Source organism: Roseinatronobacter bogoriensis DSM 18756, assembly GCF_004366635.1.
Classification (GTDB): domain Bacteria; phylum Pseudomonadota; class Alphaproteobacteria; order Rhodobacterales; family Rhodobacteraceae; genus Roseinatronobacter; species Roseinatronobacter bogoriensis.
Map to the genome: position 1 here is coordinate 399,061 of NZ_SORN01000002.1, position 56,783 is coordinate 455,843.

58 protein-coding genes (2 of these 58 only partly in view) are annotated in these 56,783 nt (G+C 58.2%); 34 read left to right on the plus strand and 24 right to left on the minus strand.

Annotated elements, in window-relative coordinates:
• The 4 genes from ccrA to EV660_RS06680 form a co-directional block, all read left to right on the plus strand.
• Positions 1 to 160, plus strand: partial view of a crotonyl-CoA carboxylase/reductase gene (ccrA, locus tag EV660_RS06665; protein WP_071482153.1) — the final stretch only. The gene continues 1,133 nt to the left of window position 1, outside the view; the window shows 160 of its 1,293 coding nt (coding positions 1,134-1,293); its start codon lies off the left edge, out of view; the stop codon is at positions 158 to 160.
• Positions 161 to 288: 128 nt separating this feature from the next.
• Positions 289 to 501 (plus strand): hypothetical protein, encoded by a 213-nt coding sequence (locus tag EV660_RS06670; RefSeq protein WP_071480931.1) that lies wholly within the window; start codon positions 289 to 291, stop codon positions 499 to 501.
• Between the two features lie 62 nt (positions 502 to 563).
• Positions 564 to 2,087, plus strand: coding sequence for an ATP-dependent DNA helicase (locus tag EV660_RS06675; RefSeq protein ID WP_071480932.1), 1,524 nt, complete (start codon positions 564 to 566; stop codon positions 2,085 to 2,087).
• Positions 2,088 to 2,200: 113 nt separating this feature from the next.
• Positions 2,201 to 2,437 carry an Lrp/AsnC ligand binding domain-containing protein gene (locus EV660_RS06680; protein ID WP_071480933.1) on the plus strand — a complete coding sequence of 79 codons (237 nt, stop codon included), beginning with the start codon at positions 2,201 to 2,203 and terminating at the stop codon, positions 2,435 to 2,437.
• Positions 2,438 to 2,477: 40 nt separating this feature from the next.
• Here EV660_RS06680 and EV660_RS06685 read toward each other — a convergent pair whose 3' ends face one another.
• The 9 genes from EV660_RS06685 to EV660_RS06725 form a co-directional block, all read right to left on the minus strand.
• Entirely contained in the window at positions 2,478 to 3,236 is a 759-nt protein-coding gene (locus EV660_RS06685) for a TIGR02186 family protein (protein ID WP_071480934.1), read from the minus strand.
• A complete protein-coding gene (locus EV660_RS06690) occupies positions 3,236 to 4,156 on the minus strand; it encodes a sulfite exporter TauE/SafE family protein (RefSeq protein ID WP_071480935.1) in 921 nt (306 codons plus the stop codon). Before EV660_RS06690 ends, EV660_RS06685 begins: the two co-directional genes overlap by 1 nt.
• Before the next feature lie 27 nt (positions 4,157 to 4,183).
• Positions 4,184 to 5,149, minus strand: a complete 966-nt coding sequence (locus EV660_RS06695; RefSeq protein ID WP_071480936.1) for an ABC transporter permease — start codon at positions 5,147 to 5,149, stop codon at positions 4,184 to 4,186.
• On the minus strand, positions 5,149 to 6,243 hold the full coding sequence (locus EV660_RS06700) for an ABC transporter permease (RefSeq protein ID WP_071480937.1): 1,095 nt from the start codon (positions 6,241 to 6,243) through the stop codon (positions 5,149 to 5,151). The genes EV660_RS06695 and EV660_RS06700 overlap by 1 nt, the downstream gene beginning before the upstream one ends.
• On the minus strand, positions 6,240 to 7,805 hold the full coding sequence (locus tag EV660_RS06705) for an ABC transporter ATP-binding protein (protein ID WP_244927315.1): 1,566 nt from the start codon (positions 7,803 to 7,805) through the stop codon (positions 6,240 to 6,242). Before EV660_RS06705 ends, EV660_RS06700 begins: the two co-directional genes overlap by 4 nt.
• A gap of 7 nt (positions 7,806 to 7,812) precedes the next feature.
• Positions 7,813 to 8,802 (minus strand): BMP family lipoprotein, encoded by a 990-nt coding sequence (locus tag EV660_RS06710; RefSeq protein ID WP_071480938.1) that lies wholly within the window; start codon positions 8,800 to 8,802, stop codon positions 7,813 to 7,815.
• Positions 8,803 to 8,964: 162 nt separating this feature from the next.
• Positions 8,965 to 9,393, minus strand: a complete 429-nt coding sequence (locus tag EV660_RS06715; RefSeq protein ID WP_071480939.1) for a GNAT family N-acetyltransferase — start codon at positions 9,391 to 9,393, stop codon at positions 8,965 to 8,967.
• Positions 9,390 to 10,028 carry a tRNA (adenosine(37)-N6)-threonylcarbamoyltransferase complex dimerization subunit type 1 TsaB gene (gene tsaB, locus EV660_RS06720; protein ID WP_071480940.1) on the minus strand — a complete coding sequence of 213 codons (639 nt, stop codon included), beginning with the start codon at positions 10,026 to 10,028 and terminating at the stop codon, positions 9,390 to 9,392. The genes EV660_RS06715 and tsaB overlap by 4 nt, the downstream gene beginning before the upstream one ends.
• The gene (locus tag EV660_RS06725) at positions 10,018 to 10,575 is read right to left on the minus strand and encodes a NifU family protein (protein ID WP_071480941.1); all 558 of its coding nucleotides are present in this window, start codon (positions 10,573 to 10,575) and stop codon (positions 10,018 to 10,020) included. The genes tsaB and EV660_RS06725 overlap by 11 nt, the downstream gene beginning before the upstream one ends.
• Positions 10,576 to 10,692: 117 nt before the next feature.
• Here EV660_RS06725 and EV660_RS06730 point away from each other — a divergent pair, with 117 nt between their 5' ends.
• On the plus strand, positions 10,693 to 11,745 hold the full coding sequence (locus tag EV660_RS06730; RefSeq protein ID WP_071480942.1) for a threonine aldolase family protein: 1,053 nt from the start codon (positions 10,693 to 10,695) through the stop codon (positions 11,743 to 11,745).
• A gap of 265 nt (positions 11,746 to 12,010) precedes the next feature.
• Entirely contained in the window at positions 12,011 to 12,235 is a 225-nt protein-coding gene (locus EV660_RS06735) for a glycine zipper 2TM domain-containing protein (protein WP_071480943.1), read from the plus strand.
• Between the two features lie 170 nt (positions 12,236 to 12,405).
• Here the strand turns inward: EV660_RS06735 and EV660_RS06740 are convergent, their stop codons facing one another.
• From EV660_RS06740 to lepB, 4 genes are read right to left on the minus strand one after another with little or no spacing between them, the layout of a single operon-like run.
• Complete coding sequence (locus EV660_RS06740) at positions 12,406 to 12,732, minus strand: DUF1491 family protein (protein ID WP_071480944.1); 327 nt, start codon at positions 12,730 to 12,732, stop codon at positions 12,406 to 12,408.
• Positions 12,729 to 13,649, minus strand: coding sequence for a GTPase Era (gene era, locus EV660_RS06745; protein ID WP_071480945.1), 921 nt, complete (start codon positions 13,647 to 13,649; stop codon positions 12,729 to 12,731). Before era ends, EV660_RS06740 begins: the two co-directional genes overlap by 4 nt.
• Positions 13,646 to 14,332 (minus strand): ribonuclease III, encoded by a 687-nt coding sequence (gene rnc, locus EV660_RS06750; RefSeq protein WP_071480946.1) that lies wholly within the window; start codon positions 14,330 to 14,332, stop codon positions 13,646 to 13,648. Before rnc ends, era begins: the two co-directional genes overlap by 4 nt.
• Positions 14,329 to 15,117: a signal peptidase I gene (gene lepB, locus EV660_RS06755; protein WP_071480947.1), complete on the minus strand. Its 789-nt coding sequence runs from the start codon at positions 15,115 to 15,117 to the stop codon at positions 14,329 to 14,331. Before lepB ends, rnc begins: the two co-directional genes overlap by 4 nt.
• Positions 15,118 to 15,427: 310 nt before the next feature.
• Here lepB and EV660_RS06760 point away from each other — a divergent pair, with 310 nt between their 5' ends.
• From EV660_RS06760 to EV660_RS06795, 8 genes are all read left to right on the plus strand, one after another.
• On the plus strand, positions 15,428 to 16,993 hold the full coding sequence (locus tag EV660_RS06760) for a 2-isopropylmalate synthase (protein ID WP_071480948.1): 1,566 nt from the start codon (positions 15,428 to 15,430) through the stop codon (positions 16,991 to 16,993).
• A gap of 313 nt (positions 16,994 to 17,306) precedes the next feature.
• Positions 17,307 to 18,344, plus strand: a complete 1,038-nt coding sequence (locus EV660_RS06765) for a rod shape-determining protein (protein ID WP_071480949.1) — start codon at positions 17,307 to 17,309, stop codon at positions 18,342 to 18,344.
• A 25-nt stretch (positions 18,345 to 18,369) separates the two neighbouring features.
• Entirely contained in the window at positions 18,370 to 19,293 is a 924-nt protein-coding gene (mreC, locus tag EV660_RS06770; RefSeq protein ID WP_071480950.1) for a rod shape-determining protein MreC, read from the plus strand.
• Entirely contained in the window at positions 19,250 to 19,885 is a 636-nt protein-coding gene (locus EV660_RS06775; protein ID WP_134013895.1) for a rod shape-determining protein MreD, read from the plus strand. Before mreC ends, EV660_RS06775 begins: the two co-directional genes overlap by 44 nt.
• Positions 19,882 to 21,819 carry a penicillin-binding protein 2 gene (gene mrdA, locus EV660_RS06780; protein ID WP_071480952.1) on the plus strand — a complete coding sequence of 646 codons (1,938 nt, stop codon included), beginning with the start codon at positions 19,882 to 19,884 and terminating at the stop codon, positions 21,817 to 21,819. The genes EV660_RS06775 and mrdA overlap by 4 nt, the downstream gene beginning before the upstream one ends.
• Positions 21,816 to 22,964 (plus strand): rod shape-determining protein RodA, encoded by a 1,149-nt coding sequence (gene rodA / locus EV660_RS06785; protein WP_071480953.1) that lies wholly within the window; start codon positions 21,816 to 21,818, stop codon positions 22,962 to 22,964. The genes mrdA and rodA overlap by 4 nt, the downstream gene beginning before the upstream one ends.
• Positions 22,961 to 23,893: a 2-hydroxyacid dehydrogenase gene (locus EV660_RS06790; protein ID WP_071480954.1), complete on the plus strand. Its 933-nt coding sequence runs from the start codon at positions 22,961 to 22,963 to the stop codon at positions 23,891 to 23,893. The genes rodA and EV660_RS06790 overlap by 4 nt, the downstream gene beginning before the upstream one ends.
• 83 nt (positions 23,894 to 23,976) lie before the next feature.
• Positions 23,977 to 24,336, plus strand: a complete 360-nt coding sequence (locus EV660_RS06795; protein WP_134013893.1) for a hypothetical protein — start codon at positions 23,977 to 23,979, stop codon at positions 24,334 to 24,336.
• Between the two features lie 246 nt (positions 24,337 to 24,582).
• Here the strand turns inward: EV660_RS06795 and EV660_RS06800 are convergent, their stop codons facing one another.
• Together EV660_RS06800 and EV660_RS06805 are read right to left on the minus strand one after the other, a co-directional pair.
• Positions 24,583 to 25,410 (minus strand): acyl-homoserine-lactone synthase, encoded by an 828-nt coding sequence (locus EV660_RS06800; RefSeq protein ID WP_311638438.1) that lies wholly within the window; start codon positions 25,408 to 25,410, stop codon positions 24,583 to 24,585.
• Between the two features lie 170 nt (positions 25,411 to 25,580).
• Positions 25,581 to 26,285, minus strand: a complete 705-nt coding sequence (locus tag EV660_RS06805; RefSeq protein WP_071480956.1) for an autoinducer binding domain-containing protein — start codon at positions 26,283 to 26,285, stop codon at positions 25,581 to 25,583.
• A 336-nt stretch (positions 26,286 to 26,621) separates the two neighbouring features.
• Between EV660_RS06805 and EV660_RS06810 the strand changes: the two genes are divergently transcribed.
• A complete protein-coding gene (locus EV660_RS06810; protein WP_071480957.1) occupies positions 26,622 to 28,769 on the plus strand; it encodes a malate synthase G in 2,148 nt (715 codons plus the stop codon).
• 25 nt (positions 28,770 to 28,794) lie between these two features.
• Here the strand turns inward: EV660_RS06810 and EV660_RS06815 are convergent, their stop codons facing one another.
• Entirely contained in the window at positions 28,795 to 29,646 is an 852-nt protein-coding gene (locus tag EV660_RS06815) for a tetratricopeptide repeat protein (RefSeq protein WP_168800292.1), read from the minus strand.
• A 173-nt stretch (positions 29,647 to 29,819) separates the two neighbouring features.
• Between EV660_RS06815 and EV660_RS06820 the strand changes: the two genes are divergently transcribed.
• Positions 29,820 to 30,443, plus strand: a complete 624-nt coding sequence (locus tag EV660_RS06820) for a hypothetical protein (protein WP_071480959.1) — start codon at positions 29,820 to 29,822, stop codon at positions 30,441 to 30,443.
• A 6-nt stretch (positions 30,444 to 30,449) separates the two neighbouring features.
• Here EV660_RS06820 and EV660_RS06825 read toward each other — a convergent pair whose 3' ends face one another.
• Positions 30,450 to 31,127, minus strand: coding sequence for an SDR family oxidoreductase (locus EV660_RS06825; protein ID WP_071480960.1), 678 nt, complete (start codon positions 31,125 to 31,127; stop codon positions 30,450 to 30,452).
• A 133-nt stretch (positions 31,128 to 31,260) separates the two neighbouring features.
• Between EV660_RS06825 and ybgC the strand changes: the two genes are divergently transcribed.
• The 10 genes from ybgC (at position 31,261) to EV660_RS06875 (ending at position 41,261) form a co-directional block, all read left to right on the plus strand.
• Positions 31,261 to 31,677, plus strand: coding sequence for a tol-pal system-associated acyl-CoA thioesterase (gene ybgC, locus EV660_RS06830; protein WP_071480961.1), 417 nt, complete (start codon positions 31,261 to 31,263; stop codon positions 31,675 to 31,677).
• Positions 31,678 to 31,764: 87 nt separating this feature from the next.
• The gene (tolQ, locus tag EV660_RS06835; RefSeq protein ID WP_071480962.1) at positions 31,765 to 32,463 is read left to right on the plus strand and encodes a protein TolQ; all 699 of its coding nucleotides are present in this window, start codon (positions 31,765 to 31,767) and stop codon (positions 32,461 to 32,463) included.
• A 2-nt stretch (positions 32,464 to 32,465) separates the two neighbouring features.
• Positions 32,466 to 32,936, plus strand: coding sequence for a protein TolR (gene tolR / locus EV660_RS06840; RefSeq protein WP_071480963.1), 471 nt, complete (start codon positions 32,466 to 32,468; stop codon positions 32,934 to 32,936).
• Positions 32,937 to 32,997: 61 nt separating this feature from the next.
• Complete coding sequence (locus tag EV660_RS06845) at positions 32,998 to 34,176, plus strand: hypothetical protein (RefSeq protein WP_071480964.1); 1,179 nt, start codon at positions 32,998 to 33,000, stop codon at positions 34,174 to 34,176.
• Positions 34,173 to 35,498, plus strand: a complete 1,326-nt coding sequence (tolB, locus tag EV660_RS06850; RefSeq protein ID WP_071480965.1) for a Tol-Pal system beta propeller repeat protein TolB — start codon at positions 34,173 to 34,175, stop codon at positions 35,496 to 35,498. Before EV660_RS06845 ends, tolB begins: the two co-directional genes overlap by 4 nt.
• A 40-nt stretch (positions 35,499 to 35,538) precedes the next feature.
• Positions 35,539 to 36,078 (plus strand): peptidoglycan-associated lipoprotein Pal, encoded by a 540-nt coding sequence (gene pal, locus EV660_RS06855; protein ID WP_071480966.1) that lies wholly within the window; start codon positions 35,539 to 35,541, stop codon positions 36,076 to 36,078.
• Positions 36,079 to 36,082: 4 nt separating this feature from the next.
• Positions 36,083 to 36,877, plus strand: coding sequence for a tetratricopeptide repeat protein (locus EV660_RS06860; protein WP_071480967.1), 795 nt, complete (start codon positions 36,083 to 36,085; stop codon positions 36,875 to 36,877).
• Positions 36,874 to 38,127, plus strand: coding sequence for a tRNA lysidine(34) synthetase TilS (gene tilS, locus EV660_RS06865; protein ID WP_100319164.1), 1,254 nt, complete (start codon positions 36,874 to 36,876; stop codon positions 38,125 to 38,127). Before EV660_RS06860 ends, tilS begins: the two co-directional genes overlap by 4 nt.
• Positions 38,128 to 38,207: 80 nt before the next feature.
• Positions 38,208 to 40,127 carry an ATP-dependent zinc metalloprotease FtsH gene (gene ftsH, locus EV660_RS06870; RefSeq protein ID WP_071480968.1) on the plus strand — a complete coding sequence of 640 codons (1,920 nt, stop codon included), beginning with the start codon at positions 38,208 to 38,210 and terminating at the stop codon, positions 40,125 to 40,127.
• Between the two features lie 300 nt (positions 40,128 to 40,427).
• Positions 40,428 to 41,261 (plus strand): hypothetical protein, encoded by an 834-nt coding sequence (locus EV660_RS06875; RefSeq protein WP_071480969.1) that lies wholly within the window; start codon positions 40,428 to 40,430, stop codon positions 41,259 to 41,261.
• Between the two features lie 72 nt (positions 41,262 to 41,333).
• Here EV660_RS06875 and mfd read toward each other — a convergent pair whose 3' ends face one another.
• Positions 41,334 to 44,774, minus strand: a complete 3,441-nt coding sequence (mfd, locus tag EV660_RS06880; protein WP_071480970.1) for a transcription-repair coupling factor — start codon at positions 44,772 to 44,774, stop codon at positions 41,334 to 41,336.
• A gap of 54 nt (positions 44,775 to 44,828) precedes the next feature.
• Entirely contained in the window at positions 44,829 to 45,320 is a 492-nt protein-coding gene (locus EV660_RS06885) for a hypothetical protein (RefSeq protein WP_071482157.1), read from the minus strand.
• A gap of 256 nt (positions 45,321 to 45,576) precedes the next feature.
• On the opposite strand from EV660_RS06885, the gene gap (EV660_RS06890) reads away from it, so the two are divergent.
• The 4 genes from gap (EV660_RS06890) to EV660_RS18585 all read left to right on the plus strand — a co-directional run bounded on the left by gap (EV660_RS06890) (position 45,577) and on the right by EV660_RS18585 (position 48,594).
• Positions 45,577 to 46,581, plus strand: a complete 1,005-nt coding sequence (gene gap, locus EV660_RS06890) for a type I glyceraldehyde-3-phosphate dehydrogenase (RefSeq protein WP_071480971.1) — start codon at positions 45,577 to 45,579, stop codon at positions 46,579 to 46,581.
• A 130-nt stretch (positions 46,582 to 46,711) separates the two neighbouring features.
• Positions 46,712 to 47,125, plus strand: coding sequence for a rhodanese-like domain-containing protein (locus EV660_RS06895; RefSeq protein ID WP_071480972.1), 414 nt, complete (start codon positions 46,712 to 46,714; stop codon positions 47,123 to 47,125).
• 87 nt (positions 47,126 to 47,212) lie between these two features.
• A complete protein-coding gene (gene gap / locus EV660_RS06900) occupies positions 47,213 to 48,214 on the plus strand; it encodes a type I glyceraldehyde-3-phosphate dehydrogenase (protein ID WP_071480973.1) in 1,002 nt (333 codons plus the stop codon).
• A gap of 218 nt (positions 48,215 to 48,432) precedes the next feature.
• Positions 48,433 to 48,594, plus strand: a complete 162-nt coding sequence (locus EV660_RS18585) for a hypothetical protein (RefSeq protein ID WP_168800291.1) — start codon at positions 48,433 to 48,435, stop codon at positions 48,592 to 48,594.
• 24 nt (positions 48,595 to 48,618) lie between these two features.
• Here the strand turns inward: EV660_RS18585 and coaD are convergent, their stop codons facing one another.
• The 3 genes from coaD to EV660_RS06915 all read right to left on the minus strand — a co-directional run bounded on the left by coaD (position 48,619) and on the right by EV660_RS06915 (position 51,066).
• Positions 48,619 to 49,116 carry a pantetheine-phosphate adenylyltransferase gene (coaD, locus tag EV660_RS06905; RefSeq protein ID WP_071482158.1) on the minus strand — a complete coding sequence of 166 codons (498 nt, stop codon included), beginning with the start codon at positions 49,114 to 49,116 and terminating at the stop codon, positions 48,619 to 48,621.
• 87 nt (positions 49,117 to 49,203) lie between these two features.
• Positions 49,204 to 49,638: a CBS domain-containing protein gene (locus tag EV660_RS06910; protein WP_071480975.1), complete on the minus strand. Its 435-nt coding sequence runs from the start codon at positions 49,636 to 49,638 to the stop codon at positions 49,204 to 49,206.
• A gap of 234 nt (positions 49,639 to 49,872) precedes the next feature.
• Complete coding sequence (locus EV660_RS06915) at positions 49,873 to 51,066, minus strand: deoxyguanosinetriphosphate triphosphohydrolase (RefSeq protein ID WP_071482159.1); 1,194 nt, start codon at positions 51,064 to 51,066, stop codon at positions 49,873 to 49,875.
• Positions 51,067 to 51,152: 86 nt separating this feature from the next.
• Between EV660_RS06915 and EV660_RS06920 the strand changes: the two genes are divergently transcribed.
• The 4 genes from EV660_RS06920 (at position 51,153) to EV660_RS06935 (ending at position 55,440) form a co-directional block, all read left to right on the plus strand.
• Complete coding sequence (locus EV660_RS06920) at positions 51,153 to 51,479, plus strand: HesB/IscA family protein (protein WP_071482160.1); 327 nt, start codon at positions 51,153 to 51,155, stop codon at positions 51,477 to 51,479.
• Between the two features lie 113 nt (positions 51,480 to 51,592).
• Positions 51,593 to 52,210: a class I SAM-dependent methyltransferase gene (locus EV660_RS06925; RefSeq protein ID WP_071480976.1), complete on the plus strand. Its 618-nt coding sequence runs from the start codon at positions 51,593 to 51,595 to the stop codon at positions 52,208 to 52,210.
• Between the two features lie 199 nt (positions 52,211 to 52,409).
• Positions 52,410 to 54,197: an ABC transporter transmembrane domain-containing protein gene (locus EV660_RS06930; RefSeq protein ID WP_071480977.1), complete on the plus strand. Its 1,788-nt coding sequence runs from the start codon at positions 52,410 to 52,412 to the stop codon at positions 54,195 to 54,197.
• A gap of 7 nt (positions 54,198 to 54,204) precedes the next feature.
• A complete protein-coding gene (locus EV660_RS06935; protein WP_071482161.1) occupies positions 54,205 to 55,440 on the plus strand; it encodes an NAD(P)/FAD-dependent oxidoreductase in 1,236 nt (411 codons plus the stop codon).
• Here EV660_RS06935 and EV660_RS06940 read toward each other — a convergent pair.
• Positions 55,419 to 56,222, minus strand: coding sequence for a metal ABC transporter permease (locus EV660_RS06940; protein WP_071480978.1), 804 nt, complete (start codon positions 56,220 to 56,222; stop codon positions 55,419 to 55,421). The genes EV660_RS06935 and EV660_RS06940 overlap by 22 nt on opposite strands.
• Positions 56,212 to 56,783, minus strand: partial view of a metal ABC transporter ATP-binding protein gene (locus EV660_RS06945; RefSeq protein WP_071482162.1) — the 3' portion only. 187 nt of this gene lie beyond the right edge of the window; only the last 572 of its 759 coding nucleotides appear in the window; its start codon lies off the right edge, out of view; its stop codon occupies positions 56,212 to 56,214. Before EV660_RS06945 ends, EV660_RS06940 begins: the two co-directional genes overlap by 11 nt.

Sequence of the window (56,783 nt, forward strand, 5' to 3'; positions counted from 1 at the left end):
CTGCATGTCCGAAGTGTTTCCTTGGGCCGAAATTCCACAGGCGCATGTGAAAATGTACCGAAACGAGCACAAGCCCGGGAACATGGCTGTGCTGGTTCAGGCCCCACGTACTGGGCTGCGCACATTCGAAGATGCGCTTGAAGCAGGGCCAAAGCGCTAAACAGCAGTTGAATTCATGTCAGACCGCCGTGCAGCCCCGGCTGCACGGCGTTTTTTTATGGCGGCCGTAAGCACACATTAACTGCCACGATCTAGCGTGTAGCTGGCAGACATGATGAGTCTGCGTTGATGGAGCACACCGTTGTGTCGCATAGCTGGCTGATCGAAACCCTGGGCGAAGTTCGCAAATATGCGGCGCGAAACGGCTTGCCCGCTTTGGCTGAACATCTGGAACAGGCCATTCATCTGGCGCATATCGAGCAGGCCACGCTGGAGGGACAGGACAGCGAAGGCAAGAAGCGCAGCAACGGCGAGAACGGGCCGGACGACCAAAGCCGCTGATTTCTTCGATCTGGTGTTGAAATGCGCTGCACTTCTCTGATGTCATACGCTAGGTTGACGCCATGTCAGACGCTATCGTTGAATTTTCCCCAGATCAGGCCGAAGCTTGGGATCGTATCGCTGAAGTGCTTGCATCGGCGGGTGTTCATCTGGCCGAAGGGCAGTGCGTTGTCCAACCGCAAGACACGCGCGCGACCCTTGCCGTCATGGGCAAGGCCGGATCTGGCAAGACCATGCTTCTGGCGGATCTGACCCGCACCCTGCTGGAAATGGGGGTAGAGCTGATCTCCGGCGATTATGAGGGGCGGCGCAAACGTGAACGACGCAGCCTTGCAGTGCTGGCCCCGACCAACAAGGCAGCTTCGGTGCTGCGCGGGCGCGGCGTTGCAGCCACCACGATCCACCGAATTCTCTACACGCCCGTCTACGACCCCGAATATGAACGCATTGCCGAATGGCTGACAGGCGCCCTGCCCCGCCCCACTGTCGAAGGGTTAAGCGATACCGCGCTGGACCGCGCACATGCATTCTATGCGCAGGTCAAATCCATTCCCGGCGCGCTTGCCGCTGCCGGTTTACGCGGGTCAGATTTCATCACCGGCTGGAAACGGCGCGAAGACCCGCTTGATATTGGCTTCGTTGATGAAAGCTCGATGCTCGACGCCCGCCAGTTGGAGGATTTGCAGGAACTTTTCTCGACGCTCATTCTGTTCGGCGACCCTGCGCAGCTTGCCCCTGTCGGCCAATCCGGGGAAATGGTGTTCGACAAGCTGCCTGCGCCTGCGCAATTGCGCCTGTCGCGCATACACCGTCAGGCGCAGGATAATCCGATTCTGGACCTCGCCCATTCTCTCGCTGATCCAGAGCTTGGGTTCGAGGACTTCGAGTCCCGCTTGCAAGACGCCGCAAACCGCGACGACCGCGTGCATCTGGCAGAGCGCGTGGACAGCGATCTTATGGCGCGCTCTCCTGTGCTGGTCTGGCGCAATGCCACGCGGCTGCGCCTGATCAACGCGTTCCGCGCTGCACATGGCGCCCCCGAGACCGAGTTGATGGCCGGCGAACCCCTTATCTGCGACGGGCTGGAACTGCCGCTGAAACACCGCAAGAAACGCATAGATCTGGAAGCACGCGGCCTGATCAAGGGCGCACAGGTGGTCTATCTTGGCCCCGGTCGCAAACCTGGTTTCTCTCGTCTTCATATCTTCGGTGCCGAAGATCCGCAGATTTCGGTTGCCTCGATCATCAAGATCGAAACCGACCCTGAAGAAGAGCCCTTCATTCCTTATGCCGCCACAATGGGCGCAGCCTTTGTTCATGGGGCCGCGGTCACGATTCACAAGGCGCAAGGCTCTCAATGGCCCGATGTTCAGGTTTTCGCCCCCGACCTGTTCGCGGCTGCACGCGCGGGCCGGTCAGAGGCCGGTATACCCCTATGGAAACGGCTGGCCTATGTCGCGATCACGCGCGCAGAACACCGTTTGCATTGGGTCATTCGCAACCGGCTTGCCCGCCCGAAGACCACCCTCTCAACTGCTGATCTGGGCGCGGCCCCCGCCCCGCTGGCCCTCGCGGCCGAGAGTTGAGGCTTGCGCACACAGAACCATCCGCGAAGGCTTGCCATAAGCGCCGCATTGCTGCAACACAGGTGGCATGGCCTTTGAGGCCCCGAATAGACACACCCTGACAGGAGGTTTCGATGCGCTGCGTATTCGTCCAGTTCCGCTGCCAGCCCGGCAAGACCTATGAGGTTGCAGATGCCATCTATGACCGTGAAGTGGTGTCAGAACTTTATTCCACCTCGGGGGATTTCGACCTGATCGCAAAGGTTTACATCCCAGAGGGTGAAGATGTGGGTCATTTCCTGACCAAACGCCTGTTCGACATACCGGGCATCAGCCGCACAGTCACGACCATGACATTTCGCGCATTCTGAGGGCTGTCGCGATCAACGACCATAACGCGGTACGGTGTCATCAATTGCGAAGCAAGCGGAACAGGGCTGACGCCCCCCAGCCGAAGAAAACCGCTAGAAACAGTGCCAGCAGGCCGTAGAGAAACGGTTGATCATAGGCCAGATTGGTCAGCCAGCGTTCCAGAACGGCCTTGCGCACATCAATAAAAGTCTCGATTTCATCAATCACCTCGCCATCGCGGACCAGAAATATCCGCGCGGCATAAGATCCTTCGACAATGGTTTTGGGCAGGGTCAGGCGTGTGCTGAACAATGTATCACGTTGCAGGTCAACTGTTCCTTCACGCTGCTGATACAGTCCTTCCGCCTCTCGAATGCGGATCAGCGCTTCGGTAAATGCGGCAGGGTCGGTTCTGTCGGCGGTGCCGCGCGCTTCAAAGATGGCAAGGCGCGTTGAAATACGGTGCGTCAGGTCCGCTTCTGCGGACAGGATTTCACTTAGCGGCCCGGTGCTTGCAACAGCATAGAAGCTGGGCGCGGCGCGCACTTCCTGCCCTTCGGTATTGACCCAGATTCCTGCGCGGCGTGCCTTGCGCCAGATCGTTGCCTGCTGTGGGGGGCCTTCGATCGCTACGATCACATCAAGCGTGGAATCATCAGGCAGTGCCAATTCACGGCGCACGGCCCCAAAAATCAGGATTTCAGAACCCTCGAAATTCACCGTCAGCGACACCCGGTTCTGGCTAAGCCCCACGATCACCTCTTCTGCGCGAAGGGGCAATGCCGCGACGAGAAAGGCCAGAACCAGCAAAAGGCGCATCAGAACCGCCCCTCTACCGTGATCGAATACAGTTCAGACGGGGTCCAGAGCAGGTCAAACGCGATTTTGCCGCACACAGCCAGCACCAGCAGCGCCAGCAAAATGCGCAACTGTTCCGCCCTTAATTTGACACCAAGGCGCGTGCCCACTTGCGCGCCAATCACACCACCAAGGATCAGAAAGATCGCCAGCATCACATCGACGCTCTGGTTTGTGACGGCATGCATCATGGTGGTAAAGGCCGCAACAAAGGTCACCTGAAACAATGACGTGCCGATCACGACCTTGGTGGGCATTCCCAGCAGGTAAATCATTGCAGGCACAAGCACGAAGCCCCCGCCAACACCCATGATTGCAGCCAAAATCCCGACACCTACCCCCACCAGCAACGGCGGAAAGACGGAAATATACAGCCCCGATGTGCGGAATTTCATCTTCAGGGGCAGGTTATGGACCCATGTATGCGTATGCAGCTTTCGCCGCACTGCATTCGGGTTCTTGGCGCGCATCAGCGCGCGCAGGCTTTCTTGCAGCATCAGCCCGCCGATGATGCCCAGAAAAATGACATAGGACAGCTGCACAATCAGGTCGATCTGGCCAAGGCGGCTCATCAGATTGAAGAACCATATCCCCAGAAGCGAACCAAACAGACCACCAATCAGCAGCACGGTTCCCATGCGCAGATCGACAGTCTTGCGCTTGAGATGGGCCAGCACGCCCGAAATGGATGACGCGACAACCTGATTGACACCAGTCGCCACCGCAACCGCAGGGGGCACACCGATGAAAAACAGCAGCGGGGTGATCAGGAACCCCCCACCAACGCCGAACATGCCCGACAGCACACCGACCCCGCCGCCCACCCCCAGCAGGGTAAAGGCGTTCACAGAAGTCTCGGCGATGGGCAGATAGATCTGCATGCCTGTCTCAGGGCCGCTTGGGGCCGGTTAGTGTTCCTTGACGTATGCAGCGCCACCGGCGCGCGGCGGTATCGCCTTGCCCACGAACCCTGCCAGAATGACAACCGTCAGGATATAGGGCAAGGCCTGCATCGCCTGAACCGGCAAATTGACCCCCAGAATGTCGATATTCTGAAACCGATTGGCCACAGCTTCCAGCAAACCAAACAGGAATACCGCCCCCAAAGCGTGCCACGGTCGCCATTTGGCAAAGATCATCGCCGCCAACGCAATAAAGCCCCGGCCCGCAGTCATGTCCTTGACGAAGCCCGCCGACAAGCCCGTTGACAGATATGCCCCCGCAAGGCCGCAAAGCACACCGCAGATTGCGACCGCAGCATAGCGCAGGCCAACGACCGACACGCCCGCCGTATCGACCGCCGCCGGGTTTTCACCGACCGCGCGCAGGCGTAGACCGAAGCGGGTCCGAAACAGCATGAACCAGGTCAGCGGCACGCAGAGCAAGGCGACATAGACCAAAAGCGCATGGCCCGACAGAATACCGTGATAGATTGGCCCGATGACAGGCACATCACGCAGCGCCTCGGCAAACGGCAGATCGATACGCGCCATACGCGCATTGCCCGACAGGGATGGTGTGCGCCCGCCCTGCCGAAACCAGTTCTGCGCAATCACAACGGTTATCCCCGCAGCCAGAAAATTGATCGCCACGCCAGAGATCAGTTGATTGCCCCGGAATGTGATCGAGGCCAGACCATGCATCAGCGACATGAGCACCGACACACCGACGGCCGCCACAACGCCGATCCAGACATTACCGGAAACAAAGGCAATCGACGCCGCCATGAAGGCCGCCACCAGCATCTTACCCTCCAGCCCGATATCGAACACGCCCGCGCGTTCGGATATCAGGCCCGCAAGGCAGGCAAACAGCAAGGGCGTTGCCAGCCGCATGGTCGATTCCAGCACCTGCACCAGCACCATCATATCCATCAGCGCGCCCCCCGCATTGCGAACAGGCGCGCAATCGGGATGCGCACCATATTGTCCAGCGCCCCTGTAAACAGGATGACCAGCGCCTGAATGACCACGATCAATTCACGCGGTATCCCCGTCCAAAGTGCAAGCTCTGCCCCGCCCTGATACAAGAACCCGAACAGCATCGCGGCCAAGAACACGCCAAACGGGTGATTGCGCCCCATAAGTGCCACAGCGATCCCGATAAACCCTGCCCCTTCAACAGCATTCAACACAAGGCGCTGCTGCTCGCCCATGACAGAGTTCACCGCCATCAGCCCGGCCAGCGCACCAGAGATCAGCATCACATAGATCGTGATCCGCGCGGGGCTGATACCTGCATATTCCGCCGCAGGTTCCGACTCGCCGAAGGCGCGGATCTGATAACCAAGCCGCGTGCGCCACAACATGAACCACACTGCAAAACACATGCCAACCGCCACCAGAAGCGAAATATTCACAGGCGGCACAGTCGAGAATGGAATGCCAAAAACCCCAAGGATTTCATGAAGTTTCGGCAAGGCGGTTTCCGCAGGAAAGCGCGGAGATGACGGGTCCTGGGCTCCTTGCGGCCGCAACACATTAACCAGGAAATAACCCAGCAAGGATGCCGCAATGAAATTGAACATGATCGTCGTGATGACGATGTGACTGCCGCGCCGCGCTTGCAGATAGCCCGGAATAAAGGCCCAGGCCGCACCAAAGACCGCCGCGCCAAGGCTGGCAGCAATCAGCGCCAGTGACCAATGTGGCCAGGGAATATACAGACAGACCAGCGCAACCCCAAGGCCGCCCAGAAGCGCCTGCCCTTCGCCGCCGATATTGAACAACCGCGCCTGAAACGCGACCGCAACAGCCAGCCCGGTGAAGATGAAATTCGTCGCATAGAAAAGTGTGTAGCCCCAGCCATAGCTGGACCCGAACGCCCCCTCGACCATCAGCTTCACCGCGGCCCAAGGGCTTTCGCCAATTGCCCAGATCAGGATTGCGGAAATCACGAATGCCAGCAAAACAGATGTCAACGGCACCAGCGTCACATCTGCCCAATGCGGAATGCGCCCCTTGCTCATGCCATACCCGCCATCATCAGCCCGAGTTCCTGTGCATTTGTCTGGTCTGGCAGTCGTTCACCCATGATTTTCCCGTCAAACATCACGATGATCCTGTCAGACAGGGACAGGATCTCGTCCAACTCTACCGAGACAAGCAAGATCGCCGATCCGGAATCGCGCAGCTTGATCAGTCGCTGATGGATGAATTCAATCGCGCCAATATCAACGCCGCGCGTCGGTTGCCCCACAAGCAGCACATCGGGTGCATGTTCAATCTCGCGCGCCAGAACGAGCTTTTGCTGGTTGCCGCCGGAAAACCCGCTGGCCTTCAGATGCGGGTCGGGCGGGCGCACATCGAATGCGTCCATCTTGGCCTGTGTGTCGCGGATGATGGCGGCGTTATCCATTTTCCAAGAATGCGGATTATAGAGCGGATCATGGTGGTATCCGAGCGCGGTATTTTCCCAGGCGTGAAAATTCAGCACCAAGCCACGCCGATGCCTGTCTTCGGGCACATGTGCAATGCGCCGTGCGCGCCGTGCCTGTGCGTCACAATCACGCCCCGACAAGGGCAGCGGTTGCCCGTTCATCCATGCTTGTCCTTCGGCAGGGCGCAAACCGGCAAGCACCTCCAGCAACTCTGACTGCCCGTTCCCGGCAACGCCGGCGATGCCCACAATCTCGCCCGCGCGAAGCTCGAATCCGATGCTGCGCAACCGCTCGACACCCTGAGCATCGACCAGACGCAGCCCATCGACACGCAGCACCTCTTCCCCCGGACGAGCTGGCGTTTTCTCTACCCGTAACAAAACCTTACGGCCCACCATTAATTCTGCAAGCTCGGTCGGGCTGGTTTCTGATGTGGTGCGAGTGGCGACCATCTCGCCGCGTCGCATTACGCTAACTTCATCCGTTACATCCATGATTTCACGCAATTTATGCGTAATAAGAATGATCGTTTTTCCCTGCTCTTTTAGCCCGCGCAAGATGCGGAAAAGGTGGTCTGCCTCGGATGGCGTCAGCACGCCCGTCGGCTCATCCAGAATCAGAATATCTGCCTCTCGATACAGTGCCTTGAGGATTTCGACGCGCTGCTGATGGCCTACGGACAGGTTTTCGATCAGGGCATCAGGGTCCACATTCAATTCAAATTCACGCGCAAGGTCTTTCAGCAGGCCGCGTGCCTTTGCCAGTGACGGGCGCAACAACCCACCGGCCTCGGCCCCAAGAATGACATTCTCCAGCACGGTGAAATTCTCAACCAGTTTGAAATGCTGAAACACCATTCCAACCCCGGCGCGAATGGCGGCAAGGCTGTCGGGAATTTCAGTGGGGTGACCATTGATCAGGATTTCGCCCGAATCTGCGCGATAAAACCCGTAAAGAATGGACATCAGCGTGGACTTGCCCGCGCCATTCTCGCCCACAATCCCGTGGATCGTGCCGCGCCGCACGCGGATCGAAATATCCTTGTTGGCCTGAACCGGACCGAATGCCTTTGATATTCCGCGCAGTTCAATCGCGTAAGAAGCGGATGCGGCAGTGTCCTGCCGCATCATATCTGTACTTGTCTGTGTCATCCCCGGATCAGAACGCCGGGCACGCGCTGTCTTCGCGGTAATCATGCACGCTCAATTCGCCTGCAATAATTGCTGCTTTTGCCGCCTCAACCGCCTCCTGCATCTCATCCGAGATCAGGTGCTCGTTATGTTCATCCAGCGCATAGCCCACACCGCCAGCGGCCAGGTTCATCTGGACAACGCCGGTCTCCAGCCCTGGCCCATCTGTGAAGGCATCATAGACGGCCTGATCCACCAGCTTGAGCATGGAGGTAAGCACAGACCCCGGGTGCAGATAGTTCTGGTTCGAGTCCACACCGATAGAGAATACGCCAGCATCTTCAGCTGCCTGCAATACGCCAAGACCCGTGCCCCCTGCCGCAGCAAATACCACGTCAGACCCCTGGCTGATCTGCGCGCGTGCAATTTCACCACCGCGCACCGGGTCATTCCAGGCAGCGGGCGTGTCACCGGTGTAATTGACGATCACGTTGATGTCAGGGTTCACCGCCTTGGCACCTTGCGCATAGCCACAGGCAAAAGCTGCGATCAGCGGAATCTCCATGCCGCCCACAAAACTGACGGTCCCTGTTTCATTGGCCATCGCGGCCAGCATACCAACCAGATAGCTACCCTCATGTTCAGCGAAGATTACCGAGCGCACATTGGGCAGATCTACAACCGCGTCGATCAGCACGAAAGATGTGTCAGGGTAATCGGGTGCCACCTCTTCCAAAGTTGGAGCGTTCTGAAAGCCCATCACCACGACCGGGTTCGAGCCTGCCTCGGCCAGACGCCGGGCGAATTGAACGCGCTGTGCGGCCGCCTGCATCTCGATTTCGCGGTAGCTGCCGCCTGTTTCTTCGCGCCAGCGTTCTGCCCCGTTATAAGCTGCTTCATTGAAGGATTTGTCAAACTTGCCGCCAAGATCAAACATCAGGGCCGGGTCAGCATGGGCCATACCTGCGCTCAGGGCCAGCAGAGAGGCTGCACCAGCAAATTTATGGGAACGGGTCATTTTTCTGTCTCCTGTTGTGCCCCGGCAGGACTCTACAGCGCCTTTGGGGTCGATTTCACGGCGCAAATTTCGCCGCGATTGGTGCTGATTAACGCTGCAATTCCAAATGTGGTCAACACCTAAATCGATCTTGTTGTTACGGCCAATCACCGCAAGGCCGAGTCAACCAATAATTGCGCGAAACACAAGCGCATCGACGCCACGGCCATCGCTGGCCTGATAGTATGACTTGCGCCGCCCAACCTCAAAAAAGCCGAAGGATTGGTAGAGAAGAATCGCAGCATCATTCTGCGCGGACACTTCCAGAAAGCACTGCGCAGCCCCGCGCGCTTGCGCTTGTGCAAGCCCCCTGCCCAGCACATCCCGCGCCAGCCCTTGGCGCCGCGCATGGGGTGCTGTGGCGAGTGTGAGAAGCTCTGCTTCATCTGCGACCACCCGGAACAGGCCAAAAGACAGCACTTCTTCGTCTTGGGCATGGGACAGCAGGAAGCAACTGGGATCATAGAGGAAAGTTGCAAATTCGCGTGCGGACCAGGGTGGCGGGCAGGTAAAGACCAGCCGATGCAAATGCGCCAGATTCTCTGGCGTCATGGCAGCACTTTTGGTGGCAAATCAGCCCCCGGTGCGGCATCTGCTGCGCGGATATACAGCGGTGCGGGGCGCGGTTGCGGCGTTCCAAACTTGCGTGCTGCCACGCGTGCGATGGCTTCGGAAAGCGAGTAATGTGCCTCTAAAACCGGCAATCCTGTCACCGCGCCATCCGCCGCTGATCCGACAAGTGCTGCGTCCACCTTGGAGGCAAGTTCAGCATGATCCATCAAAACAGGGTCTTCAGCCTCATTACTGAACCTCTGCATATAGACTTCGCCGCGCCGCGCATCTTCAACAACGCAAAGCGGTCGCGGCAGACCTTCGGCCCGCGCTTCGAATATTGACACACCAATCGCGGGTATGCCTAGCCCCAAGGCCAGCCCTCTCGCAGCGGAAACGGAAATGCGGATGCCAGTAAAGTTTCCCGGCCCAACACCCACTGCCAAAGCATTGAGGTCGCGCCAATCTTTGCCCGCTGTCGCCAGAATGTCTTCCAGCAAGGGAATCAGGCGCTCGGCCTGTCCGCGCGCCATATCTTCATGTTTCTGCGCCACGATCTGCCCGTCCGACAACAAAGCGGCCGCGCAATGCGCGGCCGTTGTGTCAAAGGCCAGAATACAAGGGTCAGACGGCAACGGGTCGTACCTCAGTCACTTCGGGAATGTAGTGGCGCAACAGATTCTCGATACCCATCTTCAGTGTCAGCGTCGATGACGGGCAGCCAGCGCACGCGCCTTTCATGTGCAGATAGACGACCCCACGCTCGAACCCGTGAAACGTGATATCGCCGCCATCCTGTGCGACAGCTGGGCGCACACGGCTGTCCAGCAGCTCCTTGATCTGGCCCACAATCTCGGAATCCGGGCCGTCATGTGCGGCATGATCTGCCACGGCCTCGCCTTCCATCACGGCCGCGCCGGACTGGAAATGTTCCATGATCGCACCCAGAATTTCGGGCTTCACATGCTGCCATTCGACATCATCGGCCTTGGTCACAGTGATGAAGTCGCTTCCCAGAAACACGCCTGTCACGCCAGCGACCTGAAACACGCGCTTGGCAAGCGGCGAGGACGCGGCGGCATCAGCATTGGGGAAATCGGCTGTTCCAAGCCCAAGCACTTCCTGACCGGGCAGAAATTTCAGCGTGGCCGGGTTGGGGGTGGATTCGGTCTGGATGAACATATCTGCGCCTCCTATGGGTTAAACGGGATATGCGCTCTGACCTAGCCCCTGTCAAGGCAAGCGGCTTGACACGACACGCAGTTGTACGCAGCACTACCGCCAGACACAGGAGAGACCATGTATTTCGCATCCGACAACACCTCTGGGGTACCAGATCGTATCCTGACCGCGCTTGGTAAGGCCAATTCCGGCTATGCCTTGGGATATGGCGCTGATGCCTTTATGGATCAGGTCCGCACCCGAATTCGCGCACTGTTTGAAGCACCAGAGGCCGAGGTCTTTCTGGTCACAACCGGATCAGCGGCCAATGCGCTGGCGCTGGCCAGCTATTGCCCGCCGTGGGGGGCCGTATATTGCCATTCACTTGCGCATATAGAAGTCGATGAATGCGGCGCGCCCGAATTCTACACAGGGGGCGCGAAACTGACACATGTCGCGGGCGATAATGGCAAGATGAACCCTGACGCCCTGCAAGACGCATTGGCGCGCGCGGGTCGCGGGGTGGTTCATCACGTGCAGCCCGGCATCCTGAGTCTGACCAATCTGACCGAATGCGGCACGCGCTACAGCGTGTCTGAAATATCCGAATTGTCGGCGATTGCGAGATCGCATGGCTTGCCCGTGCATATGGACGGCGCACGCTTTGCCAATGCGCTGGTCGCCGAAGGATGCAGCCCCGCTGATATGACCTGGCGCGCAGGGGTGGATGTGTTGTCATTGGGGGGCACCAAGAACGGGTTGATGGGGGTTGAGGCGGTTGTTCTGTTTGACCCGGCACAGGCGTGGGAATTTCAGTTGCGGCGTAAACGGGGTGGGCATTTGTTGTCAAAACACCGTTTTCTTTCCGCGCAGATGGCCGCATGGCTGGAAGATGATCTGTGGCTGGAACTGGCACGGGATGCGAATGCGATGGCGGCACAGCTGGAAAAAGGGCTGGAGGGATGCGCCGATCTGCTTTTTGAACGCGGAGGCAACATGCTGTTCGCGCAATGGCCACGAGGATTGCATCGCCAGCTACAGTCAGCAGGCGCGCAGTATTACCTGTGGCCCGACCATCAAGACCTTGATGGCCTGGATCATGCCCCGCTCAGCGCGAGACTGGTGTGTTCATGGAACACACAGCCAGATCATGTCGGCGAGTTCGTGCGGCGACTGAAAATACACGCATAAACTTTGCGCCGCACGAAACTAATTCCGCTAAAGCGCGTTTATGTTGGCAACGGGGTCACGCTTGGGCAGTTTATGCACCATACCTGAGGCACCTGTTAACTGGTAACGTAAAGTAAAAGTCGCTTGATGACCCTGTCAGTTCTTTTGGTTTCAGGTGCATTGAAATTAAGAGCGACGTATAGAAGCCTCTTGTTCCGGGGAAATGTCGGTTGTTGGATGACAACGACATGTCTCACCCGGCCAAAAGACAGCAGAAGGAAAACACATGAAAAAAATAGTGACAGTCACAGTATTTACCGCAAGCTTTGCCGCCTTGGCCGCATGCTCCAATGATCCGCAGATCAACGCAGCGGTAGGCGGGCTGACAGGTGCGGCAGTGGGCACCCAGATCGGTTCAGGCTCGGGGCGGACAGCGGCAATTCTTGGGGGCGGTGCCGTGGGTGCAGCGACTGGTGCAGCAATGACCCAGCCCAGCCACAGCAGATACTAACTTTCCACCTGCGCTGCACAGGGCGCGTCGATGAAACAGCCGCCGCAACAATACGCTGTTGCGGCGGTTTTGCATTGAGATTACTGTGATCGGCAACTAATTGACATATTTAAGAAATATGTCGCATCTCAGCCTTGTCTGACTGCGTGGCACGACGGAATGCAATCTGTCTAATCCATCTCGGCCAATAGGTCGCGCCCGCGTGCATCCTCGACCTCGATCACCCAAAGGTCCGGATCAAAGCCGCGCTGGCGGGTGATTGCTGCGTCCACCTCCGGCTCTGGCCCCTCGACCAGAACCTGCCAGACACGGGTATTGCTTTGCAGATCGAAGCTGCGCGTATGGGCGCGCGCAGTGCCATCCATCAGGGCAAGTTTTACCAGCACAGCGCCCGCTGTCTCATCCCCGCGGGTGATGACATATGCCGGTATGCCCAACGCCTGAAGCCGCCTTAGATAGGCTGACACCCAGATGCCGGATGCCAGTCGCGCGGTCATGTGTTGCCGTCGCGGAACTCCAGCCCCATTTCGGAATAGCGCTCTGCCTCTTCCAGCCAGTTTTCACGCACTTTCACTTGCAGGAACAGATGCACGGGGCGGCCCAGAAATTCGGCGATTTCAGCGCGTGCGGCCTGCGAGATGGATTTGATCGTCTCGCCCTTGTGGCCAAGCACGATCCCTTTATGGCCATCACGCACTACATAGATCACCTGGTCAATCCGGACCGAACCATCCTTGCGCTCCTGCCAGTGTTCGGTTTCCACCGTGATCTGATAGGGCAGTTCCTCATGCAACCGCAGAGTCAGTTTCTCGCGTGTCATTTCGGCTGCGATCATGCGCATGGGCAAATCTGCAATCTGGTCCTCTGGGTAAAGCCACGGCCCCTCTGGCAAGGATTCGGCCAGCCAGCCGCGCAACGCATCAACGCCGTGCCCTTTTTCGGCTGAGATCATGAATGTCTCGGTGAAAGGATAGGCCGCGTTCAGCTTTTCTGCCAATGCCAGCAGCGCTTCGGCTTTCACCCGGTCAATCTTGTTGATGGCCAGTGCCACCTTGCGTCCCGGGCTGACACGGTCTTTCAGCGCGTCAATGATGGCCTGTGTCCCTTCGGTCAACCCGCGATGGGCCTCGACCAGCAGCACCACGATATCTGCATCAGCAGCACCACCCCAGGCGGCGGCAACCATAGCGCGGTCAAGCCGTCGGCGCGGACGAAACAGGCCCGGCGTATCGACAAAGACAATCTGCGCGGCCCCTTCAATGGCAACACCCCGAATGCGGGCGCGGGTGGTCTGTACCTTGTGGGTCACGATACTGACCTTGGCCCCGACCATGCGATTGGTGAGGGTAGATTTGCCTGCGTTAGGCTCGCCAATAAGGGCAACAAAACCTGCGCGCGTGGGGGTGTCTGTCATGTCTCGGCCTCCAGCCTTTGAAGTAGGGCGCGCGCGGCCAGTTGTTCGGCCTGCCGTTTCGAACCAGCACTGGCTTGTGCGGCCTCGCCGCTGGCCAGTTGCACCTGAATGGTGAATTCCGGTGCATGATCGGGGCCAAAGCGTGCGATCTCATGATATGTCGGGGGTGTCTGTCCGCGCGCCTGCGCCCATTCCTGCAACATCGTCTTGGCGTCGCGCGCATCCGAATCGACAGCCGCCAAGCGCCCGGACCAGTGGCGCAAAACGACCGCCCGCGCAGCTTCGAAACCTGCATCCATATAGACCGCCGCAATCACCGCCTCGATCGCATCTGCCAGCACCGCGTCCTTGCGCCGCCCGCCCGACAGCATCTCAGAGCGGCCCAGCTTCAACGCGTCACCCAGATTAATGGCGCGTGCAATTTCGGCACATGCTTCCTTGCGCACCAGTGCATTGAAACGCGGGGCAAGCTGCCCTTCGGTCGCACTTTTGTCGGCGTGAAGCAACGCCTCTGCCATGACCAGACCCAGCACCCGATCACCCAGAAATTCCAGTCGCTGATTGTCAGGCCGTGATGGCGACGACATTGACGGATGCGTCAGCGCCCGCCCCAACAATTCGGGGCGCGCGAAATCATGCCCAAGACGCGCCGAAAAGGCGATCAGGTCCGCCGAGAGCTTCACTGCAACCTCGTGAACAACCGATCACTGCGCCATGTCCAGACAAAGAAGAGCGAGCGCCCTTCGGCAGAGAAGACAACATGGCGCGCGCGTCCGATCAGGTTATCAAAAGGCACCATACCAACGCCGCCAACCTGACGCGGCATCCGGCTGTCGAGAGAATTGTCACGGTTGTCGCCGATAAAGAAGAAATGCCCCTCCGGCACTGTGAAGACCGGAGTATTATCCCCCGGTGCACCATCCGAGATATTAAGCACCGGATAGCTGACGCCATTGGGCAATGTCTCGATCATGCGGGATTTGCGGCACTCTCCGCCCTGCCCCACAGGCGCATTCTCGCAACGGGGGAACTGCCCCGCGCTGCCCTGACGCTCGTAGACTTCGACAAAATCGCCCGCCGGTTCCTGCGGCACAGCTTCGTCATTCAGCCACAACTGCCCGTCACGCATCTGGACCCTGTCGCCGGGCAAACCGATCAGGCGTTTGATATAGTCAGCACCTGTGCCGGGGTGACGAAACACCACAATATCGCCGCGTTCAGGTTCAGACCCGAAAATCCGCCCGCTGAAGGGACACATGCCAAAGGGGCACGAATACCGCGAATAGCCATAGGCCATCTTGTTCACAAACAGGAAATCCCCGATCAGCAGGGTTTCCTTCATCGACCCTGACGGGATCCAGAAAGGTTGAAAGAACAATGTGCGGAAAAGACCTGCAATCAAGAGCGCATAGATGATCGTCTTGATATTTTCCCAAAGCCCGTCTTTCTTGCCATCCATCGTTGTCATGCGTCCTGATCCATTTCGACTGCCTGTCGCGGGCTTCATGGGGGGGGCTGCACGCGGAGTCAAGCTAGACCAACAGGCGCGCGCAATAGTGTTCGTGTAAAAATGGGGTTTTCAAGCGCTGCGCGCCTGCCTATAACAGCGCGCATGAATGCTGGAATTGCGATATCCTGCCGGCGCCACGCGCTGCCTTCAAGCGGTCTGCTTCTTCTTAGCGGCCTCTGAGCGTGTCCATTGCGGGCGCGCCGCTCAGAGGTGAAAAGCGCCCCGCAATGCAAGACCACACCGCAGACATTCTCGACAGGAACATTCCATGACACCCAAATCAGCCGAGCAGGACCACGTTCTGATTTTTGACACCACGCTGCGCGATGGCGAACAAAGCCCCGGCGCAACCATGAGCCATGCCGAAAAGCTGGAAATCGCCGCCCTTCTGGATGAAATGGGTGTCGATATCATCGAAGCAGGTTTTCCCATCGCCTCGGAAGGGGATTTCAATGCAGTGTCGGAAATCGCGCGGAACGCGAAGAATTCCGTCATTTGCGGACTATCGCGCGCGAACCTGACGGATATCGACCGCTGCTGGGAGGCAGTGAAACATGCACCGCGCGGGCGCATCCACACCTTTATCGGCACCTCCCCCCTGCACCGCGAAATCACCGCGCTGGACCAAGAGGGCATGATTGCCCGCATTCATGAAACTGTGGCCCATGCCCGCAATCTGTGTGATGATGTGCAGTGGTCGCCAATGGACGCAACACGCACCGAGCATGATTATCTGTGCCGCGTTGTCGAAACGGCCATCAAGGCCGGGGCGACCACGATCAACATCCCCGACACAGTGGGTTACACCTATCCGCGCGAAAGCGCCGATTTGATTGCGATGTTGCTGGAGCGCGTTCCCGGCGCGGACACGATCATATTTGCAACGCACTGCCATAACGACCTTGGCATGGCGACAGCCAATGCACTTGCCGCGGTCGAAGCGGGCGCGCGCCAGATCGAATGCACGATCAACGGATTGGGCGAACGTGCGGGCAATACGGCGCTGGAAGAAGTGGTTATGGCGCTGCGGGTGCGCAACGATATCCTGCCCTATCGCACCGGTATTGATACCAAGAAGATAATCGGCATCTCGCGTCTGGTCGCTGCCGTGTCTGGTTTCCCGGTCCAGTTCAATAAGGCAGTCGTCGGAAAAAACGCATTCGCGCATGAATCCGGCATTCATCAGGATGGAATGCTGAAGAACAAAGAGACTTTTGAGATCATGCGCCCGGAAGACATCGGGCTGGCGGCCACAAATCTGGTTATGGGCAAGCATTCGGGCCGCGCGGCGCTGCGCGCAAAACTGTCAGAATTGGGCTATGAATTGGGGGATAACCAGCTCAAGGATGTGTTTGTCCGCTTCAAGGCCCTCGCTGACCGCAAGAAGGAAGTCTATGACGACGACCTGATCGCGCTGATGGCCGAAGCCAGCCTGAATGACGAAGATGCCTATCTGCAACTGCGCAAGCTGCGCGTGATTTGCGGCACGGATGGCCCGCAAGAGGCAGAAATGACGCTCAGCATTGGTGGTGCAGAAAAGTTCATCGACGCAACCGGCGACGGGCCGGTCGATGCGACCTTCAACGCTGTAAAGATGCTCTTTCCACATGAGGCGCGGCTAGAGTTGTATCAGGTGCATGCCGTAACTGAGGGAACCGACGCGCAGGCCACGGTCAGCGTGCGCCTAATGCAGGATGGCGTGGTTTATTCCGGTCAATCCTCGGATACGGATACGGTGGTAGCAAGCGCCAAAGCCTATCTGAATGCCTTGAACAGGCTGGTCTTGCACAAGCATCGCGGCAATCTGTCTGCCTTGATGAGTTCGGCGGGATAACAATGCCCGCATAACTCTGCCCCGGTAGCCGAAAGCGCTTCGCGGCTTCTCGGCTACCATATCAACACGCTCCACCATAACGCGCAGGCGGTGCGCGCTACGGTTGCTCGCGAAAGCCCCTTGCCGTCCCAATCTGGCAGGTCGCACAATACAAGCCCGGCCCACCATTCACGGTTATGCGATGCCTGACAAGCCAATAACCGCCACTCTCTGGACACACCCCCCTTTACCGCATACCAGACTGGGCCCTATAAGGCGCTGAAGGGCGGCGTGGAAACGCCGTGAAATACACCATGAAAGACGGGATATCCGCATGAAGTTCTTCCCCAGTCTGTTCTCGTCAGACATGGCGATCGATCTCGGCACGGCAAATACTCTGGTTTATGTCAAAGGTCGCGGGATCATCCTGAACGAACCCTCTGTTGTGGCTTACCATTCCAAGGACGGGCGCAAGGCTGTGCTGGCCGTGGGAGAGGATGCGAAGCTGATGCTAGGCCGGACCCCCGGCAGTATCGAAGCCATCCGCCCCATGCGTGACGGCGTGATTGCAGATTTTGACGTTGCCGAAGAAATGATCAAGCATTTTATCCGCAAGGTTCATCGTAATACAATGTTTTCAAAGCCGAAAGTTATTGTGTGCGTGCCGTTCGGCGCAACCCCTGTGGAAAAGCGTGCGATCCGGCAGTCGGTGCTGTCCGCCGGTGCGCGCCGTGCAGGGCTGATCTCGGAACCCATCGCCGCAGCCATCGGCGCCGGTATGCCGATTACAGACCCGACGGGTTCAATGGTGGTGGATATCGGTGGTGGCACGACCGAGGTTGCCGTCCTCTCGCTTGGTGATATCGTCTATGCGCGTTCGGTCCGGGTTGGCGGTGACCGGATGGATGAGGCAATTGTCAGCTTTCTGCGCCGAAACCAGAACCTGCTGATCGGCGAATCGACCGCCGAGAAGATCAAATGCGCCATCGGCACAGCGCGGATGCCAGATGACGGGCGCGGCAAGTCCATGCTGGTGCGTGGGCGCGACTTGCTGAACGGTGTGCCGAAGGAAGCCGAGATCACACAGGCACAAGTGGCCGAGGCGCTTGCCGAAACCGTGACCACGATCTGCGAAGCGGTTATGATCGCACTCGAAACCACTCCGCCTGATCTGGCTGCCGATATTGTGGATCGCGGGGTCATGCTGACTGGTGGGGGGGCGTTGCTGGGCGAATTGGACCTGGCACTGCGTGAGCAGACAGGTCTGTCCATCTCTGTCGCAGATGAGGCGCTGAACTGCGTTGCCATCGGCACCGGCAAGGCGCTGGAGTATGAAAAGCAATTACGTCACGCCATAGATTATGACAGCTGACGGTTCACGTCGCAGGGTGTAGCTCGTGGCAGAAGATCGCAAGTATGATCAGGATTTCATACGCCCAGTGCGGCGTATTCTGATAGGCTTGCTTGCAGGTCTTATGCTGCTGACCTTCATCATCTGGCGCATTGACAGCCCAAGGGTCGAACAATTCCGCATGGCGGTCATAGACAGGGTCGTTCCGTCTTTCGACTGGGCCATGCGCCCTGTGGCGCGCGGGATGGCCTTGGCCGAAAATTTTCGGTCTTACGCGCGGATTGTCGAGCAGAATCAGGAATTGCGGCGCGAATTGCAGCAAATGCGCGCATGGCGCGAAGCGGCGTTACAACTGGAACAGCGCAATGCCCAGTTGCTGGACCTCAATCAGGTCAGGCTGGACCCGCAGCTTACCCATGTTACCGGCGTGGTCATGGCCGATAGCGGATCGCCTTTCCGGAAATCGGTGCTGCTGAATGTGGGCGCGCGCGATGGCGTGCAGGATGGTTGGGCGGTTATGGACGGGCTGGGGCTGGCAGGGCGCATTGCAGGGGTCGGGCAGCGCACATCTCGCGTTGTGTTGCTGACCGACACGGCAAGTGCTGTTCCGGTTGTGATTCAACCCTCAGGCCAGCGCGCCATGCTGATTGGGGATAATTCGGCCTATCCCATTCTGGAATTCATCGAATCCCCCGATGATCTGCGCCCGGGGGACCGCGTAATCAGTTCGGACGATGGCGGCGTCTTCCCCGCCGGAATTCTGGTCGGAGAAGTCGTTGCAACCAGCGACCGGCGCTTGCGGGTTCGTATCTCCGCCGATTATGGAAGATTGGAATTCTTACGGGTTCTGCGTTCGCGCCCGGTTGAACGCATCCTCGACACCGGCGATCTGATCGCCCCTGACCTGCCGGATTTCACTTTGCCGGATGTTCTGGACACCCCCACGCAAGACGATACTGCCGATGGTTGAACGGCGGCAGACCCAGATGTTGCTTTATGTCGCCTTGTTTCTGGGGGTGGCGGCGCTGATTACCTTCTACCGCCTGTTGCCTTTGGGCAGCTATGGCCTGCCGCAAGGTCTTGTCGGGGCAGAGGATATCTCCGGTGAGGGGACAGGTTTCAGCCTTCGCAACCTTCCGCCGCCCGATATTCTGTTGTGCCTGACCCTTGCCTGGGTGGTCAGACGGCCGGACCTGTTGCCCGCCCCCATCATCGTTGGCTACTTCTTTATCGAAGATATCTTGTTGCTGCGCCCGCCGGGACTGTGGGCACTGATCGTTCTGATGGGAAGTGAATTTCTACGCACGCGGACCGAACAACTGCGTGGCTACGGTTTCTGGCTGGAGTTTCTGTTGGTCATTGGGCTTCTGCTGGCCATGTTTCTTGCAAATCGCGCGATGCTCGCGATTGTGATGGTGCCGCAAGTGCCGCTTGGCTTGAGCTTTGCGCAGTTTCTGGGCACGGTGGCGATATATCCTGCCGTGGTTGCGCTGTCGCATTTCGTGTTCCGGCTGCGCAAACCGGCGACCGGCGAAGTAGATGCTTTGGGGCAAAGACTGTGAAACGTTCAGAACGTGAACAAGAATATAGCCGGCGAGTCATAAGCCGGCGCGGCCTGTTTCTGGGCGCGCTGCAAGTCGGTGTCGCCGGTACCTTGTTCTGGCGGCTGCGCGACATGCAGTTGAACCAGTCCGAACAATTTCATCTTCTGGCCGAAGAGAACCGGATTAATCTGCGACTGCTGCCCCCTACACGCGGATTAATTCTGGACCGCAATGGCATCTTGTTGGCTGGAAACGAGCAAAATTACCGCGTTGTCATCAAGCGTGATGATGCGGGTGACATTGATCTGGTTCTTGAACGCCTGTCCCGCCTGATCCCGCTAAGCGATGAAGACATTGAACGTGCCCGCCGTGACATGCTGCGCAACAGACCGTTTGTTCCTGTCACAGTTGCCGAGCGGCTGAGTTGGGAAGAAATCAGTCGCGTTGCATCGAACGCGCCTGCCCTGCCGGGGGTCACGCCTGAGATGGGCTTGTCGCGCTATTATCCGATGTACAAGGACACAGCCCATGTTGTCGGCTATGTCGGCCCTGTGTCCGAGCGCGATCTTGAAGCGTTGGAGGCACCTGATCCCGTTCTCATGATCCCGCGCTTCCAGATCGGCAAAAGCGGGGTCGAGCGGATGCAAGAGGACAGGTTGCGCGGGCGCGCCGGGTCGCAACGTGTCGAGGTAAATGCTGTGGGCCGTGTCATGCGCGAACTCGACAGAGTTGAAGGCACGCCGGGCGGCAATGTGCACCTGACACTAGATGCGCGCCTTCAAAACTACGCGTTGGAGCGTTTGCACGGCCAGAGCGCTGCCGCCGTGGTGCTTGACATCGAAAGCGGTGATATTCTTGCGCTGGCCTCTGGCCCAAGCTTCGATCCAAATCTGTTCGTGCGCGGCATTTCCAGCAGGGACTTCAACGGGTTGCTCGAAAATGACTACCGGCCGCTGGTGAACAAGACAGTTCAGGGTATGTATCCGCCGGGGTCAACTTTCAAGATGGTCACAGCACTTGCCGCATTGGAGGCCGGTGTAACCGATGGGCAGGAACGGATATTCTGCCCCGGTCACATGGACGTGTCCGGCAACCGCTTTCACTGCTGGAAGCGCGGGGGGCACGGGCGCGTCGATCTTGTCTCAGCGCTGTCTGAAAGCTGCGATGTCTATATGTACGAGATCGCGCAGCGCTGCGGAATCGAAAAAATAAATGCCATGTCAACGCGTCTGGGTCTTGGTATTCGCTATGACTTGCCAATCACATCTGTTGCAGGCGGGCTGAACCCGACACGCGAATGGAAGCGAAACAATCGCAACTCAGAATGGCGCATCGGTGATACGGTCAATGCCTCTATTGGTCAGGGGTTCGTTCTGACCACGCCCCTGCAACTTGCCGTGATGACCGCGCGGCTGGCATCCAATAAGGCAATTCTGCCGCGTCTGGTCCGCGACCCGGCAGAGCAAGCTATCCGGGAAGCTGCAAGTCTGGACCTGCGCCCTGAATGGTTACGCATGATCAGGCGCGGAATGAACGAGACAGTCAACGACAGGCGCGGCACGGCCTATTCCTCTCGCGTGGTCGCCGAAGATCAGGTGATGGCAGGCAAGACGGGCACCAGTCAGGTGTTCTCGATCACGCGCGCCGAACGCGAGGCAGGCATACGGCGGCAGGAAGACTTGCCGTGGAACCGGCGCAATCATGGTCTGTTCGTCAATTATGCGCCCTATGACGCGCCACGTGTTGCGGTTGCAGTTGTGGTGGAACATGGCGGTGGCGGGTCTTCCGCAGCTGCGCCCATCGGACGAGATATAACTCTTGCCGCGCTCAATGACGGGTTTCCACCGCTATCGGCCTATCCGGCCCCGCAGCGCAACCGCATCCATTCCGAGCAACAGGAAATACAAGAGCGGCTTCGCAAACCTGATGACATGCGGATCAGCCGCGCATGAGCTATCTTGAATACAACACCAAACGGATGCCAGCGGGGCTGGCCAAAGTCCTGTATCTGAACTGGCCCTTGGTTGCCCTGCTGATTGCCGTGGGGTGTTACGGGTTTGTGATGCTCTATTCCATCGCGGGTGGAAGTCTGCACCCCTGGGCCGAACCCCAGATGAAGCGTTTTGCCTTCGGATTAGGGATCATGTTTGTCGTGGCCTTCGTTCCCTTATGGTTCTGGCGCTCAATCGCCGGACTGGGATATGTGGTTGCGGTTCTTTTGCTGCTGGGGGTCGAGTTCTTCGGCTCTGTCGGGATGGGCGCAAAACGCTGGCTGGAAGTGGGCCCGCTTCGCCTGCAACCCTCAGAACTGGCGAAGATCACGACTGTCATGGCACTGGCGGCCTATTATGACTGGTTGGACCTGAAGAAGGTTTCACATCCCATATGGGTCGTTCTGGCAGCGGTGATCGCCCTGTTGCCTGCATTTCTGGTGTTGCGCCAACCTGATCTTGGAACGGCACTTCTGGTGGCACTCGGCGGGGGTGTCGTTATCTTTGCCGCGGGTGTGCATTGGGGCTATTTCGCGGCCCTGATCGGCAGCGGAGTTGCGCTGGTTACAACAGTCATGACATCGCGTGGAACAGATTGGCAGTTGCTGAAAGACTATCAGTTCCGTCGTATTGATGCGTTTCTGGACCCGTCACTGGACCCGTTGGGCGCGGGGTATCACATAAACCAATCCATGATCGCACTGGGGTCTGGCGGGTGGTCAGGGCGCGGTTTCATGGAAGGCACGCAGGCGCGCCTGAACTTCCTGCCCGAAAAGCATACGGATTTCATTTTCACCACATTGGCTGAAGAATTCGGCTTTGTGGGCGCATCCTCGTTGTTACTGCTATATCTCATGTTGATCGGGGTGTGCCTGCTGACCGCGCTGCGCACAACAAACCGCTTTGCCGCACTGATGGTGATGGGAATAGTCGGAACATTCTTTCTTTATTTTGCTGTGAACATGGCAATGGTCATGGGGCTTGCGCCGGTGGTCGGTGTGCCCTTGCCTTTGGTGTCCTATGGGGGGTCTGCGATGATTGTAATCATGGTCGGTTTCGGATTGGTTCAGTCGGCCCATATCCACCGCGCAAGGCTGCCATCATGACACTTACCGTCTTGTTCGCCGCGGGCGATGCCGCTTTTGCAGAGTATCAACAGCCGCTGCGCGACGCATTCGTTCACCACGGCTTGAAAGTCGCGCTCGTCACAGATGCAGCACCGGCAGATGTTGATTATATCGTCTACTCGCCAGCCAGCACTCTGCGCGATTTCACACCCTATACGCGCTGCAAGGCGGTGCTCAATCTCTGGGCCGGGGTCGAGAAAATTGTCGGTAACCCGACATTGACCCAACCCCTTGCCCGTATGGTTGACCCTGCCCTGACACGTGGGATGGTGGAGTATGTCTGTGGACATGTGCTGCGCTACCATCTGGGGATGGACGCTTATATCTCGGCGCCGGCCGGGCAATGGATCGCGCAGGAACCACCGCTTGCACCAGAGCGTGTTGTCGGAATTCTGGGTCTGGGCGAATTGGGCCGGGCCTGTGCAGATGCGTTGGTCCGCTTGGGCTTTACCGTCGAGGGCTGGTCTTCGCGCCCGAAGGACGTGCCTGATGTGACCTGCCATCACGGCGCAGAGGGTTTTAACCTTTTGCTGCAACGCTCTGATATTCTTGTGACCCTGCTTCCGCTGACATCACAGACCGAGAATGTTCTGGACGCGGAGGCATTCGCTCAGATGCGCGATGGCAGTTGGTTCATAAATCCGGGTCGCGGCGCGCTGATTGATGATGACGCGCTTCTGGACGCAATTGACAGCGGCAAGATCAAGGGCGCGACATTAGATGTGTTTCGGATAGAACCGCTGCCCGCGGATCATCCATTCTGGGCGACGCCGAACATCACGATAACACCTCATATCGCGGCAACCACGCGGGCCGAATCTGCGTCAAATGTGATCGCAAGCAATATCGCCCGTGTAGAGGCGGGCCAGACATTGCTTCACAAAGTGGACCAGCAACGCGGCTACTAGCTGTTTCAAGCCCCTTTAGCTTTCGGAAACCTGTTCAAGCTATGCGTTGGCACATTGGTGGCACAACGACGGTGTTATTGAACATGAAACCAAATCGACCCAGTTATCCCTTGTCAGAAGCGCAAGAATCTCTGGCTAATGGCAGCATCGGTAGCGATATCCGCCAGCGCACGAACCTGATGCCCTGGCGTCTTGGGGCGCTTGGATTGGTCGCGGGTTTGGTTTTGCTTTTGCTTGGCACCAAGACCGAGACCTGCACATGGGTTACGCGCCCGATGAGTTTTCTGTCACACAATGCGGTGCAATCAGGGCCGCTCGCCAGTTGCGGTGTTGCAGTTCCAGATGGTCCGACAGACCATAACATGCGCCGTCCTGACAGTAACAACGTCAAACCATACAAGCCTTCACCCAGCACTGGTACCGCACGCCGCGCTTTTGTGTAGGCCACATTTCCTGCGCCAAAAACGGGAGTGGGTAGTTCAGGGCGCGCCTGACCCGCTACAGGGCTTGCGGCAAAACCCTTGGCGATGGGCACCAAAAGCCAGCCACACTCCGCAAGGCCACTTGTTGCAGCCCCAATTTGCGTCAAAACAATTGACAAGCAACCGAGTTGTTCAGTTGCTCAGATAGTTTTGTCCATGCGGTGCGCAGCCCTGTCGGCCACCCTCCTCTGCGCACTGCACCATGTCTTATTCTGCCGCGACGGCCTTGCCCGACGGTTCATTTCCCGGCCCGACAAGCTGCTCTGCCAGCGCCAAGGCTGCAGACACTTCGTGTTCCGTAGTGGCTGCATCAAGTTGCTCGATCAGATACTGCAACACTTCGGTCGAGAGATTTCCGGACATCGACGCCGCCTTCGCACGCAGCGCACGCCGGGCGCTGAGCGCATCCTCGTCCACAAAGACATCGCCTTCTATGCCTGCAAAAGCGCGCACCCGGGCAATGCGTTCTTCGGAGCAGTCAAGCAAGGCCGCAAGCGCTTTGGTTTTGCCCATCTGGACCGTAGCACCAACGTAATCGTAGGGCGCATTGTCCGAACGCTTCAAGACCCTGTTCATAACCGGATCAATAACAGTGATAATATCTTCAATACCACTTGCGCGCGCATATTCCAGCGATCCGACCATCAACTCGCATGTCGCCAGAGAGACAGTGCCCGCACCACGACCGGTCATCATCAGCCGGTCCGTATCGACGCAGAAACGCGTCGATTCCCACAATGTTGCAGACCGCAAGGGCGCCTGCCCTTGCAGGATGTCAGAAAAGACATCGGCCAGCATATGTGGACCGGTTGTCTGCAAGGCACGGACGCAAGCAACAACATTATCGTCCTCATCCAGCCCGATCACATATGCCGGGTCAAGATGATCGAACTCATCTATCTCGCGCCCATCTTCGATTTTGACATCCCAGCCAAGTCTCTCGCCAAATACACGCGCCCTCAAGCGAAACATTTCATCGAGAATTCCGCCATGTACATGCTTGTTGAGCGCATCAACCACAAGAATCATTTTCATTCCCTTCAGAGCCAGTTCTATTTCTGGTTGAAGAATGCGCTGAAACACACTTTCGCCGCTATTGTGGGAATCCCTTACTCCACTCAATAGGCGAAGAATGGCGCAAAATAGGGGATATTACAGGCGATGCGGCGCATTTCGCCAGCGGTTGAGCAAAGATCCAGTTGGTATCAGATCGGATAGATCATACCCATACCGATTGCACGGGCTACGGCCTGCGGCGTTGTCAAGGCACCCAGCTTCTCTCGGGCTGAACGCAAATGCACCTCTACAGTGCGGGTTGAAATGTTCAAGATAATGCCGACATCCGGTTGTGACTTTCCGGCCGCAATCCATTGCAATATCTCTTTCTCTCGGTCCGAAAGCGCGGGCTGTCGCATTGCAGACATGGTTCGACCATTCCGCATGAGCCGGTCATGAAACAGGGTTGCATGGGTCTGAAGGCCGCTCGCAATCTCTTTGCGCAAACTGGCCCATTCCGCTTCGGAACATGAACGCACCACGCTGAACATGCCCCGATCCCCATAAGGCCCGCGCACGGGAATTGTCATTCCTGTTGATCCGATGCCAAATTCCGACGCATCACAAAAAACCTTGCGGAATCCGTTTATCTTCTGAAGCCGTGTCCAATCCACAACGCCAACACTTTTGGCCGCCATAGCAAGGGTGGGATCAATGTCTTGGAAGCCCTGCTCGACATAGTGTTCTTTCCACGCATCGGGATAATTGACGACACCATGTATGGAATTGTCGATTGTGTTCACGCCAGCATAAGCAGCGTAGTCAAGGTTGAACTGCGCGCAGATGTTATCCAGGATTTGCTGCAACGACTCTTCCGAGTTGTTGCCGATCATTCCCAGATCCAGCGGTTTCATCACTTGGCCTTTCTGTGGGAGCGCCACAATTACGCGCAAAAACCATTACCTACCCTCTGAACGCTTTCAGTCATATAGGCCCCTCCCATTAAGAAGAACGCCAACCGACCAAGTCAAACCATTTACGCATCAAAATTACACCATAGAGCGGCGACGATAATTCTGTGGAGAAGATAATTCAACCCTCAGTAGATAGACACTGGCGCATTTGCGGGGTGATGCAGTGTTTCTTGTCAAGAAGTCAGAATTTGTGCTTGTCGCCACATCCCAGAACAATAATGTGCGCCGCTGTACATAATCTGGACGATTCAAGCTTCACAGCACAAGGGACCCGTCATGAACACAATGGTAAAACGTGACCAACTGCACGTGAGTCTGCAACTCTGTACCTTCATTGAAGGCCAAGCGCTGGTAGGAACCGGGGTGGACGCAACTGCGTTCTGGCGCGGATTCTCGGCGCTCATCCATGATCTGACACCAAAGAACCGGGACTTGCTGGAAAAGCGCGCCGACCTTCAGCGCCAGATTGACCAATGGCATATCGCGCGGCGCAATCAGGTCCATGACCGCGAGTTGTATAAATCGTTTCTCGAAGAGATCGGCTACTTGTTGCCAGAAGTTTCGCCATTCCAGATTGACACCACCAAGGTAGACCCGGAGATTGCAACCATCGCGGGCGCACAGCTTGTCGTTCCGATCACCAATGCGCGCTATGCGCTCAATGCTGCGAATGCGCGTTGGGGTAGCTTGTATGATGCGCTTTATGGAACGGATGCGATGGGCAGCATGCCGCCCGCGGGCGGGTATGAACAGGGGCGCGGCGCGCGTGTGGTGGCGCGGGTTCGGGTCTTTCTGGATGCGACTTTTCCACTTGCCGGTCACAGTCATGCAGATGCGCGGCTGTATCATGTCAAAGGGGGGGCGCTTCTGGTCGATGGCAAGCCGCTGGAAGACCCTGGCAAATTCGCGGGCTATCAGGGTGATCCGCGTGCGCCAGATTCTGTTTTCCTTGTGAATAATGGGCTGCATGTCGAACTGGTCTTCAACCGCGCGCATCTGATTGGCGGGCGTGATCAGGCCTGCATGGCCGATGTGCGCGCGGAATCCGCGCTTTCTGCGATCATGGATTGCGAAGATTCTGTCGCCTGCGTCGATGCCGAGGACAAGGTGCTGGCCTATTCCAACTGGTTGGGACTGATGAAAGGTGACCTGAGCGCCGATCTGGACAAGGGCGGTAAAACAATCACCCGCCGCCTGAACCCGCATGTGGAGATCACCGCCCCGGATGGCAGCGCCAAGACCCTGAAGGGGCGCGCCTTGTTGTGGGTGCGCAATGTGGGCCATCTGATGACCAACCCCGCCATTCTGGACAAGGACGGGAATGAGGTTTTCGAAGGCATGATGGATGCCATGATCACCTCGCTTTGCGCGCTGCATGATCTGCGCAAGACCAATGGCGCGCGCAATTCTGCCGAAGGGTCCATCTATATCGTCAAGCCAAAGATGCACGGCCCTGAAGAAGTGGCTTTTGCCGACGAGATTTTTGCCCGTGTCGAACAGGCCTTGGGCCTCGAAGCCAATACGATCAAGATGGGCGTGATGGATGAAGAGCGCCGGACATCTGTCAATCTGCAACAATGTATCCATGCCGCGCGGCGCCGGGTCGCGTTCATCAACACAGGCTTTCTGGACCGCACGGGCGACGAAATTCACACCTCGATGGAGGCCGGTCCCTTTTCGCGCAAGGATTTCATCAAGCGCAAGGGCTGGATCAAGGCCTATGAAGATCGCAATGTCGATATCGGGCTGGAGTGCGGGCTGATGGGGCGCGCGCAGATCGGCAAGGGCATGTGGGCCATGCCTGACCAGATGTCGGCGATGCTTGAGACAAAGATCGAGCATCCGAAGGCGGGTGCGAATACCGCTTGGGTTCCGTCACCGACTGCGGCAACTTTGCATGCAATGCATTACCATCAGGTCGATGTGCGCAAAGTGCAGGAAAAACTGAAGAACGGCGGGCGGCGCGCGCATGTCGAAGCGCTGCTGGACATTCCGCTTGCCTCTTTCCGCAAATGGAACCGCGACCAGATCCTGCGCGAGGTTGAAAACAACGCACAAGGCATCCTTGGCTATGTCGTGCGCTGGATTGATCAGGGTGTCGGGTGTTCCAAGGTGCCGGACATCAATGATGTGGGCCTGATGGAAGACCGCGCCACCTGTCGCATTTCCAGCCAGCATATTGCGAACTGGCTGCATCATGAAATCGTGTCTGAAGACGAAGTCATGGACGCGATGAAGCGCATGGCGGAAGTGGTTGACCGTCAGAATGCAGATGATCCCGCGTATCGCCCGATGGCACCAGGCTTTGACAGCATTGCCTTTCAGGCGGCCTGTGATCTGGTGTTCAAAGGGCGCGAACAACCATCAGGCTATACAGAACCCGTCTTGCACGCACGCAGGCTACAATTGAAAGCGGCAACTTAAGCAGCATTGCGGCTGGGGGCTTCCCTCAGCCGCAACTACCCGGATCGGTCTGGCACTCATCTGCCAACGCTTCCGCTTGCCTGATCTCATCCGTGGGCATCACCTCATGCAAGGCGTCAATCAATGCCGAGGCGCCATTGTGGCCCAGCCGCTCAGACACAATCGCTAAAGCCAGCGCCTTGCGGAAATCCTGTGGACCCCCGCGCCCCTGCGCCTGCATCAGGGCCAGATTGTAAAATGATGGCGCATATCCGGCGGAGGCGGCCGTCAGGTAAAGCTGGCGCGCCATGCTCATGTCCTGATTGCGGCCAATACCGCGCGACAGCGCCAGTGCCAGATTATGCGTGGCAGTGACATGACCTTGCAGGGCGGCGGCTTCAAACCAGTCGGCAGCAGCTTCAACGTCCCCCAGTTCGGCCAAGGCAGCGCCAAGTGCAAACTGCGCGTCGCGCAAGCCCTGCTCTGCCGCGGCCTGATACCATGCGACAGCCTGCTGAGAATCAGATGGGCCACCCAAACCACGTTCCAACATCTTGCCGAGGGAAAACTGCGCGCGCGCGGCCCCTGCCCTTGCAGCGACACTGTACCAATGGCGTGCCGCCTCCCATTCCTGCTGGGATGCAAGTAAATCTGCCAGCGCCTGTTGCGCGCCCAGATGGTTTTGCAAAGCAGCCGCTTCGAACCAATGTCGCGCCTGTTGCAAGTCTGCGCTGTCAGCTTCGCCTGCTGCCAGCAAAACACCTAAGTTATACTGCGCCAGCACATCACCGCGCTCTGCCAATGGGGTCCAGATGCTGAGTGCGGTCGGAATATCGCCATCTTCCAATGCGACGATACCATCCTGCGCGCGCAACTGCGCCAGTACAGGCTGTGCCATCCCGAAGCAGAGGAAAAGAAGAAGCAGCCTGAAGATCATGCGCTCAACCCGACTAGGCAATCTTCACTGATATACGCAACTTGCTGATGGCTGTCACGCGGTTGTGATACCACTGCGACAGGTTGCGCAATCCGTAGTTCCGGCCTAAGGCGGGGCCGCGAAAGGACAAACATATGCAGACAGACTGGATTGAACAGCTTTTCACCCGCGCGGACGGCCAATATCTCTGCGCGCGTTGGGGACGCCCGATTGTTCCGGTCGTCTTTGGGGTGGATGACAACACCCTTTCCACGGTCAAGGGCGCGATTGAAGCTGTTGTCGCGCTGGCGGGTCACAAGATGGCCGAAACCGACCCCGAATTGGGGGCCAATCTGATGGTCTTCTTCTTTCGCGACTGGTCGGAATTGCTTGAAGTGCCCAATCTGGACCGATTGGTGGAAGGTCTGGGGCCGCTTGTCGCCCGACTTCAGGCGGCGGATGCGAACCAGTACCGGATATTCCGCTTCGACGAGGCCAATGCCATCCGTGCGGCCTTTGTCTTTATCCGCATGGATGACGCACTTGAATCTGTCCCTGCTGAAACCCTGGCACTCTCTCAGGCAGTGCAGGTCATCCTCTTGTGGTCTGACCGGGCCTTCACCGACCGTTCGGCCCTGGCGCTGACGGATGGAGACACGATCCTGCGCCCCGAAATCGGTGCTTTGATCCGCGCGGCCTATGACCCCGTTTTGCCCGCAGTCGCTACCGACCCTGCCCATGCCTTGCGCTTGGGTGCCCGGATCGGCAGCCTGCAATGAAGCATGTCAGCCCGTCGGCATGACCGTGATTTCGCTTATCGAGGCGCGCTCGGGTTGAGAGAGTGCGAAGATTACCGCATTTGCGATATCTTCGGGCTGCAACTTGTCGGGTTTGGGTTCGGAAAAGAAAGGGGTGTCCACCATGCCCGGCGCAATCAACGTGCAACGCCCGCCCCATTCGCGCATTTCCTGCGCCATATTGCCCGCATATCCATGCACAAACCATTTGGTCGCCCCGTAGATCGAGCCTAGAATATGCAATTTGCCAGCAACGGAGCCGGTCAGAACAAGCTGTCCCTTGGTTTTACGCAATTCTGGCAAGGCCACGCGTGCTGTGTAAAGCAGCGCCATGATGTTCAGATCAATCATCCGCCGCCACTCTCGCGGGTCACCTGCTTCAGTTCCCGGTGTATCAACCCCCATCCCGGCATTGGCAAAGGCGGCATCTATGCCGCCAAAATGGGAGGCGACGCGCGCAATGGCACTTTCCTGCGCACCAAGGTCGGTGGCGTCACCGGCAACTGCGAGACTGGCCTCTCCAAGTTCTTGCACAAGACTGTCAAGCTTATCCGCGCTGCGCGCCATCAGCCCGACATTCCACCCTGCCGCAACCGCCGCTTTTGCTGTGGCAGCCCCGATCCCGCTGGACGCGCCCGTGATGAAAACTGTCTTTTCTCTGGTCATTTTAGACTTCCTGCTTAGTGCGTGTTGTGTCAGCACGTAAGTTGTTACACTCAAGGTACAAGCCACTGCCCCACGATTGATATACCCTGCGCAACCCCGCACGATGGTGTGTGCGAATGATCAAGGCCCGAGAATGACCCACATCCACCGCGTTCGTGTCTATTACGAGGATACCGATCTTGCAGGGATCGTCTATTATGCCAATTACCTGAAATTCATCGAGCGCGGACGCAGCGAGTGGGTGCGTGATCTGGGGCTGGACCAGGCACAGATGAAAGCGGATGGACAAGGCGTGTTTGCCGTTCGCCGGGTGATTGCGGATTATCTGGCCCCTGCCCGTTTCGATGATGTGCTGGATGTCACAACCGACTATCTGCGCCATTCCGGCGCTAGACTGGTGCTGCGCCAAGCCGTGTCACGCGGCGACGTCACACTGTTCACTGCCGAGGTGACGCTGGTCTGTCTGGGCGATTCCGGCCGCCCACAGCCCTTACCAGACCACTTGATCAAAAAAATCGGCGAAAACCCCCGTTTTAAACCGCAAGTATAACGTGCTTGTGTTGGTGATGCGCTTGTCTTGTTGTATGGTCTGCGTCAAAGCCGCCTGTAGAGCGGCACATCAAACGCGAGCAGGCATATGGACCAGACGACCCTGACAGCGACGCAGGAGATTGATTTCTCTCTGCTGGCTCTTTTTGCACGTGCAACCATCACAGTCCAGTTGGTGATGATCAGTCTGATCATCGCGTCCTTCTGGTCATGGGCGATCATTATTCAAAAGCACATCCTGTATCGTCGCGCACGCAATGACGCCGAGGATTTCGATGCGGCCTTCTGGTCGGGCGAACCGCTGGACGAATTGTATGACCAGATCGGTCCTGCGCCTGCGACATCGCCGCAGCGTGTCTTTGCCGCTGGCATGACAGAATGGCGGCGCTCACACAGGGCAGACGGCCGGCTGATCCCGGGAGCCGTTGCGCGCATAGATCGGTCAATGGATGTGGCGATCACCAAGGAATCGCGCAATCTGACCGGGGGGCTGACTTTCCTAGCCTCGGTTGGGTCCGCATCGCCTTTTGTCGGGTTGTTCGGGACAGTCTGGGGGATCAAGCACGCGTTCGAAGAAATTGCACTGGCGCAATCCACCAACCTTGCGGTCGTGGCCCCCGGTATTGCCGAAGCACTTCTTGCGACCGGTCTGGGCCTACTGGCCGCAATTCCCGCGACCATCTTCTACAACAAGCTGACCGATGACAGTGACGCCATCATCTCTGGCTACGAAGCCTTTGCGGATGAGTTCAACACCATCCTGTCCCGCCAGCTGGACGCGGCCTGATCATGGGCGCGCAATTTGTCAAAAAAGGGGGTGGAACCGGGCGGCGCAGGCGGCGTGGCGGTGCCGGTCGCATGTCCGAAATCAACGTGACGCCCTTTGTCGATGTGATGCTGGTTTTGCTGATCATCTTCATGGTGGCCGCGCCAATGCTGACTGTCGGCGTTCCTGTGGAATTGCCGCGCACATCGGCTGGTGCTCTTCCAGCCGAACAGGAAGAGCCGCTGTCAATCACGCTGACCTCTGATGGCACCGTGATGATCATGTCCGCCGAGATTGACCCCAACGAGTTGATCCCGCGCCTGCGTGCTGTGGCGGCGGAACGGCGCGACAACAAGGTTTTCCTGCGCGCCGACGGAACCATTCCCTATGAACGCGTTGTTCAGGTCATGGGGGCGCTGAACTCTGGCGGGTTCAACAATATCGGTCTGGTGACCGAACAAGGCGGTCCGCGCTTCGACGGCGCGGGCGACTAAGTGCACCTGGTGTGAAGGCCAGAATTGGCAAATGACAAATGCAAGGGATATATGGCACCGCATGGACACGGGACAGAAAGTCTCGGGTGTTGCGCATATTGGCCTGATTGTCTGGGTTATGCTCTTTGACATTTTTCAGGCCCCCGACAGGAATACGGCAATTCCTGTCACCGATGTATCACTTATCTCGACCGAAGAATTCGCAGCGCTCAGCGGCCCCCGACCGGATGCCGCCCCAGAACCAGAGCCACAACCGACACCCCCGGTTGTTACCGCGCCTGAACCTGCACCAGAGCCTGCACCCGCGCCAGAACCTGAAATCAGCGCGCCAGAACCGGTACAACCCGAACCAACGCCCGCACCTGCGCCAGAGCCCGAACCTGCGCCAGAGCCGCAACCGGCAGAGCAAGCGAGCGGGGTCATTTTCTCGCCGATGCCCGCCCCCGGCGTCAGCGCGCGCCCCCGTCCGCGCCCTGTGGACCGTGTCGCCCCGACGCCAAGCGACACCCCCCCAGAGGATGCGCAGATCGATATCGCTGCGCAGCCAGCGGCACAGCCTGATGCCGAAGCAGACACCCAGCTTCCAGAAGAAGAACAGGCTGAAACCGCACCGCCAGAGGCGACGACCGAGATCGTGACAGAAGCAACCGAAACCGAAGAAGGGGCCACCGAACGCGCAGCGGCGGCACCGACCATCAGTTCACGCCCACGCACCCGGCCAGATCGCCCGACCCCACCCCCTGCGCAGACTGCCGAAGCACCCCCGGAGCCCCAACCGGCGCCGACACCTGCACCAACGCCCGAACCTGAACCAGCACCGACACCTGCGCCCCAGCCTGACCCGACGGATGCAATTGCCGAAGCCTTGGCGGCAGCTTTGTCGCAAGAACAACCTAGCAGCCCTGCGTCAAGCTCTGCCGGGCTCAGCTCGTCCGAGGCTGACGGCTTGCGGCTGGCCATTCAGCAGTGTTGGAACGTGGGCGTCCTTTCAACCGATGCGCAACAAGTGACTGTGACCGTTGCGTTTTCCATGACGCCTTCAGCCCGGCATGAACAGGGCAGCATTCGGATCGTCTCGGCGTCGGGTGGAACCGAAACTGCGATTCAGCAGGCATTTGACGCAGCACGCCGCGCCATCATACGTTGTGAAGGCGACGGTTATGGATTGCCTGCCGAAAAATACGACGCGTGGCGCGATATTGAAATTACGTTCAACCCCGAAGGGATGAGGCTCAGATGACCCGGCTTTTTCACGTTCTGCCTGCGCTTTTTTTGGTTTGGTTTGCAGCATTTGCTGCAACCCTGCCCGCTCAGGCACAACCGTTGCGCTTGCAGATCACCGAGGGTGTGATCGAACCCATGCCCTTCGCGATGCCCGCATTCGTCCCTGAAAACAGTGCGGGCAACCAGTATTCCGAAGCCCTGGCGCGCGTTGTGTCTGCCAACTTGACGAATACGGGCCTGTTTCGCGAAATCCCGCGTTCGGCGCATCTTGGTCGTATCTCCAGCTTTGATGCCAGCGTGAATTATTCGGACTGGCGCGCCATCAATACGCAGGCATTGATCACCGGGGCCGTGTCCGTGTCGGGCAATCGCATGAATGTAAAATTCCGCCTGTTTGATGTGCTGTCGGGCCAGCAGATCGGTGAAGGTTTGCAATTTGGCGGCAGTACCGACAACTGGCGGCGCATGGCGCATAAAGTTTCAGACGCTGTCTATAGCCGGATCACCGGCGAAGGCGGCTATTTTGACAGCCGGGTTGTGTTCATCTCGGAATCCGGGTCGCGTGGCAACCGCACCAAGCGACTGGCGATCATGGATCAGGATGGCGAGAATATGCAATATCTGACCGATGGTCGCGCGCTTGTTCTAGGGCCTCGGATGTCCGCTTCGGGCGACCGGATCATCTACACCACTTACGAGACAGGCTCTCCGCGGATCGCGCTGATGAACACCCAGACTGGCCAACGCCAGCTTGTGGGCGATATTCCCGGTGCAATGACATTCTCGCCGCGTTTCTCGCCTGATGGTCGCTCGCTGGTTTTCTCGGCTGCGCGGGGTGGCAACACGGACCTGTATCGCATGGATATCAGTTCCGGCCAGATCCAGCAGCTGACCTCGTCGCCATCCATTGCCACGGCACCCAGCTTTTCCCCCGATGGGCGCTTCATCACCTTTGAATCCGACCGCTCGGGCACCAGCCAGATCTATGTCATGCCCGCAAACGGCGGCGAGGCGCGGCGCATCAGCTTTGGGCAGGGGCGCTATTCAACCCCGGTCTGGTCACCGCGCGGTGACCTGATCGCCTTTACCAAATCCAATGCGGGTCGGTTCCATATCGGCGTGATGCGCACAGATGGCAGTGAAGAACGCCTGCTCACGGCCTCGTTTCTTGACGAAGGGCCAACATGGTCGCCAAATGGTCGCGTCGTAAAATTCACCCGGGAAGCGCAAGGTGGCGATCCGGCATTGTTCTCTGTCGATATCACTGGCCGAAACCTGCGCCGTGTGCCCACACCCGGCCCGGCGTCTGACCCGGCTTGGGGCCCGCTTCTACCCTGATCCTGAACCATAACCACAAACCTTCTGAGGGACCAACTTCATGACCTTGACGTCAAAAACACTCCTTGTCCTTGCAGCGCTCGCGCTTGCGGCCTGTAACAACCCGCGCGCCGGTGGTTCCTTCGGGGGCGGCGGCGCTGATGGCTTTGGCGGCCCTGGCGGCTTCAATGATGGCGGCATCAGCGTCGGCAACCTTGGCGACCCGAATGACCCCAATTCCATCGCGCATTTCCAGCAGCGAATCGGTGATCGGGTGTTCTTTACGGTCGACAGTTCCAGCCTGAATGATGAGGCGCGCTCCACATTGAATGGGCAGGCCCGTTGGCTGACCTCGAACCCGCAATACTCCATCATCATCGAGGGCCACGCGGATGAACGCGGCACGCGCGAATATAACGTGGCGCTAGGCGAGCGGCGCGCCAATGCAGTCATGCAGTATCTGGTCAGCCAGGGGGTCAGTGCCAACCGCCTGCGCACCGTCAGCTATGGCAAGGAACGCCCGGTCGAGGCCTGTGCTGCACAGCGCTGCTGGGATGTGAACCGCCGTTCGGTAACGACCGTTTCCGGCGTGTCCAGCTAAGCCCATGCGCCTGATCCGTATTATTGCAGTCGCTTGTCTTGTGTCGGGGCCCGTTCTGGCCCCGGCACAGGCTGACACCGTGGCCGATCTGCGCGCAGAACTGACCGCGCTAAGCGGGGTTGTGGCGGATCTTGCGCGTGAATTGTCGTCAGGCAGCGCGGAATCGCAGCCTGACTTTGACGGTGCGCTTATCGACCGGGTGGAACGCATCCGCGAAGAACTTGCACGCCTGACAGGACGCGCAGAAGAGCTGGAATTCCGCATTCGTCGCACAATAGACGAGGCGTCCAACCGTCTGGGCGATCTGGAATTTCGCATGACGGAACTGGAGGGCGGCGATACGTCGGCACTGCCTCCGACGCGCCCGCTCGACGGCGGCGGGCAGCCTTCAGTGAACGATGATGCGCCGCAACTGGCCGCAGGGGAGCAATCTGCATTCGACTCTGCGCGGGCCTTGGCCGAAGAAGGCAGCCACGATGCGGCCGCCGATGCCTTGAAACAGTTTCTGGAATTCTATCCCGGCAGCCCGCTTGGGGCCGATGCCAGTATATTGCTGGGTGAAATGCACCGCGCACGCGGCGCTGAAACGGATGCAGCGCGCGTCTATCTCAACTTGTATCTGGCGGATCCGGATGGTGAAGACGCACCGCGCGCCTTGTTGGCCCTAGGCGAGAGCCTTGGTCGGCTTGAGCAGCGCGGAGAGGCCTGCATCATGCTTGACGAATTGCTGGACCGGTTTGCCACAAGTTCGCAAGCCGCCGAGGCAAGCGAAGCGCGCGCGCGCCTGTCCTGCCCTTGAGCACGCCGAAGCCGGATCTGACCGCGCGTTTTGCGCAGGCGATGGAGTGCCTTGCGCCCGAACGACCATCCCAGCTGGGGCTGGCGGTTTCTGGCGGCGGTGACTCCATTGCGCTTATGCATCTGGCCCGGCACTGGGGCGGTGCGGAATTGCATATCGCGACGGTCGATCATGGGCTAAGGCCAGAAGCCGCAGAGGAAGCCGCATTTGTCGCGCATACCGCAGGCGCATTTGGGCTTTCTCATGTCACCCTGAAATGGGAAGGCTGGAGCGGACAGGGCAACTTGCAGGACGCGGCGCGACAAGCGCGGCGCAGCCTGCTGACACAATGGGCGCAGCAAGAAGGGTTGCAGGCTGTCTTGTTGGGCCATACGCAGAATGATCAGGCCGAAACCTTTCTCATGCGGCTTGCCCGTGGTTCCGGGGTGGATGGGTTGGCAGCGATGGCCCCTGTGCATGATGAATCCGGTATCAGATGGCTGCGTCCGCTTCTGCAATTCACCCGTGACGAATTGCGCGACTGGCTTCGCGCTCGCAACCATTCATGGGTGGATGACCCCAGCAATGACGACACCAATTTTGACCGCATCAAAGCGCGGCAGGCAGTGCAACATCTCGAACCTCTGGGGCTAAGCTCGGAACGACTGGCACAAACCGCCCAGCGAATGGCCGAGGCCCGGGCAGTGCTGGACGCCGCAGCAACAGACGCCGCGCGGCATATCTGCCGTTTCGAGCATGGTGATTTCGTGTTTGATGCCGCAGGTCTTGACGCTTTGGCGCAAGAAACGCGCCACCGCCTTGTTGCGCGGGCCTTGTGTGAGGTCGCCTCAAAACCCTATCGTCCGCGCCTGTCTGCCTTGCGCGCCGCACTGAGTTCTGCATCTGCCACACTTCATGGCTGCCTGCTGACGCGCACGGCCAAAGAGCTTCGGATCACCCGCGAGCAGAATGCCGTGAAAGGACATTCCGCACCGCTGGACAGTCTGTGGGATGGTCGCTGGCGTGCGATGCCACCTGCCCAGACCGACCTGCCGCCCGGCCTCACCATCAGCGCATTGGGCGAGGCGGGGCTTGCACAATGCCCTGATCGAACCGGGTGGCGCCTGCCCCGCAGATCGCTTCTTTCCAGCCCGGCAGTGTGGCTTGGTTCGCGGCTGATTGCCGCGCCTCTGGCCGGTTTTTCGCCGAATTGGCGGTTTTGCGTAAGAGAACCTGATGAGTCTTTCGTTCTAACGCCGTATTCGCATTGATCGTGCAGGTATAATTGCTATGTAAGAGTGTAAGTATTGGCGCAGCCGCGTCATAGCATAGATGACAAGAGGAGACGCCCGTGGGTAACGCACGGAATTTTGCTTTCTGGATCGTGCTGTTTTTGCTGATGATCATGCTGTTCAACATGTTCAGCACTGGGCAGAACACATCCTCGGCACGCAGTGTCAATTATTCTGAATTCATCACACGTGTTGATGCCAATGAAGTCAGCCGCGTCACGATAGATGGCGAACGCATCGTCTTTGTGGGCAGTGATGGACAGCAGTATTCAACAGTGCGCCCTGACGACACTGGCCTGACCCAGCGCCTGCTGGATGCCGGAATTCCGGTAGAGGCACGCCCGCAGCAGCAATCGGGCTTCTTGTCCACACTGATGCTGTGGTTGCCCTTCCTGTTGCTGATCGGTGTCTGGATTTACTTCATGAACCGCATGCAAGGCGGTGGCCGGGGCGGCGCGATGGGCTTTGGAAAGTCCAAGGCCAAACTGCTGACCGAAAAAAGCGGTCGCGTGACCTTTGACGATGTGGCCGGAATTGACGAAGCCAAGGACGAGCTGGAAGAGATTGTTGAGTTTCTGCGCAATCCACAGAAATTTTCGCGTCTTGGTGGCAAGATCCCGAAAGGCGCGCTTCTTGTCGGCCCTCCGGGCACTGGTAAGACGCTTCTGGCGCGTGCCATCGCTGGTGAGGCGGGTGTGCCCTTCTTCACCATCTCTGGTTCTGACTTCGTGGAGATGTTTGTGGGTGTCGGCGCTAGCCGGGTGCGCGACATGTTCGAGCAAGCCAAGAAAAACGCGCCTTGCATTGTCTTCATCGACGAAATCGACGCCGTGGGCCGCTCGCGTGGCGTGGGCTATGGCGGTGGCAATGACGAACGCGAGCAGACGCTGAACCAGCTTCTGGTCGAAATGGACGGGTTTGAAGCAAACGAGGGAATTATCATCGTCGCGGCCACCAACCGCCCCGACGTGCTTGACCCCGCGCTTCTGCGCCCCGGTCGCTTTGACCGTCAGGTGCAAGTGCCCAACCCCGACATCAAGGGCCGCGAGCGTATTCTTGGCGTTCATGCGCGCAAGGTGCCACTTGGCCCGAATGTCGATCTGCGCATAATTGCGCGCGGGACACCAGGTTTCTCTGGTGCGGATCTGGCCAATCTGGTGAATGAAGCTGCCCTGATGGCGGCGCGGTCCAACCGGCGCTTCGTCGTGATGGACGATTTCGAAAATGCCAAGGACAAGGTCATGATGGGGGCTGAACGTCGTTCCATGGTCATGACCGAGGATGAAAAGAAACTGACGGCCTATCACGAGGCAGGGCACGCCGTTGTTGGTCTTCATGTTCCGGAACACGATCCGATCCACAAAGCGACGATCATTCCACGAGGCCGCGCCCTGGGTCTGGTTCTCTCCTTGCCAGAGCGTGACCAGCTGTCAGTAAGCTACCGCAAATACAAGTCCAAGATCGCGATGGCTATGGGCGGGCGTGTTGCAGAAGAACTGGTATTCGGCACGGATGCAGTTACGTCTGGGGCTGCTAGCGACATCCAGCAAGTAACCAAGATTGCCCGCGCCATGGTTACTCAGTTCGGCTTTGATGAAGAGTTGGGCTATGTCGACTACGCGAATGAGCAGCAAAGCTATCTGGGCAATTACGGCGGCGGGTCCAACCATTCAGGCATCACTCAGAAGATGATTGATGACAAGGTGCGCGAGTTGGTCAATGAAGGCTATGAGACAGCCAAGAGGATCTTGACCGAGCGCCGTAATGAGCTGGAAAACCTTGCACAGGGCTTGCTTGAATATGAAACGCTGACTGGGCCAGAGATTGGTCGCGTGATGCGCGGCGAAGCGCTTGATCGTGGCGACGACGATGAAGGCACGCCATCAAGCGGCACACCTTCTGTCGCGGCGGTGCCCAAGACCCGAGGGCGCAAGCGCGGGGACGACGACGGCGGGCTGGAGCCAGAACCAAGCGCCTGAGTTCATGACGATCACAAAAAGCCCCCGGCAGTGACCGGGGGCTTTTTTTATTGCCGAAATGATCGGTGGTTGACCAAATAGTTTAGTCGATTGTCCGAATATTTGGGTGGATTGTCCGAATATTTGGGTGAAAGAATCGCACAAGATAGAGAGCGACCATTGCGCGAAAGATGATAATATTCGCACAATTTCATCGTTTTGCGAAACAGAGTGTTTCACGACCGCGCCAATCTTGAAGTGTTCGCGCTCACAAAGTCGTGTTAAACTTCTAACAGTTGGTAAAGATTTTGAGGGTCCCCCATGTCTCTGTTGAAGAAATTAGCATCCAAGAAAATTTCCTTGATCGAAAAAAAAGCAGCCAAGACAAAATCAATCTTGGAGAAGAAAGCAGATAAGAAATACGCACTTCTCGAAAAGAAGGCAGAAAAGCTCTGCGCCAAATACGAGAAGAAAATCGCCAAGTACGAAGACAGGGCAGAATCCACGCGCGACAAGTATCAGGACAAGGCAGATTCGATCCGGGATAAGGCACTTGCAAAAGCTGAAAAACTAGAAGCACGCGGACTTAGCCACCTTGCCGCCAAGGCTGAACGCGCGGGCGAGTTGAAGGCCTCGAAACTCGAGACTCTGGGCGAAAAGAAAGCGCTCAGGCTTGAGTGGAAAGCCGACAAGTATCAATCCAAATTCGACAAACTGTATGACAAGCTGTGCAAAAAAGACCTGACTGATGATGATGTCGTCGATGATGATGATGACAACGATAAAGACGATGACGCCGTCGTTCTGGAGTTCGATGTCAAATGCGATGCTGCGGGCGTGGACTTGTCAGTGACGCTTGAAGCACCAGAAGATTTTGATCCTGAGAATCCGGATTTTGACGCTGTCTTTGATCAGGTTCTGGCTGAACTCAAGGACCTCGAGGAAGACTTCCCCGAAGTGGGTACAATTGATCCGATAGCCTCGATCACAAAGGTGACGATTTCCAAGCCCGAGGACGACAGCTTTGAGGAGATCGAAATTGATTTTCCTTTTGCGGATGACGAAACAGTTGCCAATCTTTGCAGCTGCCTTCTGTCCGACGATGATCCTTGCGTAGATGATGACGACGACGATTCACAATTCCCAACGCCGTGATCACACAGGCCGGGACGATACACCCTGTATTGTCAGCTAGCACGGGCACCCAGCAATTTGCTGGGTGCTTTTCTACTTCGTGGCCTGCGCTGCCAGATCGCGCGCAATGGCAAAGGCCCCCCGGACACGTTCCTTTTCAGTGCTCCAGTCTCGACCAACGACAATTTTATTGTCGCGAATTTTCGCCAGCCCGTTCTGAGCCTGCACGAAAGCCACCAGTCCAGCCGGATTGGCAAATTTATCGTTGTGAAACTGGATCGTCGCCCCTTTGGGGCCTGCATCAAATTTGGCGATGCCCGCCCGTTTGCATTCCGCCTTGATCCGCATCACCGCCAGAAGTGTGTTGACCTCTCTGGGCAGTTTTCCGAAACGGTCGATCAATTCAGCGGCAAATCCTTCAAGATCGACCTTGGTCGTCAAGGTTGACAGGCGGCGATACAAGCCCAACCTGACATCCAGATCCGGCACATAATCCTCAGGAATCAGAACCGGTACACCCAGATTTATGGTCGGGGCCCACTGCCCGTCCAGATCAGCAACATCCGCGATTTCGCCCGCGCGGATTTTCGTGATCGTCTCTTCCAGCATCTGTTGATACAGCTCATAGCCGACCTCTTTGATGTGACCAGACTGCTCTTCGCCCAGAATATTGCCCGCGCCACGCAGGTCCATATCATGGCTGGCCAGATTGAAGCCTGCCCCAAGACTGTCCAGACTGGCCAATAGTTTCAGCCGCTTCTGCGCCTGCGGGGTCAGGGGCGCGCGCGGCTTGGTGGTCAGGAAGCAATAGGCACGTGTTTTCGCGCGCCCTACCCGCCCCCGGATCTGATAAAGCTGCGAAAGCCCGAACATATCTGCGCGATGCACGATCATGGTATTTGCGCGCGGAATATCGAGGCCGGATTCAACGATGGATGTTGCAAGCAGCACATCATATTTTCCATCGTAGAAAGCATTCATGCGCGTATCCAGTTCACCGGCAGGCATCTGGCCATTGGCGATGACATAGCTCAATTCCGGAACATGTGTGCGCAGGAAGTCTTCGATCTCGGGCAGGTCCGCAATGCGCGGGACCACAAAGAAGGACTGCCCGCCGCGGTAATGTTCGCGCAGCAACCCTTCGCGCAGGGTAAGCGTGTCGAACTCGCTGACATAGGTGCGGATGGCCAGACGGTCCACAGGCGGCGTCTGGATGATTGAGAGGTCGCGCACCCCTGTTAGCGACAGTTGCAAAGTGCGCGGAATAGGCGTGGCGGTCAGTGTCAGCACATGAATATCGCTGCGCAGTTCCTTCAGCCGTTCCTTATGACCCACCCCGAAATGCTGTTCCTCATCAATGACCAGCAAGCCCAGATTGGCGAATTTCACGCCCTTGGCCAGAAGAGCATGTGTCCCGATACAGATATCGACAGTTCCCTTTGCAAGCCCCTCGCGCGTGGCGCTGGCCTCTTTTGCGCTGACAAAGCGTGACAGGGGCCGCACGGTGATGGGAAAACCCCGGAAGCGGTCGGCAAAGGTCTTGTAATGCTGGCGCGCGAGCAATGTGGTCGGCGCAATAACCGCAACCTGAACCCCGGACATGGCAGCAATGAAGGCGGCGCGCATTGCAACCTCGGTCTTGCCAAAGCCCACATCGCCCACCACCAGCCGGTCCATTGGGCGACCGCTGTCAAAATCATCCAGAACATCCTCGATGGCGCGCAACTGGTCGTCTGTTTCGGCATAGGGGAAACGCGCCAGAAATTCTTCCCACATGCCATCAGGCGCTGTGAAATTTGGCGCTTTGCGCAACTGGCGTTCGGCGGCGATGCGGATCAGCTTGTCGGCAATCTCTCGGATGCGTTGCTTGAGCTTGGCTTTCTTGGCCTGCCACGCACCCCCGCCCAGCTTGTCGAGAAGCCCGTCCTCATGCCCATAGCGCGAGAGCAGCTCGATATTCTCGACTGGCAGAAACAACCTGTCACCGCCCGCATATTCCAGCGCAATGCATTCATGCGGCGCGCCCATTGCGGTGATCGTTTCCAACCCCGTATAGCGCCCGACCCCATGATCGACATGCACGATCAAATCCCCCGGTGAAAGGGACTGCGCCTCGGTCAGGAAATTCTCCGCGCGCTTGCGCCGTTTGGTGCGGCTGACCAGGCGATCACCCAGCACATCCTGTTCCGAGATGACTGTCAGGCCCGGTGCCTCAAAGCCCGCATCCAGCGGCCAGATTGCCAGATACAGCGCGCCCTGCCCCTCGCTCATATCGCGCGCGGTGCTGATCATCTGCGCACCAGTCGCACCATGATCCTCCAACAGGCCCGACAGCCGGTCACGCGCGCCTTCTGAATGACTGGCAATCACCACTTGCGAGACCTTGCGCCGGTCCTCCAGATGGGCGGCCAAAGCGTCAAACACATTCTCGCCCGCAAGGCGTTCGGGCGCAAAACTGCGGCCCGCACGACCGCCAGCATCCAGCACACCGGGCCCCGGCGCGGTCTTCATTGGGTTCAGTTGAATAACGCGGCGCCCTTCCAGCGCGCCCAGCCAACTGGCATCATCAAGATACAACAGCCCCGGCGGGCATGGTTTGTAAACTGTGTCCAGTCGCCCCTTCGCGCGCATCGCCTCGCGACGTGCGTCAAACTGGTCTGTAATCCCTTCCCACCGAGAGGTGCGCGCAGCCTCTATCTGATCGTCCAGTATAACGGCTGCGTTCTGCATATAATCGAACAGCGTCTCCATCCGGTCGTGGAAAAACGGCAGCCAATGTTCCATGCCCTGATGCTTGCGCCCCGCGCTGACCGCTTCATATAGCGGGTCATCACTGGTGGCAGCCCCGAATTCGATCCTGTAATTCTGGCGAAAACGGGTGATCGCAGCGTCGTCCAGAATGATTTCTGAGACAGGCGCAAATTCGACAACCTGAAGCTTTTCCAGGCTACGCTGGGTGACCGGATCAAATCGGCGCGCGCCATCCAGCACATCACCAAACAGATCCAGCCTGACGGGGCCGCTTTCCCCCGGCGGAAAGATGTCGAAAATCCCACCGCGTATCGCAAAATCGCCCGGCTCCGTCACTGTAGGTGATTGCGAAAACCCCATGCGAACCAACCAGTTGCGCAAGGATGCTTCGTCAATCCGCCGACCCACTTCGGCACGGAAGGATGCACGCGCAACGACATCACGCGCGGGCACGCGCTGCTGCGCCGCCGACAAGGTTGTTAGCAAAATGAAAGGCCCCGGCACCCCATGTGCCAGCGCCGCAAGCGTGGCCATGCGGTTGGAAGCGATCTCCGGATTTGGCGAGACGCGATCATAGGCCAGACAATCCCAAGCGGGAAACCGCAGCACGGTCAGGTCCGGCGCGCAAAACGACAACGCCTGCGCCATTGCCTCGGCGCGCTTGTCATCTCTGGCGACATGTATGACACTTTGCCCTGCCCGCGCCACCTCACGTGCCAGCAATTGCGCATCATAGCCTTCAGGGGCACCGCCCATGATGATCTTTTCATGTGCTGTTGTCATGCCATGCAGGTCCCTTATGACAGATATTCGTACGGCAACGTCTTAATGCGACGCTCAGAAGCTCAATGCAGAGCGCGATAAGACATGTAGCATGCCCCATATGGCTGTGACGAAGATCGAGATCACACCGAGCAGTTGCACCCAGAAGCGATATCGCAGCATTGCACGACACAGTTTCGGACCGTGCAAGGCTTCACGCTCGATGCGGAAGGACAAGCGCAATTCCAGCAACCGCACCAGCATCATCGGAAAAATCAGGAAGAACACCGCCTGTGCAATTTCCAGCCAATACACAAATGCCAGCATGACGATCAATGTCAGAAGCGCTGCGGAAAACCCGACGATCCAATGGCCGGCCCGCCGCATGAGCGACAGTTTTCGCCGCACGTGAATGCCAACCAGCATTTGCAGGTCATCCAGATTCTGTCCGGCATCCTTGCGCGCACGCATGATCAGATCAAAAGAGGCGCCCAGTACAAACTGGCTGGCCGCCGACCAGTACAGCGCAAGCACGATCCAGAACCAGACCGACGAAAAAGATCGCATGTCAATCAGGCTGAAGATGTTTTCCAGAAAAGCCAAAATGCCTTTGCCCTGCTGCTGCCTGCCTTGTCCCTACATGCAACGCCGCGCAAGGCAGCGCAAGCAGACAAAACCCGGCGCGTGGTGGAAACACGCTTCAAAAGGTGGCGCTACCATTGGAAGATTGCGCTAACGACATTCCATGTGACGGTTTTCGCCCTTTTTTCGACAGCTTGTGCTGGCTATACCGACCCCAACGGCACAGCGCGGAGTATCTGGGATGACCATCACAATCGGGATTAACGGTTTCGGGCGGATCGGACGTTGCACCTTGGCGCACATAGCCGAAAGCGCACGCAATGACGTCGAGGTGGTGAAGATCAACGCGACCGGGCCGATCGAGACCAACGCCCATCTTCTGAAATATGACTCGGTTCATGGCCGCTTCCCCGGATCGATCCGGGTTGATGGCGACACGCTGGATCTGGGGCGCGGGCCGATCAAGGTCATGTCAACCTATGACCCGAACGAGCTGGATTGGGACGGCGTTGATGTGGTGATGGAATGCACCGGCAAATTCAATGACCGTGACAAGGCGGCGGTTCACCTGTCACGCGGTGCCAGCCGCGTGCTGGTGTCAGCCCCTGCAAAGAACGCCGACGCGACCATCGTTTACGGCGTGAACCACCGCCTGCTGCGCCCCGAGCATCTGGTCGTATCGAATGGATCATGCACAACCAACTGTCTTGCCCCGCTTGCCAAGGTGTTGAATGACGCGATTGGCATTGAATCGGGGATCATGACCACCGTGCACAGCTATACTGGCGACCAGCCTACACTGGACCGCCGCCATAAGGACTTGTATCGCGCGCGCGCAGCCGCCATGGCAATGATCCCCACCTCGACCGGGGCCGCGAAAGCCTTGGGCGAAGTGCTGCCGGAACTGGCGGGCAAGCTGGACGGAACCGCCCTGCGCGTGCCCACCCCGAATGTCAGCGCGGTCGATCTGACCTTTCAGGCTGCCCGTGATGTGACGGTAGAGGATGTGAACGAGATCGTGCGCGAAGCCGCAGCCGGGGCAATGGGCGCTGTGCTGTCCTATGACCCGGAACCGAAAGTCTCCATCGACTTCAATCATACGCCCTATTCCTCCATCTTTGCCCCGGATCAGACCAAGGTTGTGGGCCGCCGCACTGTGCGCGTGCTGGCGTGGTATGACAATGAATGGGGCTTTTCGTGCCGCATGGCCGATGTCGCCGCCGCAATGGGGCGCCTGATTCACTAAGCGCGATCCAGATATCTGAACCTCTCAGACCCCGTCAGCCCGCTGGCGGGGTCTTTGATTGTGATGATTTGTCGCCTTTCATCATCTGCGCATGCAAGATATATATTCACAAAATCAAAGAGGTCTATTCATGCGCCATATTGCCCTGTCCCTGCTTGCAGTGTTTCTGTTTATTACACCCGCGACAGCGCAGCAGGTATATACGGCGGAACCATCAGCACAGCAGTTACAGGACGTGCCGGTCTTGCTTGTCGATATTCGTCAGCCGCAAGAATGGGTCGAAACTGGCGTCTTGCCAAATGCATTACTTCTGACTTTCAATGGTCCGGCAAGTTTTCTGCAACAGTTGCAGCCCCATCTGCAACCGGGCCAACCCGTCGCCCTGATTTGCCGGACAGGAAACCGCACTGCACGCGCCGCGCAAATGATCGCCCCGTCACTCGATGTGCCTGTGATTGACGTGGCCGGTGGTATTTTCCGGCTTTTGGACGCAGGCTATCAGCCTGCTACCCCCACACGCGCACAGGGCTGCACTATCTGCTAATATGCTATGGTATGAGCTGTGTTACAGGCTTGAATTCTGGCGGTGCTTTGTGTTAGCGCAAACACACCTATACGCGAGGAGAGGACAATGACCACACGTCTTGCAATCAACGGGTTTGGCCGGATCGGGCGACTTGTGCTGCGCGCTCTGGTAGAGCAGCAGAGCAATGATCTTGAGATCGTCGCGATCAACGATCTTGGCCCGGTCGAAAGCAATGCGCATTTGCTTCGGTTCGACTCGGTTCATGGTCGTTTTCCATCCGAGGTGACTGTGAATGGCAACAGTATTGATGTCGGGCGCGGCCCCATCAGAGTCACATCAGAGCGCAACCCCGCAGACCTGCCTTGGGACGATATTGATATCGTTCTGGAATGCACTGGTATCTTTACGGATGCCGATAAGGCCGGGTTGCATCTGTCGCGCGCAGGCAAGGTGCTTGTGTCGGCACCATCAAAAGGCGCGGACAAAACCATCGTTTACGGTGTCAATCATGACAGCCTGACGGCAGGCGACAGGATTGTGTCAAACGGGTCCTGCACAACCAATTGTCTGGCCCCTGTGGCCAAGGTGCTGAACGATGCGGTCGGTATTTCGCGCGGGTTCATGACCACGATCCACAGCTATACCGGCGACCAGCCCACCTTGGACACGATGCACAAAGACATGTATCGCGCCCGCGCCGCCGCCATGAGTATGATACCCACAAGCACAGGGGCGGCCAAGGCTGTTGGTCTGGTTCTGCCTGAGTTGGCAGGCAAACTTGACGGTGTTGCGATCCGCGTCCCCACGCCGAACGTCTCGGCGGTGGACCTGACATTTGAGGCTGCGCGCGATGTCACTGTTGAAGGCATCAACGATGCGATCATTGCTGCCGCCAAATCTGGCCCACTGAAAGGCGTGCTCGGCGTGACCGATCAGCCCAATGTCTCGACGGATTTCAATCACGACCCACATTCGTCAATCTTCCATCTGGACCAGACCAAAGTTTTAGAGGGGCGCATGGTGCGTATCCTCGCCTGGTATGATAATGAGTGGGGCTTTTCAAACCGGATGCTAGACACCGCCTTGGCGATGGCAAAAGCCAGCTAATTCCTTGTATTTCAAACGCATAAGGCCGCATTTCTCAAATGCGGCCTAGTTTATTTGTGCCGTTAGTCATCCTCTCAGGGTGAGAGTTTTTTACATAGCAGCGCTAACATATGCGCTGGCCGCAACTCGGGCTTGCAGACCTGACCATTGCGCTGCGCCGCAGCATGGCCCATCTTCAAGGTCAAAGAGAGATCAGGTTTACAACTATGGAGGTCGCAATGACACTTCTTCAACGCATCCAGAACCGCTTGCGCAAGCGCGCAGCCTATAGCCGCACGAAATCAGCGCTGCGAAACATGCCGCTGGAAGTCGCGATTGATCTGGACCTGTACAAGCCCGATGCTGACAAGATCGCGGCGCGTGCGGTGTACGGACACTAGGCCCATCATCCCGGGCGAACGCTTTCAGCTGGCCGCATATCTTGCCAACAACGCTTCGCGGATTGGGGGAGAGACGAATTTTGACACATCTCCCCCAAGACGCGCGATTTCCTTGACCAGCTTTGACGCAATCGCCTGATGGCGGGCCTCTGCCATCAGAAACACCGTCTCGATACTGTCATCCATCGCGCGGTTCATTCCAACCATCTGGAATTCATACTCGAAATCGGTGACGGCACGAAGTCCGCGAATGATGATGGACGCGCCCACATCACGCGCGCAGTCGATCAGCAGGTTCTCGAACGGATGGGCCACAATCTCGACCCCGGTGCTTTCATTAAGATCAGCGACTTCTGCCTCGATCATTGCAACGCGTTCTTCCAGTGTGAACAGCGGGCCCTTATCCCGATTGATCGCAACGCCGATAACCAGCCTGTCGACAAGCTGCGCGGCGCGGGTGATGATATCACGATGGCCCAGCGTCAGCGGATCAAAAGTTCCCGGATACAGTCCGATGCGCATCCGCATCTCCCCTCATGTCTTCTGTGCTGAGGGGACGCAACTATATTGCGCGCCGATATGCAAGCCGATTGCTGCGAAATGCCGCACTCAATACCCCATGATCATGCCGGTCAGCGCATCTTTTTCCAACTGCAACTCTGACAACTTGGCCGCGACCACATCCCCGATCGAGATCAGACCAATCATTTCATCGCCCTTCATGACCGGAAGGTGGCGAAAGCGCTTTTGCGTCATCGTTTGCAAAACCAGATCCGTGCTGTCCTCCAGGCTGCATCCGAAAACACTGCGCGTCATCACGTTGTCAACGCTTTCGGTCAGACACGCCTCACCGCGTTTGGCCAGTTCGCGCACAATGTCACGTTCCGACAAAATTCCGGCAACGCTTTTTCCATCCACCGATACGACCACCGCACCAATACGCTTGTCCGCCAACATCTTGGCAGCATCGGCCAGCGATGTGCCGGGGCTGATGGTAACGACACCCTCATGGGGCTTGTTGCGGATGATCTGGCTGACAAGCATGAAACGAACCTCCCGTTTGTGGTCACGCAGTATAGCTGGAACTGCGACATTCTGTCCAAGGTCCGCTAGTCACGCCCTCTGTGTCAAGTGCAATAAAGCCCCATTGAGCTGGATAACGATTCTTGCGATCAAAACCAGTTCAGGCACAAGCATCGCCGTCATCAGCTACAGGACTTGCCTCCCAATCGGGTTGTTGCCGGGTTTTCGCCCGGGCGACCGCAGGTCTGCCCCGCCTTACAGGTAGCGTTCGGTCAGAGGTTTTTCGCCACGGATCAGGCGGGCATGTTCCTGAATGGCGAAACGATCTGTCATTCCAGACACGTAATCCGCCACAATCCGCGCCAGTTCAGTGTCGCTATAGGCCGCATCCATATCCTGCCGCCATTCAGCAGGCAAAAGGTCCGGCTGCTTCATGAACAACGGGAACAACTCTCGCACCATCGTCGTCACCTGGGCGCGCATTTCGACCACCGATGGCGCACGATACATCCTGTTGAACAGGAATTGCCGGATGACCTTCAATTCGCGGAACAACCGGTCAGAAAACCGAATGATCGTCAGGTTCAGATCACGAATATCCTGTGCGTGGGTCAGATTGGCCGGACCCAGCCGTGTATCAGCCACCAGCAAGACATCCTCGACCATCACCCCAAAGACACGGCGCAAGGCCTCGTGCCGGCGGCGCATGACGTCAAGGCCGGGGTAAAGCCTGTCCACCTCGGCAAAGGCCGGTCCGGTGATTGGCAGCTCCATCAGGTCAGCCTCGGTAAACAGGCCAGAGCGCAGGCCATCATGCAGGTCGTGGTGATTATAAGCAATGTCGTCGGCAATGGCGGCCACCTGCGCCTCGGCACTGGCATAGCCGTGCAACTCCAGATCAAATGCTGCATTGCATTCGACAAGTGCGTAAGGAAGGGCATCGCCTTTCAACGGGGCTCCATCCTCATGCGCGACGGGTCCGTTATGTTTGGCAATTCCTTCCAGCGTTTCCCATGTCAGGTTCAGACCGTCAAAATCAGCGTAATGGCGCTCCAGCAAGGTGACGATGCGCAATGCCTGTGCATTGTGGTCAAATCCCCCATAAGGGGCCATCAGGTCGCTCAGGGCATCTTCACCTGTATGGCCGAAAGGGGGATGGCCCAGATCATGCGCCAGCGCGATGGCTTCGGCCAGATCCGTATTCAGCCCCAGCGCCCCTGCAAGGGTCCGCGCGACCTGCGCCACTTCAATGGAATGGGTCAGGCGGGTGCGGTAGTAATCCCCTTCATGCTCTATGAAAACCTGTGTCTTATGCTTCAGTCTGCGAAAGGCGCTGGAATGGATAATCCGATCACGGTCACGCTGAAAAGCAGAGCGGAAGGTGCTCATCGCTTCGGGGTGCAACCGCCCCCGCGAATCTTCGGGCCGCGTAGCATAGGGTTTGAGCATTTCATCTCCAGCCATCTTGTCGAACGCTGCCTGTTCGCTTATATCAGAGCAAAGTAATCGGAAATAGAAACAGGAACATCATGGCCCTGACCCTGCCTCCCCGTGTGAGTGACCGAGCCTTTGCCCGTCTGGCCGAGATTGCCGAAGATACGGGCGAGGTCAAGGCCCTGCGCGTCGCTGTTGATGGCGGCGGGTGTTCCGGTTTTCAATATGATATCCGATTTGACGAACCCAGCGCGGATGATCTTGTTCTGGAAAAAGACGGTCAGAAAGTCCTGATTGATCCAGTGTCGCTGCCCTTTCTGGAAAATGCCGTTGTCGATTTTGCTGAAGAACTGATCGGATCGCGCTTTGTCATCGACAATCCGAATGCCTCGTCCAGTTGCGGCTGTGGCATCAGCTTCTCTATGTAGTTTGCCCGCAAATCGAACATAACGGAAAGTTTGTTCCCGAGTGATGCGCCACAGGTTGACCTCAGGATAAGACTGGCCCACCTTCAGCCCAAAGTCGGTTGGGAGGGCTGAGATTGAAACCGGAAGCTATCACCTCAAGCTATCGCCGTTGGGCGCCAATTTATGATTTCACATTTGGCCGGATCACCAATACCGGTCGTCGCCATGCCACCAAAGTTGCGAACACCATCGGCGGGCGCGTTCTGGAAGTCGGCGTGGGCACCGGATTGGCCCTGCCCTATTACAACCCGTCTGTCGAAGTGACCGGTATTGATTTCTCCGAAGACATGCTGATCCGCGCCCGCGCCAAGGTCGCGGAAGAGAAGCTTGGCCATGTCCGCGAATTACGCCAGATGGATGCGCGCGAGCTGGATTTCCCCGATGCGAGTTTCGACACAGTTGTGGCGATGCACCTGATCTCGGTCGTTCCCGACCCAGAGAGGGTCATGGCTGAAATGGCGCGGGTGTGCAAACCCGGCGGACAGATTTTGCTGGTCAATCATTTTGCGCGCGATGAAGGCTGGCTTGCCTGGTTGGAACGCAAATTTGCCCCTTTTGCCGACTGGATGGGGTGGCATTCCAATTTCCCGAAAGATCGTGTGCTTGGCGTGCAGGAGCTACAACTTATGGAAGACAAGCCTTTGACCAGCCTTGGCATGTTTACATTCCTGCGCATGGAGAAAGCGGCTTGAGGGCAGATCGCATCGCATAGCCTGTTGCCCTGGTCGCTCAGGGATTGAGTTGCAAAGCTGCCCTCGCCAGTTTCGGGCCGATATCCAAGCCCAGCTTCGCGCATTGGCGCACGATTACCGGCAGTGTCGCTCAAGCCAGGGGTTGCCCCCCTGCGCTTGCTGACCTAAACAATTTCCTGAACAGCAAGAGCAAGGCCGCATGACAGACACCAGTGCAGCGCAGCAGGATCGCGCAAAATCCAGAAACATGAGCGCGCTGCGTGGGCTGTGGCCATTTATCCGTCCCTATACCGGGTTGCTTATGGTCGCGCTCCTTGCGCTTGTGGCGACGGCGGCAATCACGCTGACGCTACCTCTGGCAGTGCGGCGCGTGGTCGACGGGTTCGAGGCGCGCGAAATGGCCTTGCTGAACCAGTATTTCGCAGGCGCCTTCGGGCTTGCGGGATTGCTGGCTTTGGGAACAGGCCTGCGCTATTACTTCGTCACACGTCTGGGCGAACGTATCGTCGCCGACATTCGCAAGGCCCTGTTTGCCCGCGTGATCGACCGCAGCCCCGCTTTTTATGAGCGGATCATGACCGGCGAGGTGCTGTCGCGTCTGACCACAGATACAACGCTTATTCAATCGGTCATCGGGTCTTCAGTCTCGATCGCTTTGCGCAATGCGCTGATGCTGATTGGCGGGTTGATCCTGCTGGGGCTGACCTCGGCCAAGTTGATGGGCTTCGTGTTGTTGATGGTCCCTGTCATCATCGTGCCGATTGTGGTGATGGGGCGCAAGCTGCGCAGGCTTTCACGCGAGAATCAGGACTGGATCGCGGCCAGTTCCGGCAATGCCTCGGAAGCGCTGAGCGCGGTTCAGACCGTTCAGGCCAACACGCACGAGGCCGCAAGCCGCGCGGCCTTTGATCGTGTCACCGAAACCAGCTTCGATGTAGCACGGCGGCGCATCTTCACCCGCGCGCTGCTGACCGTAATCGTGATCTCGCTTGTGTTTACAGGCATTCTGGGCACGCTCTGGGTTGGCGCGCGTGATGTGGCCGCCGGGGTGATGACGCCGGGGGAACTGGCGCAATTCGTGATCTATGCTGTCATCGTAGCAGGGTCTGTTGGGGCGCTTTCGGAAATCTGGTCGGAATTGCAGCGCGCCGCAGGTGCGACCGAGCGTTTGATCGAGCTTCTTACTGCCGAAGACGCGGTGCAAGACCCGGTCGCACCCATGCCCCTGCCCAAGCCCACACGCGGTGCCGTGCAATTTGACGCAGTCACCTTTCAATACCCCACGCGCCCCGGCCAGCAGGCGCTGGATAATGTCACTTTGACAGTCTCGCCCGGAGAAACTGTTGCATTGGTTGGCCCGTCGGGCGCGGGCAAGACCACAATCCTGCAATTGCTGATGCGATATTATGACCCTATTTCTGGCCATATCCGTATTGATGGCATGGATTTGCGCGACATGGCGCGCAGCGACTTCCGCCGCGCGATTGCGCTGGTGCCGCAAGACCCGGTGATCTTTGCCACTTCGGCAATGGACAACATTCGGTTTGGCCGTCCGGGTGCCTCTGACAGCGAAGTTATCGCCGCCGCACGCGCGGCACATGCAGATGTTTTCCTGAAACAGCTTCCCAACGGGTATGATACAGAATTGGGCGAACGCGGTGTCATGCTTTCGGGCGGACAGAAACAGCGAGTCGCCATCGCGCGGGCCATCCTGCGCGATGCCCCAATCCTGTTGCTGGATGAAGCGACCAGCGCGCTCGACGCCGAATCCGAAGCCGCAGTGCAGCGCGCAGTCGATCACCTGTCCAAGGGCCGCACCACGATTGCCATCGCGCATCGTCTGGCAACCGTGAAACAGGCTGACCGAATCGTAGTCTTTGATGAAGGGCGCATAGTCGCCACTGGGACGCATGACGAACTGGTCGCGCAAGGTGGTCTTTACGCCCGGCTTGCGCGTCTGCAATTCACAGCCGAACGTGCCGCCTGAGCGCAGCATGACAGCGCAGACTGAGGTCGCAGTGATCGGGGGCGGCATCGTCGGGCTGGCTTGCGCGCTTCAGCTCCGTGATCAGGGTCATGAGGTCTCACTGATTGCGCCGGAAGATGACGAGACGGGTGCCTCTTATGGCAATGCTGGTGTGATTGCAGATTATGCGGTCATGCCTGTAGGCACCCCTGATGTGCTGCGCAACCTGCCCTCGCTTCTGTTCAATCGCGACAGCCCGCTGGCGATCCGGCCCAGTGCCGCACTCAGCCTGGCACCATGGCTGGTGCGTTTTGCCCGCGAATCCCTGCCCCGCCGCGCAGAGGCCAATGCGCGCGCCATCGCGGCCCTTCTGGCGCCGACCCCCAATGCTTGGCGCGACATGGCCGAGCGGATTGGCTGCACAAGCCAACTCAAGCCATTAGGGTCACTCTACTTTTTTGAAACAGAGGCAGAGCGCCGCGCCGCAGATTTCCGTCCCTACCGTGCATTGGGCGTCGAGGTCGAGCAGATCAGCCGCGACGAATTGGGCCAGTTACAGCCCGGCCTGCCCGCGCATGTCGGCGCTGGCGCCGCGTTTTTCCCGCGCACGGTGACGCTGGATGACCCAACCGCCGTGTTACGCCTGTTGCGCGACAGCGTCGATGCGGCAGGAGTGCAGCGGATAGAGGGCCATGTCAGCCGCTTGCACCGCGATTCGGGATGCGTGCGGCTGAGCGGTCCCGACTTCGCCCTGTCGGCCCGGAAGGTAGTTCTGGCCGCAGGGGCATGGTCCAAGAACCTGGCTGCAATGGCGGGCGACCGCGTGCCGCTGGACACCGAACGCGGCTATCATCTCGAATATGACAGCCCCGCGCCAAGCCTGATCCGCCAGATGACACCCGTGTCGCGCGGGTTCTATTTCTGCCCAATGGCGGGGCGGCTGCGGGTTGCGGGCACTGTCGAGTTGGGTGGGCTGAAAGCGCCGCCCTCACCGCATCGTTGGACGGTCATGGAACGCGGTGCGCGCGCCATCCTGCCAGACTTGCCAGAACCGGACCGCCGCTGGATGGGCTTTCGCCCGTCCCTGCCCGATTCGCGGCCGGTGATCGGCCCCTCACGCAGCGGCGGGGATGTTATCCATGCCTATGGGCACGGGCATCTGGGCCTGACACTAGCCCCTGTCACAGCAAGAATCGTGGCCGATCTGATCGGAGGGCGCGCACCAGAGATGGATATAACCCCCTACCGCCCTGACCGCTTCTGAAGCACGGTTCCTGCAATCGTTGTCACCAGAAAGATCATGGCCGCAAACACCACGATTGAGGGGCCAGACGGCGTATCTTGCAAAAGCGAAAGCTGCAATCCACCCCAGACAGACAGTCCGCCAATGATAATGGCCCCGAGCGCCATGCTTTCGGGCGAGCGTGCAAAATTGCGCGCGGCTGCCGCCGGAATGATCAGCAAGGCCGCAATCAGAAGCGCGCCGACGATCTTCAACGCCACCGCCACCACAACAGCTAGCGCCAGCGTCAGCACCAATCGTTCATGCCCCGGATTGATCCCAGAGGCATGGGCCAGATCTTCGTTCAATGTTGCAGTCAACAGGGCTGCCCACCGCCACAGGATCAACCCCAGAACCAGGAATGAACCCGTCGCAATCACCGCAAGGTCAAACCGTGACACCGCCAGAATATCGCCGAACAGATAGGCCGACAGATCAACCCGCACCGCAGGCAGAAACGACACCGCCACCAGACCGAAAGCCAGCGCCGAATGCGCCAGTACACCAAGGGTCGTGTCCATGGCCCAGCCGCGCCCGGCCAAGACGGAAACGATCATCGCCATCACCAGCGCAACAACCATTGTTCCAATGAAAATACTGATCTGAAAGCCTAGCGCCAGCGCCACGCCAAGGATCGCCGCATGGGCCGTCGCATCGCCGAAATACGCCATGCGCCGCCAGACCACGAAACAGCCCAGCGGCCCTGTTGCCAGCGCAACTGCCAAACCCGCAAGTGTCGCACGAAGCATGAAATCATCCAGCATGATGGGCGTGGTCCTCTTCGTGGTCGTGATTGTGGTCGTGATCATGTTCATGATCGTGGCTATGCTGATATAGCGCCAGCGCCCCACCCGTCCCCAGACCAAACAGGGCGCGGTATTCCGGGGCCGCGCGCACGACATGCGGCGCGCCTTCACAGCAGACATGGCCGTTGATGCAGATCACTCGGTCCGAGGCCGACATCACCACATGAAGGTCATGACTCACCGACAGGACAGCACAGCCGATTTCGCGCCTGACTTCATCAATCAGGCGGTAAAAGCTGGCAACACCGGGCTGGTCCAGCCCTGCGGTGGGTTCATCCAGCATCAGGATATCCGGTTTCACCAGAAGCGCGCGGGCCAGCAGAACCCGCTGAAACTGCCCGCCTGAAAGTGTCGCCATGTTCTGGCGTGCCACATCAGGCACGCCCACGCGTTCCAGCACAGTGGCAATCTCGGATGTGCTGCGCCGCTTTGGCAGTGACAGAAACCGCGAGACCGGCAGAGGCAATCCGGGGTCTATGTGCAGGCGTTGCGGCACATACCCCACACTCACCCCCTTTG

Bases quoted from the DNA above. Each gene is read 5' to 3' on its own strand.
- pal (WP_071480966.1), top strand. From the start codon at position 35,539: ATGACCTTGACGTCAAAAACACTCCTTGTCCTTGCAGCGCTCGCGCTT.
- EV660_RS06775 (WP_134013895.1), top strand. From the start codon at position 19,250: ATGTTCTGGACACCCCCACGCAAGACGATACTGCCGATGGTTGAACGG.
- gap (WP_071480971.1), top strand. From the start codon at position 45,577: ATGACCATCACAATCGGGATTAACGGTTTCGGGCGGATCGGACGTTGC.
- mfd (WP_071480970.1), bottom strand. From the start codon at position 44,774: ATGACAACAGCACATGAAAAGATCATCATGGGCGGTGCCCCTGAAGGC.
- EV660_RS06715 (WP_071480939.1), bottom strand. From the start codon at position 9,393: ATGACGCCAGAGAATCTGGCGCATTTGCATCGGCTGGTCTTTACCTGC.
- coaD (WP_071482158.1), bottom strand. From the start codon at position 49,116: ATGCGCATCGGACTGTATCCGGGAACTTTTGATCCGCTGACGCTGGGC.
- EV660_RS06860 (WP_071480967.1), top strand. From the start codon at position 36,083: ATGCGCCTGATCCGTATTATTGCAGTCGCTTGTCTTGTGTCGGGGCCC.
- lepB (WP_071480947.1), bottom strand. From the start codon at position 15,117: ATGACAACGATGGATGGCAAGAAAGACGGGCTTTGGGAAAATATCAAG.
- EV660_RS06675 (WP_071480932.1), top strand. From the start codon at position 564: ATGTCAGACGCTATCGTTGAATTTTCCCCAGATCAGGCCGAAGCTTGG.
- EV660_RS06710 (WP_071480938.1), bottom strand. From the start codon at position 8,802: ATGACCCGTTCCCATAAATTTGCTGGTGCAGCCTCTCTGCTGGCCCTG.
- EV660_RS06800 (WP_311638438.1), bottom strand. From the start codon at position 25,410: ATGAAAATGATTCTTGTGGTTGATGCGCTCAACAAGCATGTACATGGC.
- EV660_RS06730 (WP_071480942.1), top strand. From the start codon at position 10,693: ATGTATTTCGCATCCGACAACACCTCTGGGGTACCAGATCGTATCCTG.
- EV660_RS06885 (WP_071482157.1), bottom strand. From the start codon at position 45,320: ATGCGATCTTTTTCGTCGGTCTGGTTCTGGATCGTGCTTGCGCTGTAC.
- EV660_RS06765 (WP_071480949.1), top strand. From the start codon at position 17,307: ATGAAGTTCTTCCCCAGTCTGTTCTCGTCAGACATGGCGATCGATCTC.
- EV660_RS06815 (WP_168800292.1), bottom strand. From the start codon at position 29,646: ATGGCACAGCCTGTACTGGCGCAGTTGCGCGCGCAGGATGGTATCGTC.
- EV660_RS06805 (WP_071480956.1), bottom strand. From the start codon at position 26,285: ATGAAACCGCTGGATCTGGGAATGATCGGCAACAACTCGGAAGAGTCG.
- EV660_RS06760 (WP_071480948.1), top strand. From the start codon at position 15,428: ATGACACCCAAATCAGCCGAGCAGGACCACGTTCTGATTTTTGACACC.
- EV660_RS06790 (WP_071480954.1), top strand. From the start codon at position 22,961: ATGACACTTACCGTCTTGTTCGCCGCGGGCGATGCCGCTTTTGCAGAG.
- tolR (WP_071480963.1), top strand. From the start codon at position 32,466: ATGGGCGCGCAATTTGTCAAAAAAGGGGGTGGAACCGGGCGGCGCAGG.
- EV660_RS06910 (WP_071480975.1), bottom strand. From the start codon at position 49,638: ATGCTTGTCAGCCAGATCATCCGCAACAAGCCCCATGAGGGTGTCGTT.
- EV660_RS18585 (WP_168800291.1), top strand. From the start codon at position 48,433: ATGACACTTCTTCAACGCATCCAGAACCGCTTGCGCAAGCGCGCAGCC.
- EV660_RS06725 (WP_071480941.1), bottom strand. From the start codon at position 10,575: ATGTTCATCCAGACCGAATCCACCCCCAACCCGGCCACGCTGAAATTT.
- EV660_RS06825 (WP_071480960.1), bottom strand. From the start codon at position 31,127: ATGACCAGAGAAAAGACAGTTTTCATCACGGGCGCGTCCAGCGGGATC.
- EV660_RS06735 (WP_071480943.1), top strand. From the start codon at position 12,011: ATGAAAAAAATAGTGACAGTCACAGTATTTACCGCAAGCTTTGCCGCC.
- tolB (WP_071480965.1), top strand. From the start codon at position 34,173: ATGACCCGGCTTTTTCACGTTCTGCCTGCGCTTTTTTTGGTTTGGTTT.
- ybgC (WP_071480961.1), top strand. From the start codon at position 31,261: ATGACCCACATCCACCGCGTTCGTGTCTATTACGAGGATACCGATCTT.
- EV660_RS06705 (WP_244927315.1), bottom strand. From the start codon at position 7,805: ATGACACAGACAAGTACAGATATGATGCGGCAGGACACTGCCGCATCC.
- rodA (WP_071480953.1), top strand. From the start codon at position 21,816: ATGAGCTATCTTGAATACAACACCAAACGGATGCCAGCGGGGCTGGCC.
- EV660_RS06695 (WP_071480936.1), bottom strand. From the start codon at position 5,149: ATGGATATGATGGTGCTGGTGCAGGTGCTGGAATCGACCATGCGGCTG.
- EV660_RS06685 (WP_071480934.1), bottom strand. From the start codon at position 3,236: ATGCGCCTTTTGCTGGTTCTGGCCTTTCTCGTCGCGGCATTGCCCCTT.
- EV660_RS06795 (WP_134013893.1), top strand. From the start codon at position 23,977: ATGAAACCAAATCGACCCAGTTATCCCTTGTCAGAAGCGCAAGAATCT.
- EV660_RS06820 (WP_071480959.1), top strand. From the start codon at position 29,820: ATGCAGACAGACTGGATTGAACAGCTTTTCACCCGCGCGGACGGCCAA.
- EV660_RS06930 (WP_071480977.1), top strand. From the start codon at position 52,410: ATGACAGACACCAGTGCAGCGCAGCAGGATCGCGCAAAATCCAGAAAC.
- EV660_RS06680 (WP_071480933.1), top strand. From the start codon at position 2,201: ATGCGCTGCGTATTCGTCCAGTTCCGCTGCCAGCCCGGCAAGACCTAT.
- EV660_RS06740 (WP_071480944.1), bottom strand. From the start codon at position 12,732: ATGACCGCGCGACTGGCATCCGGCATCTGGGTGTCAGCCTATCTAAGG.
- EV660_RS06875 (WP_071480969.1), top strand. From the start codon at position 40,428: ATGTCTCTGTTGAAGAAATTAGCATCCAAGAAAATTTCCTTGATCGAA.
- EV660_RS06895 (WP_071480972.1), top strand. From the start codon at position 46,712: ATGCGCCATATTGCCCTGTCCCTGCTTGCAGTGTTTCTGTTTATTACA.
- EV660_RS06915 (WP_071482159.1), bottom strand. From the start codon at position 51,066: ATGCTCAAACCCTATGCTACGCGGCCCGAAGATTCGCGGGGGCGGTTG.
- EV660_RS06845 (WP_071480964.1), top strand. From the start codon at position 32,998: ATGGACACGGGACAGAAAGTCTCGGGTGTTGCGCATATTGGCCTGATT.
- EV660_RS06940 (WP_071480978.1), bottom strand. From the start codon at position 56,222: ATGCTGGATGATTTCATGCTTCGTGCGACACTTGCGGGTTTGGCAGTT.
- EV660_RS06670 (WP_071480931.1), top strand. From the start codon at position 289: ATGGAGCACACCGTTGTGTCGCATAGCTGGCTGATCGAAACCCTGGGC.
- era (WP_071480945.1), bottom strand. From the start codon at position 13,649: ATGACAGACACCCCCACGCGCGCAGGTTTTGTTGCCCTTATTGGCGAG.
- EV660_RS06935 (WP_071482161.1), top strand. From the start codon at position 54,205: ATGACAGCGCAGACTGAGGTCGCAGTGATCGGGGGCGGCATCGTCGGG.
- EV660_RS06810 (WP_071480957.1), top strand. From the start codon at position 26,622: ATGAACACAATGGTAAAACGTGACCAACTGCACGTGAGTCTGCAACTC.
- EV660_RS06700 (WP_071480937.1), bottom strand. From the start codon at position 6,243: ATGAGCAAGGGGCGCATTCCGCATTGGGCAGATGTGACGCTGGTGCCG.
- gap (WP_071480973.1), top strand. From the start codon at position 47,213: ATGACCACACGTCTTGCAATCAACGGGTTTGGCCGGATCGGGCGACTT.
- EV660_RS06690 (WP_071480935.1), bottom strand. From the start codon at position 4,156: ATGCAGATCTATCTGCCCATCGCCGAGACTTCTGTGAACGCCTTTACC.
- tolQ (WP_071480962.1), top strand. From the start codon at position 31,765: ATGGACCAGACGACCCTGACAGCGACGCAGGAGATTGATTTCTCTCTG.